The sequence below is a fragment of the Paenibacillus sp. UASWS1643 genome (genome assembly GCF_008693195.1).
In the GTDB taxonomy this organism is placed as follows: Bacteria; Bacillota; Bacilli; order Paenibacillales; family Paenibacillaceae; genus Paenibacillus; species Paenibacillus amylolyticus_B.
This window is the reverse complement of record NZ_VXKZ01000097.1, coordinates 1-57671: the sequence shown is the minus strand read 5'-3', so window position 1 is coordinate 57671 and position 57671 is coordinate 1. Positions and strand designations below refer to the sequence as shown.

General features: G+C 45.3%; 50 protein-coding genes (1 of these 50 running past the window's edge). 36 read left to right on the top strand and 14 right to left on the bottom strand.

Features of this window, described 5'->3' with window-relative positions; all coding sequences use genetic code 11:
• Positions 1-1390: the 5' end (the start) of an ATP-binding protein gene (locus FE296_RS05920; protein WP_150364489.1), read on the bottom strand. 1742 nt of this gene lie to the left of the window's left edge; 1390 of the gene's 3132 nt are visible here — the first part of the coding sequence; the start codon lies at positions 1388-1390; the stop codon falls past the left edge of the window.
• A 120-nt stretch (positions 1391-1510) separates the two neighbouring features.
• On the bottom strand, positions 1511-2458 hold the full coding sequence (locus FE296_RS05915) for an AraC family transcriptional regulator (protein ID WP_150364488.1): 948 nt from the start codon (positions 2456-2458) through the stop codon (positions 1511-1513).
• 171 nt (positions 2459-2629) lie between these two features.
• Here FE296_RS05915 and FE296_RS05910 point away from each other — a divergent pair, with 171 nt between their 5' ends.
• From FE296_RS05910 to FE296_RS05875, 8 genes are all read left to right on the top strand, one after another.
• Positions 2630-3649 (top strand): glycoside hydrolase family 88/105 protein, encoded by a 1020-nt coding sequence (locus FE296_RS05910; RefSeq protein WP_150364487.1) that lies wholly within the window; start codon positions 2630-2632, stop codon positions 3647-3649.
• 13 nt (positions 3650-3662) lie between these two features.
• Positions 3663-5843 carry a 1,3-beta-galactosyl-N-acetylhexosamine phosphorylase gene (gene gnpA / locus FE296_RS05905; RefSeq protein WP_150364486.1) on the top strand — a complete coding sequence of 727 codons (2181 nt, stop codon included), beginning with the start codon at positions 3663-3665 and terminating at the stop codon, positions 5841-5843.
• Positions 5844-6225: 382 nt separating this feature from the next.
• The gene (locus FE296_RS05900; protein WP_150364485.1) at positions 6226-8028 is read left to right on the top strand and encodes a cache domain-containing sensor histidine kinase; all 1803 of its coding nucleotides are present in this window, start codon (positions 6226-6228) and stop codon (positions 8026-8028) included.
• 11 nt (positions 8029-8039) lie between these two features.
• Positions 8040-9614 carry a response regulator gene (locus FE296_RS05895; protein ID WP_150364484.1) on the top strand — a complete coding sequence of 525 codons (1575 nt, stop codon included), beginning with the start codon at positions 8040-8042 and terminating at the stop codon, positions 9612-9614.
• Between the two features lie 177 nt (positions 9615-9791).
• Entirely contained in the window at positions 9792-11462 is a 1671-nt protein-coding gene (locus FE296_RS05890; RefSeq protein WP_150364528.1) for an extracellular solute-binding protein, read from the top strand.
• Between the two features lie 137 nt (positions 11463-11599).
• Positions 11600-12574 (top strand): ABC transporter permease, encoded by a 975-nt coding sequence (locus FE296_RS05885; protein WP_150364483.1) that lies wholly within the window; start codon positions 11600-11602, stop codon positions 12572-12574.
• A 15-nt stretch (positions 12575-12589) separates the two neighbouring features.
• Positions 12590-13489: a carbohydrate ABC transporter permease gene (locus FE296_RS05880; RefSeq protein ID WP_150364482.1), complete on the top strand. Its 900-nt coding sequence runs from the start codon at positions 12590-12592 to the stop codon at positions 13487-13489.
• The gene (locus tag FE296_RS05875; RefSeq protein WP_150364481.1) at positions 13486-15063 is read left to right on the top strand and encodes a glycoside hydrolase family 43 protein; all 1578 of its coding nucleotides are present in this window, start codon (positions 13486-13488) and stop codon (positions 15061-15063) included. Before FE296_RS05880 ends, FE296_RS05875 begins: the two co-directional genes overlap by 4 nt.
• Positions 15064-15173: 110 nt before the next feature.
• Here the strand turns inward: FE296_RS05875 and FE296_RS05870 are convergent, their stop codons facing one another.
• The gene (locus FE296_RS05870; RefSeq protein WP_150364480.1) at positions 15174-16118 is read right to left on the bottom strand and encodes an alpha/beta hydrolase fold domain-containing protein; all 945 of its coding nucleotides are present in this window, start codon (positions 16116-16118) and stop codon (positions 15174-15176) included.
• A gap of 194 nt (positions 16119-16312) precedes the next feature.
• On the opposite strand from FE296_RS05870, the gene FE296_RS05865 reads away from it, so the two are divergent.
• From FE296_RS05865 to FE296_RS05855, 3 genes are all read left to right on the top strand, one after another.
• A complete protein-coding gene (locus tag FE296_RS05865) occupies positions 16313-16642 on the top strand; it encodes an ArsR/SmtB family transcription factor (RefSeq protein ID WP_017690603.1) in 330 nt (109 codons plus the stop codon).
• 166 nt (positions 16643-16808) lie between these two features.
• A complete protein-coding gene (locus FE296_RS05860; protein WP_150364479.1) occupies positions 16809-18584 on the top strand; it encodes a SulP family inorganic anion transporter in 1776 nt (591 codons plus the stop codon).
• A 166-nt stretch (positions 18585-18750) separates the two neighbouring features.
• Positions 18751-19740: a phosphotransferase gene (locus tag FE296_RS05855; RefSeq protein WP_150364478.1), complete on the top strand. Its 990-nt coding sequence runs from the start codon at positions 18751-18753 to the stop codon at positions 19738-19740.
• A gap of 111 nt (positions 19741-19851) precedes the next feature.
• Here FE296_RS05855 and FE296_RS05850 read toward each other — a convergent pair whose 3' ends face one another.
• Both FE296_RS05850 and FE296_RS33895 read right to left on the bottom strand, forming a co-directional pair.
• Entirely contained in the window at positions 19852-20844 is a 993-nt protein-coding gene (locus FE296_RS05850; protein ID WP_150364477.1) for a DUF4003 family protein, read from the bottom strand.
• A gap of 72 nt (positions 20845-20916) precedes the next feature.
• The gene (locus tag FE296_RS33895) at positions 20917-21282 is read right to left on the bottom strand and encodes a DUF6713 family protein (RefSeq protein WP_150364476.1); all 366 of its coding nucleotides are present in this window, start codon (positions 21280-21282) and stop codon (positions 20917-20919) included.
• Between the two features lie 379 nt (positions 21283-21661).
• Between FE296_RS33895 and FE296_RS05840 the strand changes: the two genes are divergently transcribed.
• From FE296_RS05840 to FE296_RS05820, 5 genes are all read left to right on the top strand, one after another.
• Complete coding sequence (locus FE296_RS05840) at positions 21662-23041, top strand: amino acid permease (RefSeq protein ID WP_150364475.1); 1380 nt, start codon at positions 21662-21664, stop codon at positions 23039-23041.
• 277 nt (positions 23042-23318) lie between these two features.
• Positions 23319-24221, top strand: a complete 903-nt coding sequence (locus tag FE296_RS05835; protein WP_124118614.1) for an SDR family oxidoreductase — start codon at positions 23319-23321, stop codon at positions 24219-24221.
• Positions 24222-24474: 253 nt separating this feature from the next.
• Positions 24475-25470, top strand: coding sequence for a cysteine peptidase family C39 domain-containing protein (locus tag FE296_RS05830; protein ID WP_150364474.1), 996 nt, complete (start codon positions 24475-24477; stop codon positions 25468-25470).
• 257 nt (positions 25471-25727) lie between these two features.
• Positions 25728-26147, top strand: a complete 420-nt coding sequence (locus FE296_RS05825; protein WP_150364473.1) for an ester cyclase — start codon at positions 25728-25730, stop codon at positions 26145-26147.
• A gap of 129 nt (positions 26148-26276) precedes the next feature.
• On the top strand, positions 26277-28655 hold the full coding sequence (locus FE296_RS05820; protein ID WP_150364472.1) for a GH36-type glycosyl hydrolase domain-containing protein: 2379 nt from the start codon (positions 26277-26279) through the stop codon (positions 28653-28655).
• Positions 28656-28841: 186 nt separating this feature from the next.
• Here FE296_RS05820 and FE296_RS05815 read toward each other — a convergent pair whose 3' ends face one another.
• Positions 28842-29597 (bottom strand): GNAT family N-acetyltransferase, encoded by a 756-nt coding sequence (locus FE296_RS05815; RefSeq protein ID WP_150364471.1) that lies wholly within the window; start codon positions 29595-29597, stop codon positions 28842-28844.
• Between the two features lie 149 nt (positions 29598-29746).
• On the opposite strand from FE296_RS05815, the gene FE296_RS05810 reads away from it, so the two are divergent.
• The 6 genes from FE296_RS05810 (at position 29747) to FE296_RS05780 (ending at position 35297) form a co-directional block, all read left to right on the top strand.
• Positions 29747-30409 (top strand): M48 family metallopeptidase, encoded by a 663-nt coding sequence (locus FE296_RS05810; protein ID WP_150364470.1) that lies wholly within the window; start codon positions 29747-29749, stop codon positions 30407-30409.
• 130 nt (positions 30410-30539) lie between these two features.
• Positions 30540-30926 (top strand): iron chaperone, encoded by a 387-nt coding sequence (locus tag FE296_RS05805; protein ID WP_124118620.1) that lies wholly within the window; start codon positions 30540-30542, stop codon positions 30924-30926.
• 435 nt (positions 30927-31361) lie between these two features.
• Positions 31362-31571 (top strand): helix-turn-helix domain-containing protein, encoded by a 210-nt coding sequence (locus FE296_RS05795; protein ID WP_036668302.1) that lies wholly within the window; start codon positions 31362-31364, stop codon positions 31569-31571.
• 199 nt (positions 31572-31770) lie between these two features.
• The gene (locus FE296_RS05790; protein WP_150364469.1) at positions 31771-33354 is read left to right on the top strand and encodes a glycosyltransferase family 39 protein; all 1584 of its coding nucleotides are present in this window, start codon (positions 31771-31773) and stop codon (positions 33352-33354) included.
• Positions 33355-33418: 64 nt separating this feature from the next.
• A complete protein-coding gene (locus FE296_RS05785) occupies positions 33419-33907 on the top strand; it encodes a hypothetical protein (RefSeq protein ID WP_190945050.1) in 489 nt (162 codons plus the stop codon).
• Positions 33908-34310: 403 nt separating this feature from the next.
• Positions 34311-35297: a phosphotransferase enzyme family protein gene (locus FE296_RS05780; RefSeq protein ID WP_150364467.1), complete on the top strand. Its 987-nt coding sequence runs from the start codon at positions 34311-34313 to the stop codon at positions 35295-35297.
• Positions 35298-35427: 130 nt separating this feature from the next.
• On the opposite strand, the gene FE296_RS05775 is transcribed toward FE296_RS05780, so the two are convergent.
• Entirely contained in the window at positions 35428-37668 is a 2241-nt protein-coding gene (locus tag FE296_RS05775; protein ID WP_190945048.1) for an S-layer homology domain-containing protein, read from the bottom strand.
• A gap of 241 nt (positions 37669-37909) precedes the next feature.
• Positions 37910-38476 (bottom strand): hypothetical protein, encoded by a 567-nt coding sequence (locus tag FE296_RS05770; RefSeq protein ID WP_124118626.1) that lies wholly within the window; start codon positions 38474-38476, stop codon positions 37910-37912.
• Positions 38477-38818: 342 nt separating this feature from the next.
• Between FE296_RS05770 and FE296_RS05765 the strand changes: the two genes are divergently transcribed.
• The 3 genes from FE296_RS05765 to FE296_RS05755 are packed head-to-tail and all read left to right on the top strand — an operon-like array spanning position 38819 to position 40207.
• On the top strand, positions 38819-39295 hold the full coding sequence (locus FE296_RS05765; protein WP_150364465.1) for a GyrI-like domain-containing protein: 477 nt from the start codon (positions 38819-38821) through the stop codon (positions 39293-39295).
• A gap of 25 nt (positions 39296-39320) precedes the next feature.
• Positions 39321-39770: a hypothetical protein gene (locus FE296_RS05760; protein WP_150364464.1), complete on the top strand. Its 450-nt coding sequence runs from the start codon at positions 39321-39323 to the stop codon at positions 39768-39770.
• Positions 39767-40207: a hypothetical protein gene (locus tag FE296_RS05755; RefSeq protein WP_150364463.1), complete on the top strand. Its 441-nt coding sequence runs from the start codon at positions 39767-39769 to the stop codon at positions 40205-40207. Before FE296_RS05760 ends, FE296_RS05755 begins: the two co-directional genes overlap by 4 nt.
• Before the next feature lie 101 nt (positions 40208-40308).
• Here FE296_RS05755 and FE296_RS05750 read toward each other — a convergent pair whose 3' ends face one another.
• Entirely contained in the window at positions 40309-40713 is a 405-nt protein-coding gene (locus tag FE296_RS05750) for a CBS domain-containing protein (protein ID WP_074093601.1), read from the bottom strand.
• A gap of 177 nt (positions 40714-40890) precedes the next feature.
• On the opposite strand from FE296_RS05750, the gene pbp4 reads away from it, so the two are divergent.
• Positions 40891-42999 carry a penicillin-binding protein PBP4(5) gene (gene pbp4, locus FE296_RS05745; protein WP_150364462.1) on the top strand — a complete coding sequence of 703 codons (2109 nt, stop codon included), beginning with the start codon at positions 40891-40893 and terminating at the stop codon, positions 42997-42999.
• 94 nt (positions 43000-43093) lie between these two features.
• Here pbp4 and FE296_RS05740 read toward each other — a convergent pair whose 3' ends face one another.
• Positions 43094-43582, bottom strand: coding sequence for an SRPBCC domain-containing protein (locus tag FE296_RS05740; RefSeq protein ID WP_150364461.1), 489 nt, complete (start codon positions 43580-43582; stop codon positions 43094-43096).
• A 37-nt stretch (positions 43583-43619) separates the two neighbouring features.
• Positions 43620-44390, bottom strand: coding sequence for a class I SAM-dependent methyltransferase (locus FE296_RS05735; RefSeq protein ID WP_124118632.1), 771 nt, complete (start codon positions 44388-44390; stop codon positions 43620-43622).
• Positions 44391-44668: 278 nt separating this feature from the next.
• Here FE296_RS05735 and FE296_RS05730 point away from each other — a divergent pair, with 278 nt between their 5' ends.
• From FE296_RS05730 to FE296_RS05710, 7 genes are all read left to right on the top strand, one after another.
• Positions 44669-45085, top strand: a complete 417-nt coding sequence (locus FE296_RS05730) for a VOC family protein (protein WP_150364527.1) — start codon at positions 44669-44671, stop codon at positions 45083-45085.
• Positions 45086-45245: 160 nt separating this feature from the next.
• On the top strand, positions 45246-45422 hold the full coding sequence (locus tag FE296_RS32650; protein WP_190945047.1) for a hypothetical protein: 177 nt from the start codon (positions 45246-45248) through the stop codon (positions 45420-45422).
• A 39-nt stretch (positions 45423-45461) separates the two neighbouring features.
• Positions 45462-45638 (top strand): hypothetical protein, encoded by a 177-nt coding sequence (locus FE296_RS32645; protein WP_190945045.1) that lies wholly within the window; start codon positions 45462-45464, stop codon positions 45636-45638.
• A gap of 335 nt (positions 45639-45973) precedes the next feature.
• Positions 45974-47095 (top strand): FxLYD domain-containing protein, encoded by a 1122-nt coding sequence (locus tag FE296_RS05725; protein ID WP_190945043.1) that lies wholly within the window; start codon positions 45974-45976, stop codon positions 47093-47095.
• A gap of 14 nt (positions 47096-47109) precedes the next feature.
• Complete coding sequence (locus FE296_RS05720) at positions 47110-48258, top strand: S1C family serine protease (protein ID WP_150364459.1); 1149 nt, start codon at positions 47110-47112, stop codon at positions 48256-48258.
• Positions 48259-48383: 125 nt separating this feature from the next.
• Positions 48384-48983 (top strand): TetR/AcrR family transcriptional regulator, encoded by a 600-nt coding sequence (locus FE296_RS05715; RefSeq protein WP_150364526.1) that lies wholly within the window; start codon positions 48384-48386, stop codon positions 48981-48983.
• Positions 48984-49015: 32 nt separating this feature from the next.
• Positions 49016-50236: an MFS transporter gene (locus tag FE296_RS05710; RefSeq protein ID WP_150364458.1), complete on the top strand. Its 1221-nt coding sequence runs from the start codon at positions 49016-49018 to the stop codon at positions 50234-50236.
• 100 nt (positions 50237-50336) lie between these two features.
• Here the strand turns inward: FE296_RS05710 and FE296_RS05705 are convergent, their stop codons facing one another.
• From FE296_RS05705 to licT, 3 genes are all read right to left on the bottom strand, one after another.
• Complete coding sequence (locus FE296_RS05705; protein WP_150364457.1) at positions 50337-51746, bottom strand: glycoside hydrolase family 1 protein; 1410 nt, start codon at positions 51744-51746, stop codon at positions 50337-50339.
• Positions 51747-51788: 42 nt separating this feature from the next.
• Positions 51789-53687 carry a beta-glucoside-specific PTS transporter subunit IIABC gene (locus tag FE296_RS05700; protein ID WP_150364456.1) on the bottom strand — a complete coding sequence of 633 codons (1899 nt, stop codon included), beginning with the start codon at positions 53685-53687 and terminating at the stop codon, positions 51789-51791.
• A 184-nt stretch (positions 53688-53871) separates the two neighbouring features.
• Entirely contained in the window at positions 53872-54732 is an 861-nt protein-coding gene (licT, locus tag FE296_RS05695) for a BglG family transcription antiterminator LicT (RefSeq protein WP_150364455.1), read from the bottom strand.
• Positions 54733-55044: 312 nt separating this feature from the next.
• Here licT and FE296_RS05690 point away from each other — a divergent pair, with 312 nt between their 5' ends.
• The 3 genes from FE296_RS05690 to FE296_RS05680 all read left to right on the top strand — a co-directional run bounded on the left by FE296_RS05690 (position 55045) and on the right by FE296_RS05680 (position 57066).
• Positions 55045-55212, top strand: coding sequence for a DUF3934 family protein (locus tag FE296_RS05690; RefSeq protein WP_150364454.1), 168 nt, complete (start codon positions 55045-55047; stop codon positions 55210-55212).
• Between the two features lie 166 nt (positions 55213-55378).
• A complete protein-coding gene (locus FE296_RS05685; RefSeq protein ID WP_150364453.1) occupies positions 55379-55810 on the top strand; it encodes a MarR family winged helix-turn-helix transcriptional regulator in 432 nt (143 codons plus the stop codon).
• A gap of 80 nt (positions 55811-55890) precedes the next feature.
• On the top strand, positions 55891-57066 hold the full coding sequence (locus FE296_RS05680) for a YhgE/Pip domain-containing protein (RefSeq protein ID WP_124118638.1): 1176 nt from the start codon (positions 55891-55893) through the stop codon (positions 57064-57066).
• Positions 57067-57671: the final 605 nt, after the last annotated feature.

Here is a 57671-nt window from a genome sequence, read left to right as displayed (position 1 = left end):
TCTCACTGATGTTCACAATGGCATTCAGCGGTGTTTTGAGCTCATGCGAGGTGTTCGATAGGAAGTCATCTTTAACCTTATCCAGCAAGAGCAGCTGATCTTTGAGCTCACGGACTGTACGATAGGCTTCGAAGAACCGAAGTACCGCCAGAAACAGCATCAGGATGCTGAACAGGACGATGGAGACCTGCCCGATGTTCATATTTTCCTTAAGTGAGATGGAGAAGAGGTTAATGTCCAGACAGTACAGCATGATGCTTAAGAGAGCCGCATACCACAAGAAAGTAGACAGCCGATCACCCTTCTCACTCGTCAGAAACTGTGATGCGCATTGATATAACAACCAGAGCAGCATCACCGTGTACATAACGACAACGTAAGGCGCAGCCAACCCATAGATGGAAATAGGCAGGAGCGCGACCATGCATAAGTAAGCTCCGAAGATAATCAGGATTACCGTTGTAAGCAGACCGGACAGGATGCCTGTTTTGAATCGGTAGAAGTAAAAGGTCAGCAGACCCAGGCATGCAACGGAGCAGAAATCTTTTAATTTATAGAGCGTGCTAAAGGAAATTTCGGTGTTCACCATGGATAACACACGTTCGCTGATCATGCCGTTATAGAGTGCATACAACAGACAGATTAGACCAATCAGCAGCAGGGAATCGTCCCTGTTTCGGTAGAGTGCAGACCCCAGGTAACTGATGAGGAATATAATCGAAATGGTACCCAGTACAGCAAGTGTGCCAAATTCGATAGCTGTGTTGAATTGATGTTTTTTCAGCATGGCTGCTTGTTCGCCGAAAAAGAGTGGACCCGGAATGCCAGCGTCCGTGTAATCGTAATTAGCCACCCGGATCATAATCTCAATGTCACCGCCATGATAGGGGAAAAAGCCAATCTGGGGGGAGTTGCCTGGTCGGTAACCTGCGGATTTTGCCACGGCATGCCCATCTTCCAGCAGCTTGGTGCCATTGATGTAGATTTCGCTGGCAAAACGGATGTTCATTTTTTTGATCGCCAGCGTTCCTTCAACAGGTGCATTACGCAGCACTAGTCGATACGTGGCGAAGCCGTGGGTTGGCAGTCGTTCGCCATTCACTTTAAGTCGATTCCAGGAGCCGGGAACGGTTGCATAAGTGTCGGGTTCTTTCGTTGGACCAGCCTGATTCGATGTTGCAGATTCGTCAGGAAGCAATCGCTCCCAGTAAAATTCCCACTCCCCGTCCAGCTTGATCCGCTCGTCTTGTTCAGGGTCCCAAGCCGAGAGGTCCAGAACACCCTGACGGGCATGAAGCGCAGCAGATTGTGGTTCTCTGATCGTTGACAGCAGCAGTACGGTAATGGCAAGTACAACAGTCAGGACAACGCCTGAAATTTTTAATAACACGAAATGCTGCTCCTTTAGAGGTTGTTTGATCTATTGGCAGATTCGAACCAAATCTCTTGTATTCTATCGGCATTGTAGCGAATATCTCTGGGGGGTGCAATCATATTTCGACAAATTCCTTCATACCCACCCCGTGAATTCCAATATCGATGCTTTTGCAGACTGTGCTTCTGTATGAGCCCCTTTGCGCCAGGCTTTAGGCGATTCTCCCATCAGTTTGGCGAAGCAGCGGTTAAAGCTGGAGATGGATCGGAAGCCAACTTGCTCGGAGATGGATAGAATGGACGCCTCGGTGCTTTTTAATCGTTTGCATGCCTCTTCAATCCGGGTGCTGTTCAGAAAATCAAGCGGTGTGGTTCCCATAATTTCATGGAACTTGCGGCGAAAATGCGTTGTACTCAGATGACACAGATCAGCGAGATAATCGATGGTCACAGGCATCATATAGTTTTTGGTGATAAACTCCAGCACGGGTGAGATGACCAAGTCCCCTTGGAGGTCTCGTTCCCGTTCCTGATCCTGAGATGACAAGCGCTCGCTGCTCGCATGAATTCGAAGCAGTTCGATATATAGAGATATCAACAAGCCATACGCGCTCTCCCGATAATAGGGGGACTGCTGCTGTATCTCTTCCACCACTGATGTTGCGAGTGTGTGAATTTTGGGATGCTGTTCCTTATTCAGAATGCAATTGGTTCCCTGAATCGCCCATAAATTCGGTTCAATGTGAGTTTGTGCTGTTTTGAGCGAATGGCGGAAGAGTTCTTCCGGTGAAAAAAAGATATAAGCCCACAGGCTGGCGTTATTAGGTGAACTGTACGTGGTATGCGGAAGATAGCGGGGAATGAACGTGACATCGCCTGCCCGAAAAGGCACAGATTCTCCCTTAATCTCCATGATTCCTCCATCGGAATAACAGATGCCAATCTCCATGTGGTTATGGAAATGAAGATGCTCACTCTTGATATCGGATATTCTCCAGCGGTCTCCACTGAGTAACAGGACAGGGAAATCAATGGGCAGACTGTAGTGACGATATTCAATGACAGGTTTCTTCGGTTTGGGCATTTTCGAGGACTCCTAGGTATAAATGATTGAAATTGCGTAGTTTTGTTATGAATATGCTTAGAATGAGACTATTTTACTGCGTACAATGGAATAAGTAAAGCGTTTACAAAAATGGACGGACACCTCTCAGGACGCACTTGGGGGCGTGTGCGCAGCGAGAGGGGAATAACAATGCTTCAAGTGAAATATGACCGGGAACAGATTCTAAACGTAATCGAGAACGTTACCAAGAAAACACTGGATATGGATCTGACATGGGATTGGCCCGGCGGTGTGGCGTATTACGGTGTATCCAGAGCCTACCAAACGACAGGCAACCAAGAAATACTGGACAGGCTGGTGAAATGGGCAGACGAATATATCGAGCTGGGTCTGCCAAGTTGGACGGTAAATACGTGTGCCATGGGCCATGTGCTCATCACTTTATATGAAGAAACGGGAGATCAGAAATATTGGGATATTGTCCTCAGCAAGGTCGATTATCTCCAGAATCATGCACTTCGCTTTGGAGACAATGTGCTTCAGCATACGGTATCCGTTTCCAATGATTTTCCGGAACAGGCTTGGGCGGATACCTTGTTTATGGCGGCATTTTTCCTGCTCCGTGTAGGTAGCAAATTAAAAGATGAAGCCATGATTCAGGATGCGCTGAATCAGTACTACTGGCATATCAAATACCTTCAAGATCCGAGCAGCAGTCTGTGGTATCACGGTTATAACCATATCAACAAGGACCATATGTCCGGATTTTACTGGGGGAGGGCGAACGCTTGGGGCGCTTATACAATGTCTCAAGTGAAACCACAACTGAAAGACTGGTATCTGTATCCGCAGTGTATGGATGTAGAGTGTGCACTTCGCGATCAGTTGGCGGCTCTCAAGCTGGTACAGACCGAGAATGGTTTGTGGCGTACGGTTTTGGATGACGAAGAATCGTATGAAGAGGTGTCGGCTTCCGCGGGTATTGCAGCAGCCATGATCAATAACGGCAATCCACTGCATACCAAATACGTGCAAAAGGCACTGGAAGGTATCCTGAACAACATAAGCGAAGATGGACGCGTGCTTGGTGTATCTGGCGGTACGGCGGTGATGAAGGATCGGGATGGTTATCGCAATATTCCAAAAGACTGGATTCAGGGCTGGGGTCAGGGCCTGGCACTCGCTTTTCTGTCCGATATGTTGAGATAGGGAGGGAACCACATTGTTCAAACCAACCAAAGGCTCCTTTACACTACCGGGAGAATCCGGTTATGAGGCACTGACGCTGGAACTTGCCGATCGCTGGGGTGCCGATGTGATCCGTGACAGTGACGGTACAAAGTTGTCCGATGAGATTATCAATGCCGGATACGGCATCTATTCAACCATTTGCATTATTCGGGATCATAATGAGTGGGCATCCCGTAATCTGGATAAACTGCAGCAATGTTTTCTCATTACGAATCCGAAGGTCGCTGTCCAAGATTATGTATCCATCTATCTGATGGAGGACTTCTTCGCTGAACAATTCAGGGTGAATGATTCCAAAGAAGCGTTTAAATATTGGCAGGTTTATGATCGAACGACTGGGGAAGAGGTACCTAGAGGACAATGGAATTATGAAAGGGAATCTGGCAATGTTGTCATTACTGGTGTTGCTCCTTGGCATAAATACACGGTGAGTTTCATGGTCTATCGGATCTGGGAAGAGATCTCCATGTACAATCATACGACGAATAATTGGGATAAAGAGCATCTGATGCAGATTGACCCGATCTATACGGAAACGCAAACGTATCTACTAGATTGGATGGAAACGTGGTGTCAAAACCATCCGGAAACAACGGTTGTACGTTTTACCTCCTTATTCTATAACTTCGCCTGGATCTGGGGCAGTGATGAACGGAATCGCCATCTGTTCTCGGATTGGGGTTCATACGATTTCACGGTAAGTTCGAGAGCACTGGATCTGTTTGCTCAGAAATTTGGGTATTCACTCTCAGCCGAGGACTTTGTAAATGGCGGTAAATATCAGGTCACTCATATGCCTGCGGATCAGCGCAAACTGGACTGGATGGCATTTATCAATGATTTTGTCATTGAATTCGGTAAGAAATTAATTGATATTGTGCACAAACATGACAAGCTGGCATATGTCTTCTATGATGACAGCTGGGTGGGCATGGAGCCGTACAATGATCGCTTTCAGGAGTTTGGATTCGACGGCATGATCAAATGTGTGTTCTCCGGTTACGAGGCAAGAATGTGCTCAGGCGTTAAGGCTGATACCCATGAGATTCGCTTGCATCCCTACTTGTTTCCGGTTGGCTTAGGCGGGCTTCCTACCTTCAAAGAGGGAGGAGACCCTACCCTGGATGCGAAGAAATATTGGATTAATATCCGGCGTGCGCTGCTGCGTGAGTCGATTGACCGGATTGGACTGGGTGGATATTTGCATCTGGTTGAGCCTTACCCGGACTTTGTGGATTATATCGAGAAGATCGCCCATGAATTCAGGGAAATGAAAGAGCTGCATCAGGCTGGAAAGCCTTATCAGATCAAAACAAAGGTAGCCGTGCTGCATAGCTGGGGCAAGTTAAGATCGTGGACCTTGTCCGGTCATTTTCATGAAACACATATGCATGATCTGATTCATGTGAATGAGGCATTAGCCGGGTTACCGGTTGACGTGCAGTTTATTGATTTTGAGGATATTCGTCAGGGTGTATTGAAGGATGTAGATGTTGTCATCAATGCCGGCTCTGCAGGTTCAGCATGGAGCGGTGGAGAGCATTGGAGTGACCACAAGGCTGTGGACTTATTGACCCAATGGGTGTATGAGGGTGGTACCTTTATTGGCATTAACCAGCCTTCGGCAATGGATGGGTACGACAGCTATTTCAGAATGGCCCACGTGCTTGGGGTGGATGAGGATACAGGCGCCAAAGTTGTTCATGGAAAATGGTCGTATGAGGTTAGTGATGAGTATGGTTTGGTGCCTGAGGGGGCCAGCATACTTCCGAAAAAGAACATTTATCTTACTGATGGATCAGCAGCTGTAGTGAGTGAAACGGATGGTCAGATCACACTGTCCACACATGCTTTTGGAAAAGGAAAAGGGATCTACCTGCCTTCCTTTGAATTCAGCTGGGCAAATACAAGACTGCTTCTGAATTTGATTCGATTTGCGGGCAATGAATTCCATGAAACAAAGTACATCACGGATAACTTGTACACCGAGTGCGCCTACTACCCTGAGAGCAACATATTGGTTGTGATCAATAATAGCGATCAGGTTCAGTCCACGACGATCAGTACAGAGCATGGAAAACAGACCATGGAATTGGACCCGTATGATACGGTGATCACCAAAATTGGTTTAACAAAATCGGTATCCCCATAGCATGATGACTCGATAGACCGTATCCCTTAACCAGGGATCGGTCTATTTTAGTTATTAGGGCGTGTCTGAAAACTCCGAAGGAAGAAGATTTTATCGTACGGAAAACGATGCAAGATTTCCTCCTGGTCAAATCAGGTTTTGCATATCATGTGGACCAGTACGAAATGCTCTTGAAATTATAACGTGATACCCGTTTCGACTTAGGATCAGATCGGGTTCATACAAAAATATGTGGGGGTGTTAGTGTCTTTCTTGCTGGGCAGTAAATCGGGAAGTTGATTAAAGGGCTTCCCGGAAATCCTGGATTGCAGTATCCAACCCTTCCTGTACTCGTTATAATAATGTTGATATATGACATGGTTAGAGGAGACAAAGACATAACATGAGCCGAAAGACATACTGTAAGCGTATTCAGTTTCTGGATGATTGGAGTCTCAAAACCAAGTTGTACATATTGTTCATTTTTTGTGTGCTGGTCCCGGTCCTGGTCACAAATACCGTGTTTTACCTAAGCATCAAAGGTAACATTGAAGAGAAGGAGCATAGCCGATTCAATGAAATGCAGCAAAGGATCAAGTTCAACCTGCGGAACAGTATAGACAATAGCTTGTATGTGTCCAATTTTCTCTATACCGATGGAACGCTGAACCGTTTCATGGAGTTCAAGTATCGCGATCAGGAAGACTATTACTCTGCCTACTATGATATGCTTAGCAACAACAATCTGGTCAGGTACTATTACAGCTACCAGCAGGTGAATCAAATTACGTTTTATGTTGGCAATGATACCTTCGTCAATGGAGGAAACTTCATTAAGCTGGATGATGAGGTGAAGAAAAGTGATTGGTATCAAGCGCTGATGAACACAAGCGACCATATCATGATCTATTCGTATTTTGACAAACAGCAGGCGGAGATGTCGCAAAGTCAGGGAGGACGCAAAGTAAGCATTATTCGTAAGCTGGATTACTTTGGGGAGCAGCAGGTTGAAAAGGTGTTAAAGGTTGATCTGGACTACGCTTTCATCAACAAATCGCTTAAAAATGAGGGGGCAAATGGGAAGGTGTATGTCGTTTCGGATGGCAGGGTCATTTTCTCGAACGATTCCGAAATGAACCAGACGCGCCAGCCATTTAATCTGATTGCGAACAGTCCAATTGATCCTGTTCAATCCATGCAATCGATTCCCGTCGTATCCGAGGATTGGCAGATTTTCGTCAGCACGGAGAAATTGGACGTTCTGTCGGAGATTGTTAATTCCAAGCTTAATTTGACTTTGCTGATCATTCTTAATCTGTTGGTGCCCACACTGCTGATCTGGTTGATATCCAGATCACTGGTCATCAGAGTTGATCGGATAGCGAAGCACCTGGATCAAGTGAAGCATGAGAAATTTGAAGTGATATCGGGACCTGTGGGCAAGGACGAGATCGGTAGCCTGACCCATAGTTATAACATGATGGTCATCAAGATCAAGAACTTGATTGAAATTGTGTTTAAGGGTCAAGTGGAGCGGCAAGCCCTTGAGCTCTCCAAGAAGCAGGCGGAGCTGAAAGCCCTTCAGAGTCAGGTGAATCCCCATTTCATGTTCAACACGCTTGAAACGATCCGTATGAGGAGTTTGATCAAGGACGAACTTGAAACCTCCGATGTCATTCATAAACTGGCACTGCTGTTACGTCAGACGATCAATTGGGGTGATGATCTGATTACAATCGCAGAGGAAATCAATTTTGTGGAGAGTTATCTGAGTATCCAGCAGTATCGCTTTGGTGAAAAGCTGCAATTCGCAATCCGGATCACAGACGAATCCATTACTGCCATGATGATACCCAAACTAACCGTTCTCACCTTTGTGGAGAATGCTTGTATCCATGGCATTGAGGGGACGTCGAATGATGGGGTCGTAGAGGTATTATTCGAAATTCGAAGTAATGAACTATACATTTCCATTCGAGATACCGGAGTTGGTATGGATCAGGACAAGCTGGCCTCGCTCCGCAAAATGATGCAAGACCCGAGTATGGATCGGATGAGCGAGCTTAGCAGCATTGGTATGATGAATGCATATATTCGGCTGCGGATGTATTTTGATGATTTCGTTCAGGTGCACATATTCAGTGAAAAGGGGAAGGGAACAACGATTGGCATTCAAATTCCTCTTATGCAGGCATCTCAAGAATAAGGAGCGAGGATATGATCAACGTGCTGATTGTGGACGATGAGCCATTTATTCGCCAAGGACTTCTATTGTTAATTGATTGGGAGTCTTACGGATTTCAGATTTGCGGTCAGGCTTCCAATGGCATGCAGGCATTGGAGTGCATACGCGCTATGCAGCCCGATCTGGTGATTTCCGACATTAAGATGCCGGAAATGGACGGATTACAGCTTGCCAAAACCCTGTACGAGCAATATAGCGGTGACATCAAGCTGATTCTTCTAAGTGGATTCTATGAGTTCGGATATGCCAAGCAGGCTATTAAATATCAGGTGGATGACTACATTCTCAAGCCTATTGTGAAGACCGAATTGGTTCAGGTGCTTGAGGAGTTCAAGGTCGCATTTAATGCGCGGACGGAAGAGAAGCGATATCAGCAAAAAAAAGATCGGATTATTATGGCTCAGCATATGCAGTCAATCTTGCTTGGGGTGGCTGAGGAGGATGCTGTTACGAGTCTGCAGCCCCACTATCAAGATGCCGGCATACTGCGTTGCATCCTGATTGAAACGGAAGCTGGTCCAGAACAGGGAACGGATTGGTGCGCTCGGGTTGAGGCAAGGGTGGGCAAGCCCTTTCCGGGACAAATTTTGAAGCCGTTCACAGGTGATAAAAATGCGGTTCTGCTCATTGTTACGGACCTGATGGTGAACCGTGAGGCAGTGACCCTGGAGCAATATTTGACCCGATTACATGCCGATCTGAGCCATGGTCAAGAGACGGCTATTGCTTGTTATGTCGGGAAGGAAGTACATGAGTTGGAGGCGCTGCACGAGTCTTATCAATCCTGCGGCATAATGAAAAGCTTACGTTTCTTCACCACTTGCAGGCCCATTTATTACTTCGAACTTATGGATACGACCTTATTTGTTAATCGGCCGGGACAGTTCGAAAAACAATTGTTTGATGGGCTAGTCAAGTCTATTGAGGAACAGCAGACGGATGAGTTATACAGTCATGCAAAGGCAATTTTCCAATTTTTTCTGGATGAGCGAATCGAGCCGGGTATTGTCCGTATCCACTTGCATTATTTGGCATACACATTGCTGGATCTCGTGAATAACGATGCGGTTACTCCAGATTCCGGGCTGATGGAATCGACTTTTCTGAAGGTGAACTACGCGATGTTATCCATGGAGGAAAACATTGAACATTTATGCGAATTCTCGCTCATGTGCGCAGAGAAACTGAAGGAGCAGCAAAAGTCGAATGCGATGGGCGTATTAGCCAAAATTGAGGCCTTCATTCACGAGCATTACAGAGAAAATATCAGCCTGAAATTGCTCGGGGAGCAGTTTTACATGAATAGTGCATATCTGGGTCAGATTTTCAAAAAGCATTTCTCGATCAGCTTCAGTGATTATTTGAATCAATTGCGTATTGAGGAAGCCGCCCGGCTGTTGCGCAGAACAGATCAGAGAGTATACGAAATCGCAACAATGGTGGGATATCGGGATTCCGATTACTTTATTAGCCGGTTCGAGAAACTCATGGGGGAGACTCCTGCACAATATCGTAAAAGTGCCCATGCTGCGTACTCTCTGGATTAACATCCTGCACTCCTTGACGGAGCGGCGGGATATTTTTTTCGCAGATGCTGGAATTAGTGGGATTCCATCTATAGTTTATCCCGTTGAGAGGGGCATGGAAGCATGATAATTTTAAGTCAGCCTTTGGAAAGCGCTTTCCAAAAAGCTTCTGTCAATATAATCGATGGAGGGGTCATGATGAAAAAGGATGTTAGAAAAAGAATCAAGTATAGTGCTCTGCTCGCTTTAATACTGGTCATCGCACTCGCTGGATGCACACCGGGATCGTCCTCGAAAGGGGAAAAGACAGCAGATGGAAGGGAATTGAAACAATTTTCCGCATTTTTTGCCGTACCGGGAAAAATTGCGCCTGACGATAATCGGGTGTTAAAGGCTATTGAGGAGAAAACAGGCGTACGAGTCACGATGGACTGGCTTACGGGCCAAACAGCCAAAGAGCGAATTGGAGTACTCATTGCAGGCGGCGAATATCCCGATTTTATCGATGGGAGTGATGGTACTCAGCAATTGGTAGCAGCAGGGGCGTTAGTACCACTTGAGGATTACATCGATAAATATCCAAACATCAAAAATTACCTGGGCGAAGACTGGAAGAAGATGAAAAATACGACGGATGGACATATCTACTTCATTCCTCAATTCGGCAATATACAAGAAAAATCGATGAAAGTATCCCATGACGGAGAAGCGTTCTGGATTCAGAAGGCCGTACTGGAGTGGGATAATTATCCGACAATCAAAACGCTTGACCAATACTTCGACTTGATTGAACGGTATAAAGCAGCTCACCCGACCGTTGATGGTCAGCCAACAATTGGATTTGAAATTATCTCCTATGACTGGCGTTATTTCGCACTGGAGAACCCTCCGCTCTTCATGGCTGGTTATCCTAACGAAGGCGCAGCCATCGTTGATAAAGAAACGCTGACGGCCAAAAACTATAATACCATTCCGGAAGCGAAGGCATATTTCAAGAAAATTAATGAGGTCTATCATCAAGGCCTGGTCGATAACGAAACCTTTACAGCAAACTATGATCAATATATATCCAAAATTTCAACAGGACGTGTGCTGGGCATGGTGGATCAAGGATGGCAGTTCCTTGACGCCGAGGCATCACTCGTGAAGCAAAAATTGTATGACAAAACCTATGTACCGTTATCCATTACACTCTCCGAGGATGTTAAAGGGCGTTATCAGAACAATCCAATCCTTAACGTGAATGGTGGCTTGGCCATTACAAAGAGCTGCGAGGATATCGAGGGAGCACTTCAATATATTAATGATTTGCTGGACCCTGAGATGGAGGTATTGAGAACCTGGGGGCAGGAAGGCGTGGATTACCAAGTCGATGACAAAGGTGTGTTCTCCAGGAATGAAGAGCAACGTGCGAATTCCAAAGATCCGGACTGGGTGCTGGCGAATACGGGAAGCCCACTGGTCTATTTCCCGCATCATGAAGGCATGACCGCTGACGGGAAGAATGCCCTTGACCCTAAGGAGCAGCCGGAAGAGTACCTTGCCACATTAAATGACATCGACAAAAAAGTACTGAAGGCTTATGGATATACGAAGTTTACCGACTTCCTGGAGCCTGCGGAGGAAAATGAACCGTGGTTCCCGATCTATACTTATAATTTCGAACCAAATAAACCGGAGACCATCGCCAAACAGAAGATGGACGATGTAAAACGCAAATGGCTGCCAAAAGTGATTATGACTTCACCAGCCGAATTTGATAAAGCTTGGGAAGAATATCAAGCCACGCTCAAGGAAAGAGCAGATATTCAAGCGTATGAAGATGCGCTGACGGAAGAAGTCCGCAGACGCATGGAACTGTGGGGATAGGGGCCTGACACACAGAAAGGCTATGGGGAACCCCGTAGCCTTTCTTACACGCCAGATTTGGGAGATTGGATAGGAATGTAATCGATTCATCCAAACTGGATGATATAGATAAACTCGTATGCAAGGAGAGAAAAAACATGGCCAAAAAGGAGCTGCAGCCTTCGTTAAAGACCAGCCATACCCCATCGGGAACAAGCTGGATCGGGTATAACCTGTCCAAAATGAAAAGTCAGCGACAATTAATGTGGATGTCATTTCCGTTTATTGCGTTTATCGCTATTTTTGCGTATGGACCATTATGGGGCTGGTTGATGGCGTTTCAGAATTATAGACCGGGCATTGGTTTTATGGAGCAGGATTGGGTGGGGCTGGATCATTTCCGAACGTTATTCACAGACCCTGCATTTTTACGTGTCATTCGCAACACGCTGGCGATGAGCCTGATCAGTCTGTTTCTGGGATTTGTCGGCTCGATTGGTCTGGCGCTCTTATTGAATGAACTGCGGATGATTTTGTTCAAACGCGTGGTGCAGACGGTTTCCTACCTTCCGCATTTCCTGTCGTGGATTATCGTAACAGGCATCGTTGCGAATGTATTGTCAACGGAAACAGGTATTGTGAATGTGCTGCTGACGAAATTGGGCCTGATTGAGGCACCGATCAACTTTTTTGCCGAACCCAAATACTTCTGGGGGATTGTGGGTCTGTCCAGCATGTGGAAGGAAATTGGTTGGGGTACGATAATCTATCTGGCGGCTATGGCGTCGATTAATCCGAGCTTATACGAAGCAGCTTCCATTGACGGAGCCGGTCGCTTTCGCAAAATGTTCAATGTCACACTTCCAAGCATCAAACCAACGATCATTATCCTGCTTATCATCAACGTGGGTAACGTACTTAACGCAGGTTTTGAGATTCAATACTTGCTGGGGAACGGACTGGTACAGGATGTATCCGAGACAATCGACATTTTTGTTCTAAAATACGGGATTAATCTTGGTAACTATTCACTTGCCACCGCAGCAGGCATTTTCAAAAGTGTGGTCAGTCTGGTGCTCATATTCATCGCCAACGGGATTGCCAAGTCTCTTGGTGAAGAGCGATTGATATGATAAGGGGGCATAGCTGTGAAGCGATTTAGTAGAAAACGAAACTTGGGAGACTCTATTTTTTCAATCACCAATGGCATATTTATGTTGCTTGTCATGGTTGTTACATTATATCCTTTTTTAAACACCATCGCCGTATCTTTCAATAACGGTCTGGATACGATCCGCGGGGGGATCTATCTCTGGCCGAGGGAATGGACGCTGCAAAATTACGTCTCCGTATTCCAAAACCCGAATCTGACGCAAGCCGCATTTGTTTCGGTCGCCAGAACCGTGGTGGGAACGGTTGTGCAGTTGTTCTGTACAGCCATGCTGGCCTATGTGCTGAGCCGCAAGGAGTATATGTTCAACAAATTGGTCACAACGCTGTTTGTCATGACGATGTATTTCAGCGGCGGCTTAATTCCGGGATACATGCTGATCAAACAAGTGGGGCTGCTGAACAGCTTCTGGGTATACATTATTCCCGGGTTGATCGGGGTGTTCAACATGATCGTCATTCGTACCTACATTCAGGGACTGTCCGAGGGATTGATAGAATCCGCGAAGATGGATGGAGCCGGAGATTTTCGGATTTTCATGCGTATCGTGCTTCCCTTATCCAAACCGGTTCTGGCTACAGTTGCACTGTTTATTGCTGTAGGTCAGTGGAACTCCTGGTTTGACTCCATGTTGTACACGGCGGGAAATCGGAATTTGACCACCTTGCAGTATGAGCTGATGAAATTGTTATCCTCTGCGACCTCACAGGGGGGAACCGTCAATGTGGATTCATTCAAAAATGTAACCAACATGGTGACGCCTGTATCCATTCGGGCAGCAATCACGGTTGTAACGGCAATGCCAATCGTTTTACTGTATCCGTTCTTGCAAAAATACTTTGTGACTGGACTAACCATTGGAGGGGTAAAAGAATGAAAAATGCAAATCAAAGCGAACAATGCACGTTTAACAATCCGATTATGCCCGGATTTTATCCAGATCCATCCGTATGCCGGGTGGGTGAAGATTTTTATCTGGTGACATCAACATTTGCCTATTTTCCTGGCGTTCCGATCTTTCAGAGTCGTGATCTTGTGAATTGGAAACAGATTGGCAATGTGCTGGACCGCCCTTCACAATTGAATCTTCAGGGAGCAGGCCATTCACAGGGGATATTCGCTCCAACGCTTCGGTATCATGAAGGCACCTTCTATATGATTACAACCAATGTATCACATGGCGGCAATTTTGTTGTAACCGCTACCGACCCGGCTGGGCCATGGTCTGAACCTTATTTTATTGAAGGCGCAGAAGGCATAGACCCTACGATTTTCTTCGATGACGGCAAAGCGTATTACCTTGGTACACGTCCTTGCTCCGAGGGAGTTCGTTACAATGGGAACTGGGAAGTGTGGCTGCGGGAGTTGGATCTGGGCAGTATGAAGCTGATGGGAGACAGTTACGTTCTGTGGCGCGGGGCGATGGTGGATGTCATCTGGCCGGAAGGCCCGCATCTATATAAGATCGATGAATATTACTATTTATTGATTGCAGAGGGAGGCACAGGGCCAAACCATGCGGTGACCATTGCTCGTAGTAAAAGTTTGACCGAAGGATACGTCGGGAATCCGAATAATCCAATCATTACACATCGCCATTTGGGTAAGCGTTACCCTGTTGTTAATGTAGGACATGCCGACTTGGTGCAGACTGCGAACGGGCAATGGTTCATGGTCATGCTTGCTTCGCGTCCATATGGAGGGAGCTATAGTAACCTGGGGCGGGAGACGTTCCTTGCTTCTGTCGTTTGGGAGGACGGATGGCCTGTTGTCAATGAGGGACGCGGAATCCTGGAGGAGCATGGCACGTTGGATTTGAAGCCTGTCCCGGTAGAGCCGCAACTGCGTTTTGACCATTTTGACAGCGATTGTCTGGGTTTGCAATGGATGTTCCTGCGCAATCCTCAGGAGGATCTCTATTCATTAACCGAACGAAAAGGATACTTGCGGCTGAAGCTGAAACCGCAAACACTGAAGGAAAAAGAAAATTCCAGCTTTGTTTGTTTGCGTCAAAGGCATATGGATTATGTCGCAGCTACAGCGATGGAATTTGTGCCTGGAAATGAAAACGAAACGGCTGGTCTTGTCGTCATTCAGAACGATCTGTATCACGTACGGATTGAGCGTGCTCTGGCCGAGAATCAGCAGGTGCTGCGTGTGGTGACCGTTATAGATGGTCAGGATACCCACATTGCGCAGGTCGCGCTGGATCGTGGAGTATCGCGGGTGTATATCAAATTGGCCGCGACAGGTCAGCAATTAAACTTCTATTACAGTACGGATGGAAGTCAGTATCATCTGGTTGCGGAACAGGTGGATACAAGCAGCCTGAGCACTGAAGTAGCTGGCGGCTTTGTTGGCTGCTGTATCGGAATGTTTAGCAGTAGCAACGGGACTTCCTCTGATCAGGTAGCAGACTTTGACTGGTTTGAATATGGTTCATATAAATAATATTTAGATGACAGAATAACAGCAAGAAAGCTCAATCCGGTGGCGGTAGTCCAAGGATTGAGCTTTTTTGCTGTTCTTTTTGCCAAAGGGTTATGGGGAGGCGTTACAGTCTATTGTCCAGTTTCATATGTTGAGCTTTTGATGATGTTAATTATTTTACGCTGAGCATCCCTGGCTTCCGGAATCGGATAGAGGACGAAAACATGATTCATTTTGGGATAAACGTATGTTTGATGATCGATTCTTTGATCCGTCAGCTGCTTGTCGAGCTTCATATTATCAGGAAACAAGCCCTCGTGAGTCCCGATAAAGATACTGATTTTGCCCAAACCGACGAAATCTCCGTAGATTGGACTGATTAACGGATCGTTCAACGGTTTGTCAGCTGCCCAGATCCGCCGGATGACATCATACCCTTCCACAGCGAGCATGGGGTCGCGGGTCTCGTAATCAAATATGACCGGATTGTCCAGCACCATATCCACACAAGGTGATAACAAGATGATATCTTTGGGCTGCGGGAGATCATGCATCTTCAGATAATGGGCCAAGGCTAGGGATATGTTCCCGCCTGCGGAATCCCCCATAATGGTGAATTGTGCCGGGTCGTCCACAGAGGCGAGCAGATCCCGGTATAGATTGAGCAGTTTCGGATACGTGTGCTGATAGTTAAAATGCGGAACCTTTGGATAGATGGGAGCAACAACTTTGGCATTCAGAGCCTGAGCCATGCGGTCCATGAATTTCCAGTGTAAAGACAGCGGCTGGTGTGTATGCGCCCCGCCATGAATGTAGAGAATGACCCTCTGTTCACGGGAATGCTGATCGTTTAATGTGAATACCTGCATGTCTTCAAGGGAGCGCTCTTTGATGGAAGATAACAGTTTTGTTTTACCCAAGGTATAAGGTTTAATGTTTTCCAAGCCCATATGATCCAGGTGTTTGCGGGTAAGCTCGCGTGTTGAAAAAATTTTCTTGGTATCTAACATTCCGATATATTTCTCGAATAGCAAGCTCGTCAACGAGCGTTTGTGATTATGGATATACATGTTCATTGAGGAATCACCCTTCCTGATGGAGATCAGATATACGATCTGTGGAGACTGTAAGTTAAGTATAAAGGTTAAAGTGTACTTCAAGGTCAATCTCAATTTTTCCATCAAACCGTTTACGGTTAGAGTAAAGCATGGTACCCGTTCTATGTTATGATATTTGCATCTTCAAAAGTTCGATTGAAGGGGCATAGCGTATGAATCAGAGCATACAACAGTTTAAAGCGGATTTTTTCAAAGCGTTGGCACACCCGATGCGGATTCAGATTCTGGAGCTGCTGAGTGAAGGAGCCAAGAACGTGAATGAACTGCAAAGCATTCTGGGATCGGAAGGCTCTGCTGTTTCACAACAACTGGCTGTATTGCGCAGCAAAAACGTGGTCCACGGAATAAAAGAAGGGACAACCGTCACCTATTCGTTGCGTGATCCGCTGATTAAGGACCTGTTGGCAGTCACCAAACAGATTTTTGACAATCATCTGGTTGATGCCATTTCCATGCTGGAAGATATTCGTAAAGAGTCCTGACACAATAAACAAGAGCAACTGGGTGTAATCACCGGAGGTTCTTGTTTTTTTGTGTTAGGTTCCTGCTGGGATTGTGCGTAATCCGATTGACAGGACGTATGCAGGGGAGTAATCTTTTGAATATATTCAAATATTCAAATATATGAAGAAAAGAAGGTTTTTGTACATGAAATGGATGGGGAGATATGCAGGGTACAATGCTGCCGCTTTTCGCAAGGATCTGTTATCAGGACTGATTGTAGGTATCATTGCGATTCCACTCGGTATGGCCTTTGCCATCGCTTCCGGGGTCAAACCGGAGTATGGATTGTATACCACAGTAATCGCAGGGATTCTCATTTCCTTGCTGGGTGGGTCCAAGTTCCAGATTGGCGGGCCAACGGGGGCATTCATTCCGATCCTATTTGCCATTGTGATGCAGTATGGATATGAGAATCTGCTGATCGCCGGAATGATGGCAGGATTGATGCTTGTACTAATGGGTGTATTCAAGCTTGGGGCGTTAATTAAGTTTATTCCAAGGCCGGTGACTATCGGTTTTACGGCAGGGATCGCCGTCATTATTTTTAGCGGACAAATTACGAACTTTCTGGGACTTCGAGGCATCGAGAAGCACGAAGATTTCTGGTCCAATATGAAAGAAATAGGGATGCATATCTCGGCGATTAATATATACAGTGTGCTTACAGCTGGAATCTGTCTGGCTGTTCTTCTGCTTGTGCCCAAGTTTGCACCAAAGGTGCCTGCATCACTGGTGGGGCTGGTTCTTTCGACGGTAGTCGCGGCGTTCTTTTTTGAAGGGCAGGTGGCTACAATTGGTTCGTCCTTTGGCGCCATACCTAACTCCTTGCCTCAGTTTCATATGCCTGAGATCACTTGGGAGCGTATTGTGAACTTGCTGCAACCCGCTTTTGTCATCGCCATGCTGGGTGGAATTGAATCGCTGCTGTCAGCTGTTGTTGCCGATGGCATGACCGGAAGTCGGCATAACAGCAATCGAGAGTTGATTGGGCAGGGGATTGCTAATATGGTGACGCCGTTGTTTGGTGGTATTCCTGCAACAGGAGCGATTGCACGTACAGCAACAAATATCAAATCCGGCGCAGTATCGCCATGGTCTGGCGTGATTCACGGTGTGGTGGTTTTGCTGGTACTTGTTCTCTTTGCGCCATACGCATCCCACATTCCTCTTGCCAGTATGGCTCCAGTTCTCATGTTGGTTGCCTGGAATATGAGTGAACGAAGATCCTTCGTGCATGTCATGAAAACCAAGACGAGTGATTCACTCGTTCTGCTCATTACCTTTTTGCTTACGGTATTTACAAGTTTAACAACGGCTGTAGAGGTTGGGTTAATTCTGGCGGTCCTTTTATTTGTTAAACGCATGAGTGAGATGTTGAAGGTTGCCAAAGTACTGCCCGATCCCGATCATAAACATGAGAAAGTCATGGCCCACATGGTTCGGGAAGGACATGACTGTCCGCAAATAAGCCTGTATACAATTGAAGGGCCACTGTTTTTCGGCGCAGCGGATATGTTCGAGAAGTCGGTCATGGATTCAATTCATCGGCGACCGGGCATTTTGCTGTTGCGCATGGGCAAGGTACCTTTTATGGATACAACAGGCGAGGCTAACCTGGCGAGTTTAATCAAGCATTTTGAACGGTCGGGCGGAATTGTATTGTTATCGGGCATACAAGAGCAGCCGCTTGAGATGTTGAAACGAACGGGTCTGTTAGAGCGTTTAAATCCTGCCCATCGGTTTGAACATACTGGGGAAGCCATTAATTATGCGTTACAGCATTTAAACGAGGAGAAGTGTAAGGGGTGCAAACATTTTGCCTTTCGTGAATGTGCTGCATTGTCGAGCGCTGGCATCGACCCAGAGTGTAATAGCCTGCTGAAATCTGTGAAGCGGGTCAATGCAAGCAGTTCTGTATAATCTACTCAAGAGAGAGGAAACTTGGAATTCCAAAGATGATGCACCAGTTTGAAAAATATATTCTGGAAAATTAATGAAAAATGGACTATGTTATAGGTTGATAGGTGAATACGGTTACATCGTTCATCAGATGAGAAATAATCATATAAACTGAAGGAGTATACATATGTCCATTCAACCGACTGCTTTACGTTCAGTGCTTAACCCCAGGTATCTGGAGACTGCATTGAGGAATCACTATGACATTGGAACATGGGAAGAATGTTTGTTTTGGCTTAGAGGATTGAATGATACCTACCGGGTTCGCACGTCCAGTGGCATGTATATTCTCCGGATCTACCGCACTGAAATTACGGAGGCAGATGTTCAGTATGAGCTTTCGTTATTGTCTCAACTGAAGAACGTTCTAGGTTCTGCGGAACATACCGACATTGGAGAATACATCGAGAAGAAAGATCATACGGGATATACGGTGTTGGAGGCTGCGGAAGGCAAGCGGGTTGCTGTGATGTTTCGGTATATTGAGGGTACGGAGGACAACCTGGAGGATGAGGAGTCTTGTTACGCCTTTGGTCAATCTGCCGCTGAATTGCATGAAGCTATGGATCAGGTGAACATGGAGCTGCCACGATATGAGCTGGATCTAAAGTTACTTATTGACGAACCCCTTGAGCGAATTATTCACTATATCGGTGAGAACAATGAAGCAGCAGCATTTCTCCATACGTTTGCCACAACGTTAAAAGAACGCATCGTTGCCACTTCCAGACAAGACCTGGACTTTGGTCTGTGCCATGGAGATATGCATGGGAATAACAATGTATTTCAACAGGAACATCAGTTCATCCATTATGACTTCGAGTGGGCAGCCAAAGGCTGGCGTGCCTATGATTTAGCTCAAGTGAAAGTTCGAAAAAGACAGTCTGATGAGCGAAAAGCAGCATTATGGGATGCGCTAATGGCAGGGTATCGTTCAGTCAGAAGCTTCTCTGCCGAAGACGAACAGGCGGTTGATCTCTTTATTATCGCTCGCCGATTCTGGGTGATGGGACTAGATGTTGCTTTTATTGAAAGTGATACGGGTGCGCTGGACTATGGTTCGGATTGGCTGGATAGTTTCGTGGAAGAATTCCGGGATACGGGGATTATATCCTAGCAAATGATGAATATTATTTAGGTGTAGGTTTGATTGTTTTAAGACCCTTCCGAGTCAACTTGAACTCGGGAGGGTCTTTTTCATCTTTATTAAAGGTAACAGGGGCACTTATTAGTTGGATGATGATGAAGAAGCGGCAGCAGCCGATGCTCCGGCAGCTGCGGCCATGGCGGCCTGCTGGGCAATAATAATGTTTGTGATGCTGGTTGAGATGGTTGTGGTTAGAACACCGTTGCGCAGATCCTCTACATGTTGTATGGCTACCAGAGCAGACGAGAACAGGAGCAACTCCTGTTTGTCGATTGACCAGGCGCCGAAGCCTTTTTGAGTCCGTAACCAGTCATTTGTTTCCGCGACTTCATCCACTAATGAGTCTCTGTCCGAAGGCAGTAGAGAAAGTATCCCAAGAGAGGGTAATGTATACGTTTTATCCATTCGGAGATCCCTTTTGCGAAAAGCTTCATTTAAGGCAATCACTCGAGCCCCTGCATCCGGGACATCTTCTCCAAGAACCAGGACCTGTGTTAACGCCTGCACACTGTTTCTGGAAGAGAACTCCGGTTTTAATTCCCCATAAAGTTGTTCCATACGTGCCACACCGGTATCTACGTCGAGATCGGAAAGGGCTAACATGGCAGCGAAAATGTAGTCATCCTGTCCAGTGAGGAAACGATGCTCTGCTTTCATGCCGTCATAAAATGATTTGGCCCGCTCCACCGTAGGTTGAAACTGGTCAGGTGATGTCTGAGTAGCGATCTGATAGGCGGCAATAACCAGATAATCAGAGTTGCGGAATTTGATCTCTTTCATCAAATCATAGACATGCAGGGTATCTGCCAGCTTTGTCTCTTCATCCGTTGTAAGGGAGAGCATGGCAGCAATGCTAATGGCCGAATTACCTCTGAATGCAGAGAAGAGTTTTGTATTTTGCTTAATCAACTCATGGCTTTGACGAATAGCTTCCCCATCTGCTGTTTTATTCTCCGCTGCATAGAGCAGGGCAGCCAGACGGTGCATCATCGCATGTTGCCATTTGAACGACTTCTTGATGATCTGGGTGTTGGAAACAAATAATTCAACTCGTTCTGCATGATGTTGCTGCATAGGCGCACCTCCATATTCACTGTTATTCTACAATACCCTTCCAGCTTCCTTCATTCCGTCGGTGTAAACAGATTAGATAATTAGGAATATCAAATGAATTAAAGCGATTATTCCCATAGGGTAGATTAATGATCTGGAGAACCCGTTTTTAAATTCATTTCGAGGATGTTTTTCGAAGAAGAAGTGTAATACGGTATGTATGATGAAAAAGATATCCAGCACCCAAAATGTAATGGTCTGATATGAGCTAAAAAGAAGAGAGAGGATGATGGTGTACATCGGCAAGTGAATCCATGTGAAATACATGTAGGCTTTATCATCTTTCATATCTTTTAATACCATAAACAATTTCCACTCGGACCGCCTGATGGCATCCATTTCGTGAAGTAGAAAGAGAGACAGGTTAAACAAAAATAAAACCAGTAAAAAGTCAGGCATGTAAAGTCTCCTATTATTCAATTTTATAAAAGCAGGTCAATAGCGAACAAGTCACTTACGGTATAGCGACCCAAATATACAATACGTGAGTTGTCATTTGGGGGTTCCAGTAGCCTCCCTGTGGAGTCATGTATAAGAAAGTCTCTGTCACTTTGCTTACACAACGCTACAGTGAATTGTTTATTGAACTGTCTGCCATATTCTTTAAGCGGTTATCCTATACCTATATGTGCAGTGAATCCGTTTCCTCACATTCCTTGTTGTATTTCTGCGGCACATCTCGTACAATTTGGTGAAGTAATTCTGCATTGCGTTAATGTGTATGTGAAATTTAAAAAATTACATCAGGAAGCTGCACACAAGAAAAGGGGAGAATCGTTTGGAATCAAAGCAACTATCTAGAGGGCTAAAGCCCCGCCATGTAGAGCTGATTGCACTCGGAGGTACAATCGGCGTTGGTCTGTTCATGGGATCGGCAAGTACGATCAAATGGGCGGGACCATCCGTGCTGCTGGCTTATTTATTGGCTGGTATCGTTATCTTTTTTGTCATGCGCATTATGGGGGAAATGTTGATTCAAGAGCCGGTCACGGGTTCGTTTGCAACATTTGCTCACAAATATATTAGTCCGCTTGCCGGATTTCTGACAGCCTGGAGCTATTGGTTCCTGTGGGTTACAGTGGGTATGGCGGAAGTTACGGCGATTGGCATCTATGTCGGGTATTGGTTCCCGGATATTCCGCAGTGGCTGCCGGCACTTGCTGGGGTGCTGATCATTGCGGCGGCAAATCTGGCGGCGGTGAAGTTCTATGGGGAATTTGAATTCTGGTTTGCGATGATCAAGGTGACGGCTATTGTAGCCATGATCGTGATCGGAACCGGGCTCATCTTCTTCGGCTGGGGGAACGGAGGACAGCCAATCGGGCTGTCGAATCTGTTCAGTCATGGCGGATTCTTCCCTGGAGGCATCAAAGGTTTCCTATTTGCACTGTGTATCGTAACGGCTGCGTATCAAGGGGTGGAGATGGTCGGTATTACAGCAGGCGAAGCGGAGAATCCGAAATACACCTTGCGTAAAGCGATCAAAAATATCGTGTGGCGTATTCTTATTTTCTACGTTGGAGCTATATTTGTTATCGTAACCCTGTACCCTTGGAACGAGGTAGGCGAGACGGGAAGCCCGTTTGTGCTCACCTTTGCCAAAGTTGGTATTGTTGCTGCAGCGGGGATCATTAACTTTGTGGTACTCACGGCGGCCATGTCTGGATGCAACAGCGGGATCTACAGTGCAGGACGGATGTTATACACACTGGCTGAGAATGGGCAGGCACCTGCCTTTTTCAAAAAGCTGTCTAAAGGCGGGGTTCCCCGAAACAGTATCGTCATCACAATCTCCTTGCTGCTGATTGGGGTTGTGCTGAACTACCTGATGCCGGACTCCAAATTGTTCCTGTACATCTACAGTGCAAGTGTTCTTCCGGGCATGGTTCCATGGTTCGCACTGGCGTTCAGCCAGTTCCGATTCAGAAAGCGTTGGGGCAACGAGATGGCGGATCATAACTTCAAGTCCAAATGGTTCCCGATCAGCAATTACATTATCATCGTGTATTTGATCCTCGTCATCATCGGTATGGCGTTTAACCCGGATACTCGCTTGCCTCTGGTTGTTGGAGCTACGTTCATGGCCATCGTGGTGGCTGGTTACTTCGCATTTGGCATCGGAAAAAGACAACGGATAGATGGCGGAAAAGATCGCTAGTCTAATATTCAAAAATCAACTTATATTGTAATATCAACCATGCATTCCTTGAAACGATTGGAGAACCTGAGGGTGATTCAGCGTCATTCAGGGAGTGCATTTTTTTCTTAAAATGGTATGGGGTTAGGGGAGATTCAATGATAGACGGTTGTCAGGGAATCTGGTTAGCTTAGTTTAAATAACGCCCAACTCGGTTACAAAGGAAAGAGTGCAACATTTAAGAAAACAACTTCTGTGATCGTATTGATCAATATAAATAACCAAGGAGGAATTGAACATGGCTAATCAAGATCAGCACACCATGCAAGACCCAACGACACAATATCCGAAGGCTACACCGGAGTGGAAACAGCAACAGGATGAGCCGGGGCTCCAGCGTGAGATGACCCCTGTTCCCGATGCGGGTGAGAAAAGTTATAAAGGCAGCGGACGTTTAACGGGACGCAAAGCAGTTGTGACCGGGGCCGACAGCGGAATTGGACGGGCGGCAGCGATTGCGTTTGCCCGTGAAGGTGCGGATGTCGTTCTGGCCTATCTGCCCGAAGAGGAAGCAGATGCGCAGGAAGTTGTGAAGCTGATTGAGGAAGCCGGTCGCAAAGCGATCACGATGCCTGGTGACCTGAAGGATGAGAAATACTGTGAAGAACTCATTGAATCTGCGGTAAAAGAGCTTGGCGGGATTGATATCCTCGCTAACGTGGCAGGTAAACAGCAGTTTGTAGAGCAGATTGCGGATCTGACTACCGAGCAATTCGATGCGACGTTCAAAACAAATGTCTATTCCATGTTCTGGCTCTGCAAAGCAGCTGTAAAACACATGAAGCCGGGCAGCTCCATTATCAACACATCATCGATTCAGGCATACAAACCTTCGCCAATCCTGCTGGATTATGCGACAACGAAGGCATCCATTAACACGTTCAGCAAAGCGCTGGCACAACAGGTGGGTAGCAAAGGGATACGTGTCAACGTTGTTGCACCTGGACCGGTATGGACACCGCTCCAGGTCGTGGGTGGACAACCAGTCGAGAAGCTGGCCGAGTTTGGCTCCAATACACCGCTTGGTCGGGCAGGACAACCTGCCGAGATGGCTCCGGCATTTGTGTTCCTGGCAAGCCAGGAATCCAGCTATGTGAGCGGCGAGACACTGAATGCAAATGGCGGTACGGTTAGTCCGTAAGGTGTTAGATAATCCGATTATAGTATCAGAGGATACCATCTCCATAGTGGGGGCGGTATCCTCTTTTTTTTCGTTAGGATGAGAGAAATAAATATTTTTATATATGAAAGCGTTCTTATATAAAACGGGAAAGGTACATGGTAATATATTCAAGAACATGATCTTCGCTCCCAGATTTGAGAGTGCGTTGCTTATACAATGAATCTGTTCAGATGAATACACTATGCCTAGGAATCGAAGGAGGAATTCTGTAATGGCTAAGAATGTACTTAAACTAGGTGACCCTGTCATTAGCACGTACACATCATATGGGGCATTAACATCCATTATGCACGAAGATTTATGGCCATGGATTTTCAATAACTTTATACAAATCAGGTATGCACATGGATGGGGAATTTTTTCGTTTGATTCTCATCAGTTTCTGCTAAGTACCTGTCCGGGAATTTCCTTTTACAACCTGCCACAAGAAATTGTAATTAGCAAATGGGGAACATCACTTAAGCAAGTGATTACGGAAGCGATAGATATGGGATATTATCTATATATTTATGCAGATAGATACTACATTGCGTGTACAGACTATTATCAGAAAGAACATCTCATGCATGAATTATTGGTGTACGGGTATGACCTGGACCAAAATTTGATATACATTGCTGATAATCTTGATGATGGTAAATTCATACAAACCGTATGTAGTCTGGATGAACTTGAGAAAGGCTACTGGACCATGTCTAATGAGTACAGTTTTTGGACAGAAGTGAGATTTCTCAAGCCTATCCAGAATATTAACTATGCAATACATGTGGAGCAGATTATAACGGCGATGGAAAACTATCTTAACTCAAGCGAGACATATGACTTAGTGAGAGATCAGAAATACGATTTTGGAATGCAAGTCATTCAACGCATCTTTACCGACATTGAGCAGGCAGCCCTAGTTGGAGAAGCATTGGATCCACGAGTCTTTCATCTTTTGTATGAACATAAGCTACTAATGGAGTTACGTTTATCTTACTTAATGGAGAAATCAATCATCGAACGAGATGCAACCTTTATGGAATTAAGCACTGTTCTGAAACAGGACTACTTTAAATTGAGAAATATAGTTCTGAAATACAATATAACGCGTGATGCAAGTACACTAAATAAAATAAATGAGAGATTGCGAGAGAATCTCATGAAAGAGAAAGCATTTATTTCTTCTTTTATTACCAGATTACAACAGGTTAAATCAATGGCTTGAAGTCATCTAATAATACAAAAAATCCCCTTTGCTTGTTGGAAAGCAAAGGGGATTCCTGTGTAACTAAGTTACTTCTGCTCTGGTTTCGGGTCCAGAATGGCATAACTGCCAAGCGTGGCACAGGTGAGAGGATAGGGTTTAAGTCCTGTAGAACAATAGAACAGATGTAATTCTGTAGCGTGTGTTCCATGTTAGAATACAAGAATTACTACATATTTATATATAAGCGGACAATTGAATAGACTGGAGGGGCTCAGATGAAAGCAGAACAGATTGTGAGAACCTTTTTTGAAGAGGTCCGATCAGGCCGAAATCCTGATTATGCAGGCAGGCTGATGGAAGAACAAGTACTGGCTCATCAAGTAATATCCGAAGATGAGGTCACGGTCACCCGAACACCTTCCGATTATGCAGATCATGTGCGAGAAATGATCGAAGCCTACGGGGAATTTTCACTCGAAATTCAAGAGATGCTGACGCAAGGTGATAAAGTCTATGTGCGCTGGAGACAAACAGGTACCCATATTGGCGAAGTGGACGGATACAGTCCAACCAACCTCCCGGTGATTGAAATTGCGAGTGCGGTATACCGAGTGGAAAACGAACGAATTGCAGAGTATTGGATACAGATCGACAGGTTGGGCATCGAGAAACAATTGGAACGTAATCAGAGCTGAGTTTCTCAGCTCTTTTTTAGTTTTCAGTTCTTTGAAAGCGTTCCCGTGTTATAATGAACGGAGTTGTATACAAGTTACCTAAAACGTTTTCTGTCTTTTAACTCGATAATCTGAAAGTGAGGTTCAGTGATGATTAAAGCAACGGAAGATAATCAATATGTTGAACTAACCAGCCCGACAAGTTTACCGAAGGCATCCGGATTCCTTTGGAATGAAAAGATGATGATTCATGTGAATTGCCGGGGGTACGCGGTGGCCCAATTCATGCAGCCCGAACCTGCCAAATACTCGTATGCGCCCAACCTGGAAGCCAAGACGTTTATGCAACCGGAGCAGCCGTACTATGCCCACCATCCGGGACGGTTTATCTACATTAAAGATGAAGTAAGTGGCGAAATCTTCTCCGCCCCGTATGAACCAGTTCGCAAGCAGGCGGATAGCTATACGTTCGCTGTAGGCAAACACGATATTCACTGGAAAGTAATTCAGGACGACATTTGCATCGAGATGTCCCTGCGTCTGCCGAAGGAAGATGTCATGGAGCTGTGGCGTGTGAAGGTAACCAATCTGTCTTCGAGAAAACGCAAGCTGAGTATCTACCCGTATTATACGGTCGGTTATATGTCCTGGATGAACCAGTCCGGTTCATATGTGGAAGATTTGCAGGGCATTGTCTGCTCGGCGGTTACGCCGTATCAGAAATATCAGGACTATAGCAAAATCAAAAACTATAGTGACAAAACCTATCTGCTTGCAGATCATCAACCGATCGCATGGGAAGTGAATCAAGAGAGCTTTGAAGGCGAAGGTGGACTTCATAATCCTTCCGCCCTTCAGTCGGAGACACTCGCTGGTGGAGATGCCCGCTATGAGACACCTGTGGCTGTATTGCAATATAGAGTAGAACTGGAGGCTGGAGCTGAGCAGGCGTACCGATTTATCTTTGGCCCGGCTCATGATGAAACAGAGATTGAAGGCATTCGTCAGCATTATTTTGTGAAGCAGAATGAGGCAGGACAGGATGGTTTCACCGCAGCCGAGCAGGAGTATGCGGATTATATTGCGGAAGGGCAAGGAAACATCCAGATTGAGACACCGGACAGCTGGCTAGATAATGTCGTGAATCACTGGCTACCTCGCCAGATGTATTATCACGGGAAAACAAACCGTCTATCGACCGATCCACAGACCCGGAATTATCTGCAGGATAATATGGGGATGAGTTACATTCAACCGCAGATTGCGCGGGCTGCGTTCCTGACTGCATTGTCACAACAGCATATTAGCGGCGCCATGCCGGACGGAATTATTTTGCACCCGGATGCAGAATTGAAATATATTAACCAGATTCCTCATACCGATCACTGTATCTGGCTTCCGGTCTGTATGAAGACTTATCTGGATGAAACAAATGACTATAGCATTCTGGAGGAACAGGTTCCTTTTACAGACAGTGAACAGAAGGTTTCCGTACTGGAACATATGAATCTTGCGATGCGCTGGTTGATCCACGAGCGGGATGCGCGTGGGTTGAACTATATCAATCAGGGTGACTGGTGTGATCCGATGAACATGGTGGGATACAAAGGCAAAGGCGTATCCGGCTGGCTGACCATTGCAACGGCTTATGCATTTAATGTGTGGGCAGATCTTGCTGAACAGGCGGGGCATACCGAGGTTGCAGCGGAATTCCGTCAGGAAGCCAACCAGACCAATGTGGTAGCAAATGAGTATCTGTGGGATGGGGATTGGTATGCGCGCGGAATTACGGACGATAATGTAGTGTTTGGCGTAAGCAAAGACGTGGAAGGACGCATCTATATCAATCCTCAGAGCTGGGCACTTATGAGCGGTGCTGCGGATCAGGATAAACAGGAGAAGTTAATCCGTGCCGTAGAGGAGCAATTGGAGACGCCATATGGTGTCGAGAAGCTCGCGCCGTCTTTCACAGCGATGCGGGAAGATGTAGGCCGTGTTACGCAGAAACATCCGGGAAGCGCGGAGAATGGTGCCGTGTACAATCACGCGGCGGCGTTCTATATTTACGCATTGTACCTGGTGGGTGAGAAGGAGAAGGCGTATCGTTTGCTGCGTAAAATGATTCCGGGTCCTGATGGCGAGGATACTCTCCAGCGGGGTCAGCTACCCGTATTTATCCCGAATTATTATCGCGGAGCTTATCGTCAATTCCCACGTACAGCTGGGCGCTCCAGTCATCTGTTCAACACCGGCACAGTACCTTGGATTTATCGCTGCCTGATTGACGGATTGTTTGGACTGCAAGGTCACGCGCAAGGACTTCAAGTGCGTCCGCAGTTGCCAGAAGATTGGAACGAGGCATCGGTCACGCGATTGTTCCGCGGGGCTAAGCTGAACGTGAACATGAAGAAGGATGCAACAGTCCGGACGATTGAAGTGTATGTTGACGGTGAACGTATAGAAGGTGACATCATCAAGAATATCCAAGCTGGCGTGAATTATGAGGTGCTGGTGAAGCTGCCTTTGTAGAAAGAGTACGGAGTAGCTGATAAACGGTGTGAAGAGTTTTGGACAATCACTAAGAAAAATTAAAAACTGCCTTTCCTTTATAGAAGGAGGGCAGTTTTTGCTTTCAAGATGTTGTTTTGAATGAATCTGTTTGTCAGACTGAATATGATGAAAGAATACACAAGCTAAGCTTGATTAGCAAACACTCTATTCTTTGACTCTGTACCAATAGCTATAGATTTCGGAATAACCCAGCTTCGCGTAGAGCTTTAACGCAGGTACATTATTCCCAACGACTTGTAGATAACTAGACGTAGCACCTTGTTTTTTAGCCCAATGCAATAGATGCAGGATCATCTGTTCAGCAAGTCCCCGATTCCGGAAGTTAGCGTCTGTTATGATGTCGTATAATCCAATGTAGCCACGTTCGATGACACCAAACCCGCAAGCGACGACCTGCCCGTCAATCAACAGCGAGATGAAACCTACCTTTGTCCGGATATTGTCTAACATTAATTCCATCGTTCCCCGTTGCAGATCATTCACCTGATTCAATCGGCAAAAATGATCCAGCCAAGCTGTGGTCAACTGTTCGTCGATCTGTACAGCTTGGTGCACAGGCTCTTTGATCTCTTCCAGAATCCGAGTCTGGACACGGGTCAGATCGACAACGCCATACCCTTTTTCTTGCAAAAGCTGGTCGAGATGATCCGGCTGAATAAACGGTGTGATTTTGAATATGGTATTTAACTGATTGGAAGCATATATGCGCTCACATTCCTCAATCTTTTCATGCACATCCAGAGTTGAGTAGTGGATCGGTTGAATGGAGTTGGCACGTTTGGTATATCCTTTGGCAAAACGTAGTACCCAGCCGTCATACAGTAAGGTGGACAAGGGCTGCCAGTGATTAAGGGATAGTTCTTCAATGCTTTTGTATTCTGAATCTATGGTATGCGTCATATCCAACCTCCGACTTTATGATTAAATAATAATACATAATAATGTATAAAAATACAACAAGAATAGATATATCGCCAAACAGTATGCATTATAGTCGGAGATGGTATACAATTTTGGTTGAAAGAATAACTTCAGAAGCGGAGCGCGTTATGTTAACTATAGAATTAAATAATCACAGTATTAACTGTCATATTGAATACGGCAAACGCAAGAAAGTTTCCATCACGATGGACTTACCTTATATGGTAACAATCAAAGCACCGAATGGTACCAGTGAAGACATGATCCGGCAACTTGTGGAGCAACATGGGGATGTGATTTTGAAGAAATCCGCTCTGATGCAGCGGGCGCTTGACGGTCCTCAAGCCAAGGAATACGAAGATGAGGGCAAGGGGAAGTTTTTGCTTTTTGGCAAGGAGCATGCACTGCATGACTTAATCCCTGTAGAGGGACTTACAGAAGAGGAGCTGCGAGCGAATCTGAAGAAGTTTTATTTTGCCGAGTGTAAACGCATGATTGGGGAGCGCATCGGACGCTATCAGCAGGAGTTGAAGGTGAAGCCGAAGTCAGTGGAGATCGTAGATTCACCCACCAAATGGGGCAGTTGCAGCTGGGACAAAAAGCTGACGTTCAATTATCGTCTGGCGATGGCGCCACTGGAAGTGATCGATTATGTCATTATTCATGAACTTTGCCATATTCACCACATGAATCATGATCGCTCCTTCTGGCGGCGGATTGGCAGTATCATGCCGGATTACAAAACAAAAGAAGATTATCTGATGCGAAATGGTCGGGCCATGACGCTGTGATTTCAGGCTTAATTCTACATTTCAAATTGCAGGAAAAATAGCTGTTCCGCTCGTCCATTTGAAGTACAATATAAGCAAATATGCCCGTACCACGAGACCATTGCTATATCCGTGGTGGAAGGAGTCCAAAATGGCTGAGAGTAACCATTATTCGGTGCTGGTAGATGAATATATCTCGGAGTTTGCACCCGATGTACAGGTGAGATTACAGGCGTTAAGACAGATTATTCGCGAGTCGGCACCGAACGCCGAAGAGAAGATCAGCTATAAGATGCCCACGTATGCGCAGTACGGGAATCTGGTTCATTTTGCCGCATACCAGCATCATATCGGGTTTTATCCTGCTCCCAGTGGAATTCTGGCTTTCAAGGAGGAACTCTCCATGTATAAAGGGGCCAAGGGATCTGTCCAGTTTCCGCTGGATCAGCCATTGCCGGAGGATCTGATCCGCCGGATTGTGGCGTTTCGGGTGAAAGAAAATGTGGAAAAAGCTCGGGAGAAGAAGCAGAAGAAGTAGTAGATGGTAAAAACGGATCTCACAGCTCAGTTGAGCAAGATTGAAGCGGTTATCGCTGATTTTGAACAGCAACATGAGCCAGTCATATACATGAAACATGTAGATTACGATCAGAGGTAACATTGATTGACGAAGCAATAGGTTCGGTGAACACAGCGGAGACGTATGAGATGCCGGGTCTGGACATTCAGGATTTTGTCGGTTCGTTTCTTAATTGGTTTAATTATATTGAAGTTTTATATGTGGATGAGTATAAGGAAATGTATCGTATCCTCCGAGCAATAGCCGCTTTTAAGCGGTGGCTCCGCTTAGAAAGATGATCAACAATAGACCGCATCCTTTTGCGAGGGGGGCGGTCTATTTGTGTGTATTGGACAGAATAAGGCATCCTTTGTCAACATCACAGTGTGCATTTTAGTTAGGAGGAGAATTCGTATGATCAAGGTTCATTTATCTCGTATTATGGGTGAGAAAAGAATTAATATTGCTGATTTATCACGACTAACCGGATTACATAGAAATGGGATTGCCAAATTATATAATGAAGAAACCGATGGTGTGAAGTTCGATACGCTGAATCGAATATGTGAGGCTTTGGATTGTGAGATCCAGGATATCATTGAGTTTATTAAGGACGAGAAGTGATCTTCAACAATTAGCTTAAGGCCATATACTTCTAAAAGAATGGACCTATAGACCGTTACCTTATCGAAGGGACGGTCTTTTTCTGATTGTATACACATACTGATCTGCACCGATTGCAAGCGTTACTCCCTTTCAGCGATTTTTCAGCCATAACCATTATAATACTCACGGAATCCTGTAATCGAAAAGGAGTTTTCGCATGTCTAAGGTGCTGCATAAGTCGTTTTATCTCATTTTGCTCGTGTTGGTTGCGGTGTTTATTGCCTCGTCCTTGTTGGTTCGGGCACAGTACAACTACGCCTTGTATGGGGACAATCCCATTTTGGGCATGCAGCAGTGGAGTGTTTTTCTCCCGGTCATTCTTTTGCTTCTTGGTTCAGGTGTCGGGTTATATGCTCTGTGTCTGAAACTGAACAAATACAGCCCAAAGGTTGTTATTCCGATTGTGCTGTTATGTTCTCTCGTCATTCAGATCATCATCATTTTTGTATTTCCGAGAGTGCCCACCGATGATTCACAGACCGTTCTTTCACTCGCCATGAACATGCTGTACGACCAAGACTACTCGTCGTTTGAAACGGGTGGTTATCTGCACATGTTCCCGTTTAACTACTCGATCGTGTTGTACCTGAAAACACTACTGTACCTGTTCCCGGATAACTATCTGGTCATCAAACTATTTAATATTTTGTTTTCAACGTTAACAACGTTCATGATTTATCTTATTTATAAACAAGTGAATGACAGATCCATGGAACGTGATTACGGTGTGTTGATCTTTGCAGCAACGTACCTGCCTTCCCTGTTCCTGAACAACCTGATCTATAACGATGTGATTGCCACAGCTTTTCTGACATCATGCCTATACTTCTTAATCCGTTTTGTACGTGAAAAGTCCTGGAAAACAATTGTCATTGCCGCTGTTTTTCTCGCGTTGGGCAATTACTTCCGAAGCATCGGCGTAATCGTGCTAATCGCTGCCATTATGTATATCCTGTTGAATATGCGGAGCATCGGAATGAAGAAAGTTATCATTTCCATCGGGGTGCTAGGTATGTTGTTTAATGTACCAACCTGGACTCAGAATGCGGTTCTTCAATCCTCCGGTGCAGTGAGCGAACCTGTTGGAGAGAATGCGGCACCGGTCTATATGTGGCTGAATATGGGCATTAATCTGGAGCGTTTTGGCTTCTGGGACAATATGGAGAGTTATCAGATCTATCAGAGGCAGGCCAACTACAATAAGGCTGAAAGCGCAGATTTGTTCAAACAAGAGATTGGCAACAAGCTGTCTGAAGCAAGTGCGAGTGAATTGGTGCAGATGTATTACAAAAAGATTATATGGACCTGGACCGAAGGGACATACCAGATGGACCGCTACGGAATCGGCAATGAAAGTTCCATCGGTGCCGGAAGAGGAAGGGGAGGTGGAATCGCAGGCTCCTATAGTTATAACAATGCGATAACAGAACTGTTGCAAGGGGATTCGGCTTATCGGACTGGTTTACTCTGGATCGTATATGTGATGAATTTCTTGATGTACTGTTTTATTTTCATCCGGTTGGCCGGAGGAATTCGTTGTAAACGATATGATGAAGTTTCCTTAATCCTGGTCATTCTCGGATTCATCGGGTTTTATATTCTCTGGGAAATTAAGTCCAGATACATCTACCCTGTATATCCAATGTTGGTTGTGCTGTCCTACATGGGGTTCAAAGATACGTATGACTGCATATTCCATCGTAAAGGTACCCTGGAGAGATATTCCCTGAGAAAAAGGTGATCATATGCGAAAAAAACAATATTTCACATCGGTTACGCTATTCCTGTTGCTAGGATGCTTGGTTATGCTGACGGCTTGCGATGTTATAACCGCCCAGAATATTACCAACACCGGTTCTGTGCAAGGTATGAACGGGTTTGGCATGCCAAATGGTGGCGGTCTGGGCATGAACGGAGGAACACCAAGAGGTGGAAGAGACGGGGCGGGCATGAACGACCGTTCAGGCAGTCGAGACATGCTCCAGGGGGGAATGAGTGCCGACATTGCAGGCAGAGTCATCTCGGTGACTGGAAACACAGTTACGCTGGCATTACTTGAGGTCCAGGACAGCTCATCTCCAAGTATGGAATGGAAGGATACCGGACTGGAGATGAAATTGAATATAGGTGATGATGTTGCTATCACTGAAGGCATGGGAACGCTGCGCTCGGGCAATTCCAGCCCACGTGCGAATTCGTCCATTCAAGTGTCTGATCTTCAAAAAGAAAACATCGTGATGATGTGGTATAAGGACAACACCGAGACGGTTAAACGGGTGATGGTTGTCCAGTAAAAAATGATGGGATTATCGCATTTTGTAATTGCTTACATTTGGCTTATCGGCTATTATGGTAACAACTGGTTTTTTGAAGGGAGTGAGCGTCATGAAACGACGGTCTAAGATGGTATGTTCTATTACTACAATGAAGGTAAGCATAAACTGAATAATTCCGGCAGATCATTCAGATACAGTGTGGGACACATCCAGTTTCCCAGTCGATCTGAGATCTGCTGATATATAGGGATATAACTGCTCATTTTTTCTGGCGTATGTGAGGTTTATTTGCTTGTGCAAATTTCTCATACACTCAGAATCTTTAAAAGCCGCAGGCATAGCCTGCGGCTTTTTGCGCGCAAAAATAGACATTCGATGCCTAGAAGCAATACCCATGAAACGACCAAAAGGAGAAATGCCCATGTTAAATTTAAAATATTTATTTCAAAATAATAATCTTGCCGAGATGATTCTAAAGAATTGGAGATATGATCCTGAGTCGCTGGACATGTTTCAGTATTATCGTATATCCTCCAATGCCGTGTATCCGTTCAGAGATCAGGGGGAAGTGAGATTACTTCGATTTGCTCCGGTAGAGGAAAAAAATCAAGTCAACCTTAGCGCGGAATTGGAGTTCCTCCGTTATCTTCGAACGAATCAGTATGGAGCCATGGAGGTGGTACCTTCTCATTCAGGAACAGAACTTGTAGAAGCTCATACGCCATGGGGAACGTACTATGCTTCCGTATTCAAGCGAGTCCCCGGATCACAGTTAGGAAGTATTGATTTGAATGACTCCATCCTGTACAGCTATGGTCAGGCATTGGGTGAGCTGCATCATTTATCACGTACATTCATGCCTGAGCAGAGGGAGAAACGCTGGACCTATACGGATGTTTTGGATTGGATGCAGGAGATCCTGATGGGTTTTCCTGGTGAAAGGGCTGCTCTGAACGAGGTGGAGTTTCTCCAAACATATTTTGCGACTTGGCCGATGACCCAGCAAAATTTCGGACTCATCCACTACGATTTTGAATTGGATAATGTCTTCTATGATGAAGGTAGCCAGTCTTGTTATGCCATTGATTTTGATGACTCGATGTATCACTGGTACGCAATGGACGTGGAACAGAGTCTGGATAGTTTACGTGAGGAGATCGAGCCTGAACAATGGGAGCAGAAGAAGCAATTGTTCCTGAACGGGTATTGGTCCAAGGCGGGAGAACGTTATGATCTGGGGAGTATGTTCCCCGCTTGTCGCCGTTTTGCCAACTTGTACGGTTATGTGCGTATGCTTCGATCTGTTGCAGAGCAGTGGTCACATGAGCCGGAGTGGATGAGCGGACTAAGAGCGAGGTTAGAGAGGATAATGACAGAAAAGGCAGAGCAATTCGGTCATCCGATTTAATTTCTAATGCAGCCAGACGCTTCTTCAATTCCATAAAAATATGTCATGTTCACACCAAAAATAATATGTTTCGAGAAAAAACAAACCAGCTGGGAATTCAATGTAGAATTCCTAAGCTGGTTTTTACATGTTACTCGGTATAATCACTTATCGCAGTACGCCCTGTTTCTACACTGATCCAGTAGGAATAATCTTCGCGCACGTCCACATAGAGGTTAAGTTCCTTCGCATCAAGGTTACTTACCGTTAGTTTAAAATTGCCATAGGCATCTGTGGTAACCTGCTGCGTCTGGATGTGCTCTACAGCAGGCGAAGGACCATGGATTTTGATCGGCATCGTCTGGTTGGCATACGCCGGGAACGTACCTTGAAGGACCAGTGTGTGATCGGCAGAATATACTGCTTTCATGGTCTGATCCGGTAGTCCGCCGTTCTTTTCATTCTCGGTAGCTTCAGTGGCATTCTCCGGTCTGCCCCATAGTTCGAAGCCTTTTTCCTTCAGGTTCTGGAGAAAAACAACGGCCTCTGCCCGGGTCAAGGATTCTTGTCCCGCATAACCTTGCACCGTAGCTGCAGTTTTGCCTGAAGAGTATCCCATGTTCAGCAGATACCGGATGGCATCTTCATCCTGGGTATAATTTTTACCACCAAGCCCCGCCACGATTAAGGCTACTTCTGTTCGGTTCAAGGCATGATTGCGCATCTTCGGATTCTGTTTGCTGGCATCCAGATTCAGATTCAACGCGGAAGCATAGGTATAATAACGATCACTCCAGATGTTTCCTTTGATAGCTTGTCCCTCTGCAGCATCGATGCTCTGAATGACATGGGAATTCGCATACAGCTTAAACAACATGGAGAGGAATTCGGCTTCACTCACCTGATTGTTGGGTTTGAACGTTCCATCCTCGTATCCACTGACCATCTCCTGTTGAACGGCCCATTGAATGGCATCTTTCGCCCAATGTGTGCGGATATCAGTTAATTGGGGGATTCCCGTTACCGTAACAGAGACAACCGCTTCTTTCCCTTCAAAACGAATCCGAATTTCGGCTTTACCAGCCTGAAGTCCAATGATTTTACCATCCTTGATGGCAATGCGATCTGACGTGGTGGTGAAGGAAACGTTAGACTGTGGAACATAGGATGTTCCGTTATCATTCACAGCAGTGATCGAAGGCAGATCAATCTGTTCTCCAGTTCGAACGTTCAGGTTTGGTTGCCCTGGCGTTATACGAGTAAGTGTTGTATCTTGAACACCGTCCACATGGAAGAAATGTGTGGCGTATGAGATTTCCGCTGCTGTACCGTTTTTCTTTTGCAGACCGGTAATTCGAATGTTGAACGTATCGCCGTTCTTTAACAATTGCACATCGTCGGGACGGAAGATGATGGCGTAGCCATATCCATATCCACCTGTCTCTACATTGAAATAGGCTTGATTAAACCATTGTTTATCCGCAGGGTCCACGTTGTAATAACCGGTTGGAAAGCCAGTGTTCTGATTCTCGGCGTTAAAGGTCCACGTACGTTGATCGGAAGTCCGAGTCATCTCGACCTGTACCTCAGACAGTGATGGCTTTGCAAATACATCTGTATTCAGTTGAACAGACCAGGCCTGTGTACTGCCAAAGGCTTCGATTGGAAAAGCGCCTTGATTCGGGAACAGGCTGTAGTTGAACGAAGTTCCCCCCGTTCTGCTTTTATCAAATACCTGCATGGCACTATAGTACTGATCATATGTCTTGCCTGCTTCACTACGAGTGGCAAGTCCAAATCCGATTCGTTGCAGTTGTGGGCTCAAAATCCAGCGCCGGTGACCCAGTCGATCAATATTGGAGGCATCCGAATCATTCATGTAGGCCTGAATGCTTTTTGTCAGGACGTTATTCTTGGCACTGCTGGTAACGTACAGATTGGAGCTGCTGGCAGACTTTGAACCTGTGTCAAAGAAATCCTTTGGCATATCTCCTGGCTGTTCTGGATAATGGGACAGGTATCCACCTGTGGAGACCACAACAGCCCCATGCTGGGCTTGACGATTCAAGGTAGGATCAAGGACAAGATCACCCTGCAGCCCCGTGATAAAACGATAAAAGTTCGCTGCGTTCAGCCCTTGTTCCAGATAGGCGTCACTTACCACACCAGCAGAGTAGGGAGCACTTGTCGAAGGTGTCTTTGTATACAGGGGAGATGTATCATTGCCATTCATCCACTGATTCCACTTTTGGACAATCTCCTGCTGACTTCGCTCAGGTAACAAACTGTCGACCTGTTCCGCATGTGCCGCTTGAGCACCCCATAACAGAAACAGCAGCCCTGCCAAGGGCAGGGTGAACAGTGAATGCATTTTATTTTTCCGGTAAACCATGTTTCCAACCCCTCTCATATCTGAACGTACGAAGAACATCTGCATGTTCAGCATTATGGTATATTCATCGACATTACAGCTGGTTTTGCTTAGAGCCAGGCAAGGGAGCAATAAGGCCAGGCGTGCGAAGGAGGGTGTTTGAATGAGTAGAACTGATGGTTCATTTGTGGAAAAAAAAGAGCACAGGCCAGCCCCACTGATACGGGACAGCCTATGCTCTTTCTACATATGTATCTGCTTTTTAGTCGAGACTCAGGTCGAAATCAGGCTCACACATATAATCTAATGGGTACAGATCATCTCGTGCCGAGATTAATGCACGGAAATGCAGATCCCTGATACCGTGCTCAGTCGCACTTTCATCTGAGCGATTGGAGACAAGTTCAGCTACCACAAAAACGTCTTCTGCGAGGTTACATTTAAAAAGAACATTTTTCGGATGAATGACTTCCTCCACGTAACTGTACGTCATCACGTGAAATGTTTGTCCGCGCCAGTTTGTCTTGATCACTTTATAGGACTGTGTGCGAACCAGATCCAGATAACGTTCCAGCTGGAACGTATGTTCAAATTGCGTAATATAACCTTTTTTATCTACATCAATCGTAAACTCCACATCATAGCTCACATGCATTTCATCTTTATAAGTTCCGTTCATGACCTTCATGGCGTCAAAGTGTGATCCGAATTCCGGATCTTCCACATAGGGAATGGTAACGAGTTCGGGGTCAACATAATCTGTGATCTTGCTATTCATGGATGGTGCACTGTAATATTTCGATGGCTGAAGATCAATCGATCCAATCATGCTTCCTGGGAAACCGGGGCTGCAAGTTATTCGCATAGTCATCTCCTTCGTTGTTGGTCAGTAGTTAGACGAACGAGTAAGAATAATGTTGCACTAGAATAAGGAAAAGAAGGCCGGGGGCAAACTCGGCATTTCATTCTCCCAATATTGAGCAGGAACGAGTGGTAGGTAAATTTTCTTTTCATATGAACAGGAGTACTGGCGCTATTTCCAATCTACCTATTCTTTTGATACAGTAACTGTAGGACATATCGGAGGTATATATCATATATGGAACAATGTTTTCATGAATGGGTCATGGAGAACCATGCTCCATATCGCTCTCGGGGAGGAGTCCATCGAATGAATGTGAATGAACATGTGATTGAACAGCAGTCCCTTACCTTTGTGGGCATCAAACGAACGTTCTCTTGTGTGGAAGGTGAGAATTTAAGAGGAATTCCTAAGATGTGGCAGGATGCTTTGGCAGACGGAATTGAGGAACGTTTAAACGGGTTCAATAACGGAGCCATTCCCGGATTGGTAGGCATCTGTGTAGATCAGCGAGAGCTGCATGAAAATCAAATGGAGTATTGGATTGCTACCTCTCACTCAGGTGAAGTGCCTGAAGATTTGGTGACAATCGAACTTCCCGCGTCCCGTTGGGTTGTATTTGAGGCCGATGGATTAGAACCGGAGGCGATACAACGATTGTGGCACCATATTATGACAGAGTGGTTTCCTTCCACTTCATATAAGCATGCAGGGATTCCGGAACTTGAAGTATACAGAGGTCACGGCACACCTCCCCAAGTCTGGATACCTGTAAAATCTGTGTGAGCAAAATTGAATTAGGAGGCCGACGATGTTATCCAACAAAGTGATTGATCATTGCCAGGAGCAAGGCTGGTGGCATGAAGATGTTCCAGCAGCGTACGAAGAAGCATTACGGAAGCTTGAAATTGATCTTCAGTCGGATTTTGCACAATTTTATTTACATGCAGAGGACGGACCAACTTTTTACAGTAGACATCAGGAGTTGTATCAGATCTGCTGGTTTATGGAGAACACCGTATATATGGAAGACATGAATGTAGCACAGCTTACACTGGGACTTCCCGAGGCGTATATTCCAATGGACAGTTTTGAAGGTGAAGGTGGATTTTTCTACAACCGTCGGACGGGAGAAGTGGTGCTGGTGGAACTGGGCGAATCCATCGAACGGTTTCTCAATGGCGAGAGCAAACCGCAGTGGGCTGATTTCAATGCTTTTCTGGAATGGTATTTCGTCCTGGAGGAGGAGACGGTGCAATGAAAGAGCTAACACCGGAACATGCCGAACTGGAGCGACAGATTATTGAAACCGTAGAAGCCGGTAATGTACTGGACGAGACGCAGCAGCATGAACAAGCCCTCATCTATTATGATCAGGCATGGGGCATGTTGCCCGAGCCAAAGATGGAATGGGAGATCGCAAGCTGGATCGCATCCTGTCATGCGAATGCACATATTGATCTGAAGCAATATGAACTGGCGAAGCCGTGGGCTGAGATATCGTTACATACGCGGAGTACGGATAGAAATACGAGTCCATTGATCGATCTCGGCATGATCTGCATGAGACTTGAACAGCATGACGAGGCGTATTTGTATCTGCATCAGGCGTATGAGTTCGGCAGAGAGCGTGCATTTCAGGGAATCCCGAGGGACGTGTTGAGTTATTACAACGAAGAGCGGGCTAAGCGCAAGTAGAGGTAATTCCAACGATACCGTGCAACGAAAAGGGTACCCCGGTTTGGCCAAACACGACCACAGGAGTACCCTTTCAATTATTACGGAATGTTCGACTTCATCTAATCCGAAATGTTACGCGTATAGTATTCAATAATATCCTTACGACGGATAATACCGAGGAAGACACGATCGACATCCACCACAGGCACAAAATTTTGGTCTGCTGCAAGTGTCAGCATATCCTCCATTTCAGCCTCAATGAATACACATTCATTATATACCCGATTGTTAATCTCATGGACTTGAACTTGATCCATCGTATCAAAAGTCAATCCGGGTGTATTTCGCATTTTCCATAACAAATCGCCTTCGGACAGGGTAGCAACATATTTTCCATCCTGGTCAATCACGGGAATGGCGGTGTAGTGGTGCGATTCCAATTGCTCAATAGCATCTTTCATGGAAGCGGTAGACTTGATATAGGCCACTTCGGCTTTGGGGAGTAAAAAATAGCTGATTTCCATCATCGGGCTCCTTTTCAGCCTTTTGCATAGCAAAAAAGCTTTAGTATGTAATCTCACTATCCTTATTTAAACATATTATGTGAGCTTTCGGCTATTTTTAATGATAAATTCGTCAGATTTGTTTCATTGTTTAAATGGCGCTGGAAATCTATAGTGTATATTAGAGGTGATGTAACCATGAAATCCAAACGTAAATTAATGTACGGACTGCTGCCCATCTTGTTTGCAGGTGGAATCGGAATGTATCTATACATGCAGAATAACAAAGAAACAGAAGCCAAGCCCCAGACTACCGTGAATCAGTACATAGAGCATCTGCAAAAAAAAGAGTTTGATCAGCTGTATACCTTGATGACACCTGCTTCGCTGCAAGAGTCGGGCATGAACAAGGAACAATTTGTTGAAAAATACAATGCGATCTATTCGGGCATGGAAGTATCCACCGTCAAGGCGGAGGTTAAGCCAGTGGATGTTGCCGAAACGGCGGCCGATGACAGTAAGACCGATGCGGAGAAACAAAACCCGGATACATATGAGGTGGATTATAACCTTGAGCTGACAACTTTTTTGGGAGAAGTCAGTGAGACGCATACATTGAAACTGGTACGGCAGGAGCTTGAAAATGGAAGCAAAAATTGGAAAATTAACTGGCAGCCCTCGCTGATCCTGAATGACATGATTAAGGGCAGTAAGGTACGCGTGAGGACACTGTTCCCTGAGCGTGGAGACATTGTGGATCGTGATGGCTTGCCACTGGCTACCAAGGGCACGATGAACGAGTGGGGCATTGTACCTGGGAAACTTGGTGATAACCCGGACCAGATGATTACCAGAATCTCAAGTCATTATCAGGTTTCGGAAGATGCCATTCACAAGGCGCTTGCACAGACATGGGTGAAGCCGGAGTACTTTGTCCCGATTGGTTCAACAGTGGAGTTTGACGTGCCAGAATCTTTGAGCGGGGTTACGATGCAGAGCAAGGAAATCCGTTATTATCCACTCGGCGATGCGGCTGCGCACCTGATTGGTTACGTGCGCAAAGCCACCAAGGAAGATCTGGATAAGGATACAGAAGGCTATTATCGCGCAGAGGATTGGATTGGCAAAGCGGGTTTGGAGCAGTCCATGGAGAAACAGCTGCGTGGTGAACGTGGTGGATTGATTGAAATTACGGATGAATCCGGCAACTCCCGTTCTGAGCTTATTCGCAAGGATGCTGTAGATGGACAGAATGTTCAACTGACGATTAGCTCCAAACAACAGAAGAAATTGTATCAGACATTGTCCGGTGGTGGAGACGCTGGTGCGATGGTTCTGATGAATCCGACGGACGGCAACTTGCTGGCGTTGGTGAGCGCACCTTCCTATAACCCGAACAAGATGGTTACAGGACTTACACAGGCAGAGTGGGATGCTTATTCGGCGAATGAGAAGCTTCCTTTTATCAACAGAGTCACTACCCGGTATGCACCAGGATCAACCTTCAAAGCGATTACAGCCGCAGCGGGACTGATGGAGAAGGTGACTACAGCGGACAAAACCCATGATATCTCTGGCTTGCAATGGCGTAAAGACGATAGCTGGGGCGGTTATTATGTCAAGCGTGTGAAGAGTTTATCTCCAGTAGATATGGTCGATGCACTAGTGTACTCGGACAATATTTACTTTGCCATGGAAGCGATCGAGATGGGCAGCGCCAAGTTTATTGATGGGATCCAGAAGTTTGGTTTTGGTGATAACTTTGGACTGGATGAACTGTATCTGAAGCCAAGCCAATATGCCAATGAAGCACATCTGGATCTGTCTTCCGAGGTATTACTCGCTGATACGTCCTACGGGCAAGGGGAGATGTTAATGTCCCCGATACATCTGGCATCGTCATTTACACCTTTTATTAATGAAGGGAAGCTGGTGAAACCTGTTCTAATCGAGGGAAAAGAAAGCACTGACCCTGAGGTAATCATTACTCCGGAAGCCGCAAATACGGTTAAGGATGCTTTGGGAGAAGTTGTTTCCCGGCAGGGAGGTACGGCCCACACCTTGAATTCAATTCCTGGAGGACTCGCGGGCAAGACGGGAACAGCCGAGCTGAAAGCAAAAAAGGGAGAGAAGGGACAGGAAAACGGATTTTTCGTGGTGTTTGATACGAATTCTCCGACCTACCTGTTATCCGCTGTGATTGAAGAGGTGAACGGCCGAGGTGGAAGCCACTATGTCGTAGATAAGTTGAAGCCTTTCTTGGAGAAGCTCGAGATGCCAGACGGGGAAAACATTGCAGAAGAATAAAGTGTGTGAAGAACGTAGAGAGAAGTTATAAATAAAAAAACACCGGTAACGGTGTTTTTTTATTTGCAGTTATACCAAGGGTATACGAAATGGATTATATCTTTGTTAAGTATTCGGTTAATTGATTGAGTGTTCCAGTAAACCCCGCTTGTACCATCTCTTTTGCAGCCTCGAAAGTTTGAATTTCTTCCTCCGTTGGAGATGCGGGAGCAACAGTCAGTGTAATGGCTGTTTCCCCTTCCTCTTCGCTGAACGTTAGAGTATTTAGAGTGTTCATCGGCCAACTTTGGTCAAAGGGTGCACGTACAATGTGACCTTTCTCGTCAGAAAAGAAACTGGTGTATATAATTTTCTCTGATGCAATAATCTCACTGTATACGAATTTGACCCACATGGTGTCACCGTCAGCAGGTTTCTGGCTGTAATGAAAGACACCGCCCGAACGAAAATCTGATTCAGCAACAATTAACGACCAACCTTTTGGGCCCCACCAGTTCTGCAGATGATCTGAGTCGCTAAATGCTTTAAACACAAGTTCGCGTGGAGCATTGAAACGATAAGAGATTTCAACTGGACTAGACATTGTGTTTCCTCCAATAGTTTTAGGATAAGGTTAGCCATTATTTTCTTGCAGTAATCATGAAGCGTGCCGAGTTTGTACGAATGCCCTTCTCTTCGTAATGTTCTCTCACAAACTTCTGGAATCGTTCAACGTCCGTTTCTACCTTTCCGAAATCAGGAATAATGGGGGCATGGGTTAGGAGAAACATCAAGTCTTCGGGTGTAGTGTAATGCTCCACCACATTATATTCACGGACTTGAATGTCATGGAAACCTGCTATTTGAAGTTCATGCTTGTATCGTTCCATCAATGTGCCGGGTTGAATGCCAAGGCTCTGTCCACGTCCAAAAGCTTCTGAAAGGTTAGATTTATCATGTTCGCTGACCTGCTGGGTTAGAAATATCCCACCCTGAGCAAGAACCCTAAATACTTCTGAAGCAGAGAATCCGGAGTGTCTGGAAGATACCACATTAAAGAAGCAATCTGGAAAATACAGTTTTTCTGCGCCCATATGAAGAAAGCGTACATTGGAATGAGTTCCCGCGGAATGAGCTTCCGCAGCCAGAAGATTCTGTTGTGCAGTTTCTATCATTCCTTGAGCGAGATCAATTCCCACCAATAACAAGGCTTCTTCTGCAATGGATAGAACAGCTTCTCCACCGCCTGTTCCAATATCGAGTAACAGATCGGACGATCGTGTATGGCGAACAACTTCCTCATAGAAATTCCATCCGATCTTCTCCGAGACAACGTTTATGGAGCTGAAGTTCCAGCCATTCGTCCGGCCTACGCGTTCATAAAAGTCAGCGTAATCTATGTTGTTTTTCATTTTCATATTCCTCCAATGTGAGTTTGTTTGAACAGGACAAGAGAGTTGTGCCGAATCGTTCTATTGTAAAATGTCGAATGGGATCAAATGGACAGACGTGTCCCTTGATAGCTGGTACGCGTTTTGACCCAGCCCGACAACTATGTACTTCGAACAATACGGAGCAACATCCGTGTCACCTCACAAGTTGGAATGTCTTCATTATATTCAATTGACAGCGTATTCGCGAGGTGTTATTTTGAGGTGGAATCTATTCTATGAGTTCGAGGTGATCGATGGTGGCTATTCGTGCCAAGCAGATTTTTGTCAATTTACCTGTTCAAGATCTGAAGAAATCCGTTGAGTTTTTTACAAAGGTCGGATTTGAGTTTGACGCCAATTTTACGGACGAGTCTGCTACTTGTATGATCATCGGGGAAAATATTTACGCCATGCTTCTGGTGGAGGAACGTTTCCAATCCTTCATCTCGAAAAAAATCTCCAATGCTGCCGATACAACCGAAGTCATCGTTGCCCTGTCTGTAGATAGCCGGGAGCAGGTAGATGTAATTGTACAAGCTGCCCTCGATGCAGGCGCGAAACCATACAACGAACCGCAGGATCACGGATTCATGTATGGATGGAGTTTTCAAGATCTGGATGATCACCTCTGGGAAGTCTCCTATATGGACCTAAGTGCTTTTCCTTCGGAGTGATAAAATGAAAATAACTAGACCCTTCCTAGATTAATAGGAAGGTTTTTTTGCATCTTTTCTGCATCCATTAATTATCGGGAGTATGCATTCACACATCTCCATGTACATGGACATGAATAGGATACCCGAGCTTTTTAAAAACGATCACAGGGAGATGACCATGACTCGTTCAAACGTGAAAAGTTATCGCTATCGTGTTGGAAAAAAGCAATATATCGTAATCCAGATTCACCAAACGGCGAAGGGTTATGCCGACTCAGGGAATGTACTTGCAAGTAATGCATTTAACGTGCAGATCATGAAACAGAAAGGTCGCCGTTCTTCTCGCAGACGTTAGTCTGGCAGCAGAAAAGAGAAGTGGGGAGGGGGATGAATAATGAGTACACGTAAAAAGAAAGCAAAACAGGTTAACCGGGTAGACGTGGACAAAAGCCGTTTGAAATTCCAGGCACGACAGTCAGCCAAGGCATCCGTTGGACAGGGCGGTAATGCATTTGCGATCAATGCGAACGAATTGGGCAACATCCGGGTGCGCGCAGGACAGCAGGGCTGAACAGGAAGAGATACCGCTTGTCGGTATCTCCTTTCGGTTTGTGGAAACACGCACCGATTCTATCCTAATAACATATGGTGTATTTTACCTTTTTGCTATATGATAAGTGTCGATTCATGTTGACGTTTTGTATCGAAAGATGCCAAAAAGCTGATGTACTAGAAAGTTAAAAGGTAAGTATACATACGTTTCTTTTTGATGGAGGGATTAGGGTGTATTGTCACATATGTGGGACCAAAAGTAGTCCTGGGGATAGTAAGTGCAGAACGTGTAACACAAAACTGAAAGATGCAAGCTCCACAGAGGAACAGATCTGGGCGGAAACAGCCGTGGGTTTGGAAAAAAGAACAGAGGAATCAGCCAAATTATTATCCCGGCAGCAACAGCCTGTACCGAGACAGGGCAACACCAGTCAAGGCCGCGCATTTAGTTGGATCATTCCACTGCTACTGGCAGCCGTGATGGGGGCTTTACTAACGTTCTACTATAAGCAGGAGATGGGTATTAATGCGGAGGTGAATTCTCTGCATCAACAGGCGGAACAAGCGGCCCTGGGAGGTAAATACAAAGAAGCACTGCAGTTGCTAGACACCGCTCTAGTGAAACGACCAAACTATAATGCACTTGTACAGGATCGCCAAATTACGGCGAAAGCGTTCAATCTGATGAATCAGTTGAATGAGGCTGCCACAAGTCTGAAAACAGGAAAACTCTCAGAAGGAGACAAATCCATTCAGGCAGTAGCGAAAGCACTGAAAGAGCGAGAAGAGCTCGTTTTCACCAAAGTACGTGCCACATTAAGTAATAGAAAGATTACGCTAGCTGTATTGAAGGTGAAAAAAGAAATCGATAGTTTGACGACAGTAGAGGCGCTGGCTGAGAAGCTGGATACGATATCGAATCTGAAGGGTGAGGAAGCCGAAGCAGTAGAGAAGCAAATTGTTGATAAGCTGGCAGGGATTAGCTACAAGCAGGCTGAGCAGCTAGTCAAGACAAAGGATTTTACAGCGGCATTGCAAACGGTCGATCAAGGGCTGTCTTATGCGCCGGAGGATGACAAACTGACAGCGTATCGTGATCGGGTGCTGAGTGAGAAGAAGAGTTTCGAGAAAGCGGAAGCCGAACGGATTCAACTTGCCGAACAACAGGCAGCAGAAGAAGATCTGAAGAATCGAACGTCGGCAGTGAGCATTGTGAATGTCGAAGCAACGCTTGATATGTATGGTGACCTGTATATTAGCGGTTCAATCATTAACAATGCAACTCGGCCGATCTCTTCCGTCACCGTCATGGTCGATATTTATGGTACAGACGGTACTTATTTGGGCCAAACCTATGTGGATGTGTATCCAAGCTGGATTGAAGTGGGTGAAGAAGGATTTTTTGAGACGTATTACTATGGTGTATACCAAGAAGCAGAAGTATCTGTTGTGAATGCAACGTGGTATCTGGAATAGGAGGACAGGTTGGAATGGGCAAACGAATATGGAGCACCATTATATCCAGTGCAATCATTATAGGAGTCGGAGCAGGAGGCGTGTTCTGGATTCACAGTTATACAGCAGATCAGTTGCAGGCTGAGCCCAGATTGGCTGTTGTTAATGCGAAGGAAACAGAAACCGCAGCATCCAAACCGTCCTCCAAGACAGTCGTGAAGAAAACACGTAAACAGATTATTGAAGAGAGTCAGAAGAAAGTGGTTACGATCGAGAGCAGCAGCGGACTAGGCTCCGGTTTTCTATATAATGATCAGGGAGATGTTGTAACCAATGCTCATGTGGTAGAAGGTTCGAAGGAAGTGACGATACGTACCCTGAATCATGAGGAATATAAAGGAACAGTAATCGGAGTCGGGGAAGAAACAGATATTGCTGTCGTTCGAGTACCTGATCTGAAAAAGGTGAAACCGCTGGCTATCGCCAAATCTAAAGCCGAGACTGGAGATGAAATCCTAGCTCTGGGGAGCCCGCTCGGGTTCGAGAACACGGTAACTACAGGCATTATCAGCGGTGTTGGACGCAGCTTCGAAATTGCGCCTTACATTTACAGCAATCTGTATCAGATCTCGGCGCCGATTACCCATGGCAACAGTGGCGGACCACTAATCAACGCAGAGACGGGCGAAGTACTTGGTATTAACTCAGCCGTTGTGGAGCAGGAGGGCGGAATTGGGTTCAGTATCCCTATCACCAGTGTGCTGAGGCAGGTGCAAGCCTGGTCCAAGAAGCCATCCAGCACATCGGCGGTTCAGACGGCTGGTGGTAATGGATCGGGATCGATCTCAGCTTCTGCAAAAGCAGAAGGGGTGGTGACCGAGTTTTACAACAATCTGAATCTAAGTGACTATGTTACAGCTTATGCTTTGCTCGGCAGTGAATGGCAGAGCGGCACAAGTTATGCCAAATTTCGTGAGGGTTACCTCAATACCAGTTATGTGACTATTGGAGAGGTCTCTTCTATAGACAAGGGCAATGATGGGATGGAAGTGACAGCAGTGATTACAGCCGATGAACGCAGGGACGGCGAATATGTAACGACGAAGTATAGGGTTACATATCAGGTTGCTTCTGAGAATGGTCAATTGAAAATATTGCATGGTAAAGGTAAGAAAATAACATAAAATAAATCATCAAAGGAGAGTTGGCTGATGTGCCACTCTCCTTTTTGATTGCTTATATTCGATGCATCTGTTAAAATACAGAACGAATGTTCAGTATGCATGGAACGGAGTGAAATGGAATGAATATGAATAAAAAGCAACTTCAAACCGAGCAGACCAAGAAGAAACTTGCGGATGCTTCCAAAGCCCTTTTTGTACAAAAAGGTTATAAAGCAACGTCCATTGAGGATATTGTAGCTGCGACGGGCAGCAGCAAAGGCAATATATATTACCATTTTAAAAGTAAGGAAGGTCTGTTCCTCTATCTAATCGATGAGTGGGACCGGGAGTGGGAAGAGAGCTGGGCGGCCAAAGAACATCTCTATCGCACGTCCACGGAGAAGATTTACGGACTGGCTGAACAACTCGTCATGGATGATATGAATCACCCACTGACGAAGGCGGCTGATGAGTTCTTCACAGGGGAAAAGAAAGAAAATGATATTGAGGAGCGGATCTCCTTAATGTTTGATCGGCATATTCAATTTAATAAACAAATGATAGAGCAAGGCATTGAGAGCGGTGAGTTCAAAGCAGACAATGTAGATAATCTGGCGCTCATATTGGAGAGTACCATTATTGGTCTTAGCCAGATGTCACGGGGGATGGAGCCTGATCAAGCTCTTGCGTTATACCGCCAGGCTGCCAGTGTATTCTTGCACGGGATTGCAAAAGATAAAGCTTAAGCAACATTTTGACAACTACGGAGGATGGAATCATGGCATTACTAACACGGAACAGGGGCGCACTGCTGCTGTTAATGTTTAATATTTTTCTCGTTTTTACGGGTATTGGTCTCGTTGTGCCGATCATGCCTGCGTATATGGATCTCCTGCATATCACCGGATTCACGGTTGGATTGCTGGTAGCGGCATTTTCTTTCACCCAGTTTCTGTTCTCACCGCTTGCGGGTCGTTGGTCGGATACATGGGGACGCAAAAAAATTATTGTTGGCGGCATGCTGATCTTTGCCGTATCCGAGTTTATGTTTGGTGCGGTCAATGCACCGGTCTTGCTCTTCGCAGCCCGCATGTTAGGCGGTATTGGTGCGGCGATGATCTTCCCGGCGGTTATGGCTTACACCGCGGATATCACAACAGAAGAAGAACGCGGCAAAGGGATGGGTTTGATTAATGCCGCAATTACAACCGGGTTTATCATTGGTCCCGGCATTGGTGGATACATCGCAGACTTTGGCATTAGAATTCCGTTCTACGCCGCAGGGGTTGCCGGGTTGCTGGCAGCGATCATTACATTGATTATTTTGCCGGAATCCACGCGGAGTACAGGAGAGCAAACTAAACCTTTGGCTGGCTCAGAGAAGGTCAAAGCTCCGGGCATGGTATCCCAATTGGTGAATTCGTATCGTGAACCCTACTTTTTCAGCTTGATTATTGTGTTTGTTATGGCATTTGGTCTGGCGAACTATGAGACGGTATTTTCACTGTTTGTGGATCACAAGTTTGGTTTCACAACCAAAGACATTGCATTTATCATTACATTTGGTTCCATAGCAGGTGCGGTTGTGCAAGTATCGCTAATCGGTTGGTTGCTCAATCGGTTTGGTGAAAAGATGGTCATCTCAGTCTGTCTGTTATTTGTAGCCGTATTTGTACTGTTGACCTTGTTTGTGCACACGTACTGGCTCATTCTTGTCGTAACGTTTATCGTCTTTCTGGGGATGGACATTTTACGTCCGGCGATCAGTACACAGATGTCCAAACTGGCAGAAGAACAACAGGGCTTTGTGGCCGGATTGAACTCGGCGTATACCAGTCTGGGGAATATCGCGGGTCCAATTGTAGCTGGAGCACTGTTTGATGTGAATATTAACTATCCTTACGTTTCAGCAGCAGCCGTTTTGGCGATCTGTTTCCTGTTATCCCTGCGGGTACTCAGAGAGGTCAAAACGGTGAAACAACCGAAGACAGAAATGTAATTTTATTATTGGAAATGAAGTATATTAACACAAAAAAACAGTCGATCACACCTAACGTGTGGTCGACTGTTTTTTATTATGATATTAAAGGATTACGGTATTAACGAATTTCTCCATTCGTTTCAATCAGTTTTTGATACCAGTGGAAACTTTGTTTGCGGATACGTCTCAAATCCTTGATATCAAATTCTTCACGATCCACATAGATGAATCCATAACGTTTGCTTGACCCTTGATGTGTGCTAACCAGATCGATCGCAGACCAAGGGCAGAAGCCAAATACATCTACGCCGTCCGTGATCGCTAGTTGAATCTGTTCGATATGTTTATTGAAAAATTCAATACGATACGGATCGTTAACCACGTCGCCTTCCTCCAGTTTATCAAATGCACCCAGACCGTTTTCCGTAACAATTAATGGCAGATGATAACGGGAGTAGATCTGACGCAGGGTAGAGCGGAAGCCCACCGGATCAATTTCCCAACCAAACTCCGTTTTTTGCAGATTGGGATTCACAGATCCTCTATATGCGCCCGGTTCACCTACGATTTCATGCTGGTCTCCTGTATGGGAGAAGTCATTACCATCGTTCAGGCTTTCACCAACCGTTTGGGAAGTATAGTAGTTAAACGCAATAAAGTCAGGGTTTCCTTGAGCCAGGATGTCCATATCTCCGTCTTCAATGACAGGCGTATATCCTTTCTCTTCGAGATAACTCCAGGCAATATGATTATAACGTCCATATACAGCCATATCGAGATAGAGCCAGTTACGAATGGCAGCATAGTTATCAGCCGCGAGTGTGTCTTCTGGTTTGGAGCTCGCCGGGTAAATTACACCGATATTAGGGGCTGGGCCAATTTTGGCTTCAGGCAGCATTTCATGACATAGCACCATGGCTTTAGCTTGAGCAACCAGCATGTGGTGATTTTGCTGATACAGTGTTTTTTGCGGATCAACAAGTGTTGTATCCAGTGTACCCAGAGAGCCGGGATGCAGGATCAGCATATTTTGTTCGTTAATGGTCAACCAATATTTTACCCGATCTCCGTAGTTCTCATAGAGGGTCTTGGCATATTGTTCAAAAGCATCAATTGTTGCACGGTTGGACCAGCCACCTTTTTCTTCAAGCGCATAAGGAAGATCGAAGTGATACATGGTCACAATGGGCTCAATACCGTATTTAATTAATTCATTAATGAGGGAATCGTAAAATGCGAGCCCTTTCGGATTCACTTCACCTGCTCCTTGCGGATAGATTCGTGTCCATGCAATGGAGAAGCGATAGGCTTTGAAGCCCATTTCAGCCAGCAACGCCACATCTTCTTTGTACATATGATAGTGATCACTGGTTACCTTGAAGTCGGTTACACCTTCGACATGGTTGCCCATGTCGATGACAGAAGGGCCTTTACCACCTTCATTCCAGGCTCCCTCAATCTGATAGGCAGAGGTTGAACCTCCCCAGAAGAAATCTTTAGGAAATGGTTTCAGTTGAGTATGTTTCATGGTTAGTTCCTCCTAAGTTGAAGTCGTATAAGATAAGTTGGGTCAGACAACGAGAGTCAGAAGGACATCGTTTTTCTGTACATGCTCTTGAGTTGTTTCGAATACATCCACTTCTTGCTGCGTTAGAGTAACAATAACAGGTGTTACGGTTTCATATCCGGCTTCCTTGATCTTATCGATGTCAAACTGGATCAACAGATCGCCCTGTCTGACGATATCCCCTTCCTGAACGACAGGAGAGAAGTGTTTTCCTTTCAGCGCTACGGTGTTGATGCCAATATGAATCAGAATCTCCGTACCTGCATTGGTTGTTAATCCAATGGCATGTCCAGTCGGGAAGAGGGAAGTGACAACACCGTCTACCGGAGCAACAACTTCACCAATCTCAGGCACAATCGCCAAACCTTTGCCCATAGCACCAGTCGAGAAGGCTGGGTCATTAATGGTGTTCAGTGCTACGGCTTTACCTGTAAGTGGGCTATAAATTTGTTCTTTCTTGATCTCCGTTGTTTTGGTCTCAGGTATGACAGGAAGCTCTACCGGCGTACTTTCAGCCGATGTGCTGGAACCAGATTCATTTTTCTCAGAAGCTGTGTCTTTCGTTTTGCTTTCATAACCAAACATCACCGTCAATACCGCTGCTACCGCAAAGGAGCAGGCAATCGCAATTACGTAGACAACCGTTGGTGTATATACAGGAATGGCAAAAATATTGTGGAACACATAAGCAGTCATTTTAACACCAAAGTGACCATTAATGGCACCGCCGATCGCACCTGCGATGACTACGATAGGAATTACACGTTTATAACGCAAGATCAGACCGTATACGATTGGTTCAGTTACTCCTGCAAGTAAACCGGTAAGGCTGGTCGAGCCAGCAAGGGTTCGCAGGGTTTTATTCTTTTTGGCTTTCAGGAAAATACCGAAGGCTACACCGATTTGTGCAAATACAGCTGCAGCAGCCATGGCTTCAATCGGATCGCCGCCAACCCCGATATTCTGTATCGTGATTGGAGTGAAGCCCCAGTGGAGTCCAAAGACAACCATGAAGGTCATGAATCCACCGAGTACAATCCCTGATAATATACCGCTGACACCAATGAGCCAAGTTACGCCGGAGGAGATCCAGTCACCTACCGTGGTGCCGAATGGTCCAAAGGCCATTGCGGACAGAGGAACCATAATCATCAAAGCAATCATTGGTACAAGGAACAATTGCAGGTCTTTCAAAATGATTTTTTTGAGTAACTTATCAAGAACAGCATAGATACTAATCGATATGAAGATTGGGAATACGCTGGCTGAATAATTCATCATCACAACCGGTATACCCAGGAACGATACATCTGAGCCCTTATCCATCAGCCCGGTGAAGCTCGGTTCCATCAGAGCGGCACCAATTACGCCAGCTACATAAGGATTGGCTTTCAGCTTCATACCCAGTGTGATCCCAAGGAAGATGGGCAAGAAATAAAATACAGCGTTGCCGGCAGCGGATAAAATCAAGTATGTGTCACTTGTATCCGACATCCATCCGAGCATGGTCAGGACAGTCAGCAAAGCTTTTAGCATACCTGATCCTGCCATAGCCGGGATTAACGGTGAGAAACTTCCGGATATAATTTCAAAAACTTTGGATAACAGCGAGGTTTTTTCCCCTGTGGACTCAGCCGATGAGGAGGAATCTCCTCCAAAATCCCGGTTTTTCATAATCTCCGCATATACATGAGCCACGTTACTACCGATGACAACCTGGAACTGGCCACCGCTTTCGACAACGGTAATAATACCATCGTGTTTTTCAAGCGTTTCGCGTTCGGCCTTTTTCGAATCTTTCAGGTCAAATCTCAGCCGGGTCGCACAGTGGACAAGACCATTGATATTGGCTTCTCCGCCGACGAGACGAACGATGTCATCCCCCATTTTTTTATGATCCATGTTCATTCTCCTTTGTTGTTAAGATTGCCTGAAAACAAAAAAATACCTAAACGAATGGCTATGATCATCGGAAAGATGACCTGTTGCCAATCATTTAGGTATCGCCTGCTTGAGCAGTAACAATCCTTGTCGTTAAGTTGTGAGACCTACTATATATGACGCCGAAATCGTTTGCAAGCTTTTTTTATTCTGTGTCGAGTAACTCGTTACGAGAAGTGACACGTTGAATATGGATCGTCAAATACACCTTTTCATCAATGGACATGGCACTTTCAAACTTGTCCTCAAGGTACTGATTGATTAATTGGGTGCACTGAAAAGCCTTGCTGTATTTGTCTTTTACTTGCTCATACAGAAAGTTATCTCCTGAAGCAAATTGCTCCTGTTCATTACTCAACATTCTCTGCACAAAATATTGAAGATGGGTAATAAACCGGGAATAATTAAATGAATTTTCATCCAGGGCGATGTGGTAATGGTTGGTCACAATGTTGAAGATATCATCAATAACTTCAGTAATTTCAACGGTTTGTTTCATGCCTTGAGCATCTTGACGAGCGTTTACAAAATGCATTGCAATAAAGCTGGCCTCATGTTCATCCATCTGGATGCCGAATTGTTCCTGGATCAGCTCCACAGCGTTCATGCCAATCCCAAATTCCTTCTTGTAAAACTTCTTGATCTGCCACAAAAGGGAATTCTTCAGCCCGACGGATTTACGGTACCGGGTAATGGCAAACTGAATATGATCGATCAATGATATATAGATATTATCACTAAAAATATCGCCCATTTCCTTTTTGGCATGGCCCACAATTTCGTCTGCTAACTTCAAATATTCAACCGATGTTTCCCCAATCAGATCAATGAGTTTTTGCGGTATTTTATCTGATTTCAGCACAAAGGTTTTTTCGATTCTATCCTCATCCACGGGCTGCCCGTTTTTCTTTTTGAAGCCAAGACCGTTGCCAATGACAACAAATTCGTGACCAACCTGGTTCTCAGCCCGGATGACATTGTTGTTAAAAATCTGACGGATGATCATATATGTGTTTCACCTCAATTGGTCGTAATAATAACAAAAAACCCAAACTAAGGCTTAATAGACAGCCTTGGTTTGGGTATCGCCTGCTTACCAGTAACAATCCCGAAGAAGACGCAGCTTCCTCTTTCAATTATGTCCACTATACCGCTTTCATAACAGAATAACAATACAATGATTTCTGGAAATGGACGTAAAGACGTGGATTTTTGGTATAATAAGAAATGCTGGAAGTGAAATAGATGGGCTGGGTTGCATAATAAGTTACCGAGGACGGTCATTTTTAAGCATATACAGGATTATTGGAGTGATAACATGAGCAATGCAAAAGGAAAAGGCGGCACCGGCCGTGGTACGGGTAAAAAAGGCTGGAACCGTTGGCAAGCCGCTGCAAACCGGGCGAAAAGTGCCCCGAAGCCTTATAAAAGTAAAGGTACAAAGAAGAAGGACGATAGCGAAACTTCAAGTGGCAAGCCCAATTAAGTATGGCTTGACGATGCCAGAGGAGAGAGCTGCCTGACTAACGGGTGGGTCTCTTTTTGCTTGAAAAGGTAAAAAAATTAAATTGACAGTATTGTAAATATGGTAATAATATAGAGCTTACGCAAATTAGGTGGTAGTGCTACTATATAGAGAAAGGAGCAACAGCATGTCTGTTAATATGGATGAAAATCCACTTGGACTGATTCTGTCACGGACGTATCTGGCATACAAAAAAACAACAACCAGAAATCTGAGCGAACAGGATATTACTCCGGAACAATTTGCAGTTCTGAATGAATTGAGCAAGGCTGGAAGCCATATATCACAGAAAAAACTGGCTGAATTAACAGTGCGGGACCAGACAACTGTAGGCAAAATTATAGACAAGTTGATTCGCAAAGGTCTGGTGACAAGAGAAGAAGATCCACAGGACCGCAGAGCGGTTTTGCTTTGTTTGACGGCGGAAGGACTGGAAATGAATGACGTTCTTACACCAAAGGCAAAACAGCAAGAGCAAGAGGCAATCGCCGAATGTTCCCCTGAAGAGCTTGAAGCATTCATGAATGTGATGAATCGTATCTATGAAAAGATGAAATAATTTTTTTTGACCAAATATGTGCATGTGCATATATATGTAGTGCAATTATTTTAATTTTAACTAACGGGAGTCGTGAACAAATGAGAAGCTTCAAGGATTTTCTTAAAGTGCCACAGACAAAAATAGGGTTGGTTTTTGCATTGATTGTTCCGCTGTTATTTGTTGTGATCTGGATGACGGGTTATCATCAAGCCACAGAGAGAGTGGATCAACTTCAAGTTGCTCTTGTGAACGAAGACGGGACAGAGGGAACAGAGGTGCAGAAGCAGATTGAAACGCTCGCGCCTTTCCATGTCAATGTTCTGGGATCTTCCGAGGAAGCTGAGCAACAGATGAATGCAGGTAACTATGCGATGGTTATTGTTATTCCGGAAGGATTCACTGACCAGATTGCAGGAGGCACAGAGGCGAGCTTGTCCTTTTATATCAATCAGGGAAATGCCGATGTAGCCAAATCCATTGTGGAACACGCGGCGACTGGAATGACCGCACAAATGGGTCAAGGGATTCTGGAATCCAAGGTTCAAGTGACACTCAATAATGATAGTATAAACAGCGATGAACTGAGTGCAGCCATTGGACAAGCAATGGCGAAGATGAAAGAAGGGCCTGTGAAGGCTGAAATTAATAAAACGAACAGCGTGAGTGATTTTGCAACATCGATGCTGCCCATGATTCTGGGTTTTATCACCTACATTGCTTCGATGACCATGAACATTCAGTTCAATATTACGTCGAATATCATGAAGCGTACCCATTCCAAATGGGAAATCTTCTGGGGACGGCAATTGCTGTTATTGTGTATAGCTGTGATTGTTCCCCTAATTGTGGATACAGTAGCTCTTCAGTTCACGGATGTTGCGAGCTCCTTCGGCGCTTTGTATCTGTATCATGTGCTGGTGAGTCTGGCTTGTATCTGTTTTACACAAATGAGTTTTGCCCTATTTGGAAATGCAGGACCTCTATTTAATGTAGCGATGGTTCCGCTCCAGTTGATGACAGCAGGAAATATCATTCCAGCCGAGATGCTGGCGCCATTCTACCGTTATATAGGAAACTTTCTGCCCGCTTCCAATGGAGTACAGGGATTTATGCGTTTGATCTATAGTGGAGAAGCAGTGGGGGGATACATGGTTCATCTTCTGTTGATCTCGATTATTACGTGGGGAATTACGTTGCTGCGAGTTGGCATGCAAAAAGCAGGTAATGGACAAATGACGATGACGCCTCCAGCGTCAGCACAGGCACAACATTAAGAGTTTCCTTCTATATAATGTATTAACACACAAGAAAGTGGTTTACGTATAGTTATATGCGTGCATCACTTTTTTGTGTATCTTCTATAATAGTTCTACTTATACTCGTGGTAACTTACAGTACCCCCAGTAATTTTACATGACCTTGATAAAAGGAAAATCTAAATTGAGCATAGTAATGAAGCTAAAATATATGAGAGGAGATGTAGGCTAATACGTTTACAATCAATTAGACATGTATGGCGATGTATGAATGGAAAAAATGTCGTTTAAGCTATAATAAACTTTACACTGGGATAGAGGAGAGCTACAGAGTAAAGTTAGTTGGTTTGTAGTAAATGAATTATATTAAATTAAGTATTGTAATTAATATTTATACGTGATATATTATTAGTCCGGCCAAGAAAACACGGTTTAACACTGGTGCGGCAAGCGAATGAAATAAGCTTCGAAAGAAACTTAAAAAAAAGAGCTTGCAAAGTTGGTTCGGACATGATATTATATAAGAGTTGCTGAAGAGAACGACATTCGGTAACAAAACAAGTTTGATCTTTGAAAACTGAACAACGAGTGAGTAAACATTCTGCTTGCAGAATGAACGCGAA

What these genes read in the sequence shown, in the direction of transcription:
- FE296_RS05720 (WP_150364459.1), top strand. Translation starts at nt 47,110, where the DNA reads ATGGGCAAACGAATATGGAGCACCATTATATCCAGTGCAATCATTATA.
- FE296_RS05890 (WP_150364528.1), top strand. Translation starts at nt 9,792, where the DNA reads ATGAAAAAGGATGTTAGAAAAAGAATCAAGTATAGTGCTCTGCTCGCT.
- FE296_RS05835 (WP_124118614.1), top strand. Translation starts at nt 23,319, where the DNA reads ATGGCTAATCAAGATCAGCACACCATGCAAGACCCAACGACACAATAT.
- pbp4 (WP_150364462.1), top strand. Translation starts at nt 40,891, where the DNA reads ATGAAATCCAAACGTAAATTAATGTACGGACTGCTGCCCATCTTGTTT.
- FE296_RS05690 (WP_150364454.1), top strand. Translation starts at nt 55,045, where the DNA reads ATGAGCAATGCAAAAGGAAAAGGCGGCACCGGCCGTGGTACGGGTAAA.
- FE296_RS05740 (WP_150364461.1), bottom strand. Translation starts at nt 43,582, where the DNA reads ATGTCTAGTCCAGTTGAAATCTCTTATCGTTTCAATGCTCCACGCGAA.
- FE296_RS05895 (WP_150364484.1), top strand. Translation starts at nt 8,040, where the DNA reads ATGATCAACGTGCTGATTGTGGACGATGAGCCATTTATTCGCCAAGGA.
- FE296_RS05910 (WP_150364487.1), top strand. Translation starts at nt 2,630, where the DNA reads ATGCTTCAAGTGAAATATGACCGGGAACAGATTCTAAACGTAATCGAG.
- FE296_RS05805 (WP_124118620.1), top strand. Translation starts at nt 30,540, where the DNA reads ATGGCTGAGAGTAACCATTATTCGGTGCTGGTAGATGAATATATCTCG.
- FE296_RS05795 (WP_036668302.1), top strand. Translation starts at nt 31,362, where the DNA reads ATGATCAAGGTTCATTTATCTCGTATTATGGGTGAGAAAAGAATTAAT.
- FE296_RS05810 (WP_150364470.1), top strand. Translation starts at nt 29,747, where the DNA reads ATGTTAACTATAGAATTAAATAATCACAGTATTAACTGTCATATTGAA.
- FE296_RS05850 (WP_150364477.1), bottom strand. Translation starts at nt 20,844, where the DNA reads ATGCAGCAACATCATGCAGAACGAGTTGAATTATTTGTTTCCAACACC.
- FE296_RS05770 (WP_124118626.1), bottom strand. Translation starts at nt 38,476, where the DNA reads ATGATTGGATCGATTGATCTTCAGCCATCGAAATATTACAGTGCACCA.
- FE296_RS05820 (WP_150364472.1), top strand. Translation starts at nt 26,277, where the DNA reads ATGATTAAAGCAACGGAAGATAATCAATATGTTGAACTAACCAGCCCG.
- FE296_RS05870 (WP_150364480.1), bottom strand. Translation starts at nt 16,118, where the DNA reads ATGAACATGTATATCCATAATCACAAACGCTCGTTGACGAGCTTGCTA.
- FE296_RS05855 (WP_150364478.1), top strand. Translation starts at nt 18,751, where the DNA reads ATGTCCATTCAACCGACTGCTTTACGTTCAGTGCTTAACCCCAGGTAT.
- FE296_RS05830 (WP_150364474.1), top strand. Translation starts at nt 24,475, where the DNA reads ATGGCTAAGAATGTACTTAAACTAGGTGACCCTGTCATTAGCACGTAC.
- FE296_RS05735 (WP_124118632.1), bottom strand. Translation starts at nt 44,390, where the DNA reads ATGAAAAACAACATAGATTACGCTGACTTTTATGAACGCGTAGGCCGG.
- FE296_RS05700 (WP_150364456.1), bottom strand. Translation starts at nt 53,687, where the DNA reads ATGGATCATAAAAAAATGGGGGATGACATCGTTCGTCTCGTCGGCGGA.
- FE296_RS05885 (WP_150364483.1), top strand. Translation starts at nt 11,600, where the DNA reads ATGGCCAAAAAGGAGCTGCAGCCTTCGTTAAAGACCAGCCATACCCCA.
- FE296_RS05875 (WP_150364481.1), top strand. Translation starts at nt 13,486, where the DNA reads ATGAAAAATGCAAATCAAAGCGAACAATGCACGTTTAACAATCCGATT.
- FE296_RS05860 (WP_150364479.1), top strand. Translation starts at nt 16,809, where the DNA reads ATGAAATGGATGGGGAGATATGCAGGGTACAATGCTGCCGCTTTTCGC.
- FE296_RS05825 (WP_150364473.1), top strand. Translation starts at nt 25,728, where the DNA reads ATGAAAGCAGAACAGATTGTGAGAACCTTTTTTGAAGAGGTCCGATCA.
- FE296_RS05750 (WP_074093601.1), bottom strand. Translation starts at nt 40,713, where the DNA reads ATGGAAATCAGCTATTTTTTACTCCCCAAAGCCGAAGTGGCCTATATC.
- FE296_RS05790 (WP_150364469.1), top strand. Translation starts at nt 31,771, where the DNA reads ATGTCTAAGGTGCTGCATAAGTCGTTTTATCTCATTTTGCTCGTGTTG.
- FE296_RS05685 (WP_150364453.1), top strand. Translation starts at nt 55,379, where the DNA reads ATGTCTGTTAATATGGATGAAAATCCACTTGGACTGATTCTGTCACGG.
- licT (WP_150364455.1), bottom strand. Translation starts at nt 54,732, where the DNA reads ATGATCATCCGTCAGATTTTTAACAACAATGTCATCCGGGCTGAGAAC.
- FE296_RS05900 (WP_150364485.1), top strand. Translation starts at nt 6,226, where the DNA reads ATGAGCCGAAAGACATACTGTAAGCGTATTCAGTTTCTGGATGATTGG.
- FE296_RS05680 (WP_124118638.1), top strand. Translation starts at nt 55,891, where the DNA reads ATGAGAAGCTTCAAGGATTTTCTTAAAGTGCCACAGACAAAAATAGGG.
- FE296_RS05865 (WP_017690603.1), top strand. Translation starts at nt 16,313, where the DNA reads ATGAATCAGAGCATACAACAGTTTAAAGCGGATTTTTTCAAAGCGTTG.
- FE296_RS05710 (WP_150364458.1), top strand. Translation starts at nt 49,016, where the DNA reads ATGGCATTACTAACACGGAACAGGGGCGCACTGCTGCTGTTAATGTTT.
- FE296_RS32645 (WP_190945045.1), top strand. Translation starts at nt 45,462, where the DNA reads ATGAGTACACGTAAAAAGAAAGCAAAACAGGTTAACCGGGTAGACGTG.
- FE296_RS05915 (WP_150364488.1), bottom strand. Translation starts at nt 2,458, where the DNA reads ATGCCCAAACCGAAGAAACCTGTCATTGAATATCGTCACTACAGTCTG.
- FE296_RS05755 (WP_150364463.1), top strand. Translation starts at nt 39,767, where the DNA reads ATGAAAGAGCTAACACCGGAACATGCCGAACTGGAGCGACAGATTATT.
- FE296_RS05780 (WP_150364467.1), top strand. Translation starts at nt 34,311, where the DNA reads ATGTTAAATTTAAAATATTTATTTCAAAATAATAATCTTGCCGAGATG.
- FE296_RS05785 (WP_190945050.1), top strand. Translation starts at nt 33,419, where the DNA reads ATGCTGACGGCTTGCGATGTTATAACCGCCCAGAATATTACCAACACC.
- FE296_RS05705 (WP_150364457.1), bottom strand. Translation starts at nt 51,746, where the DNA reads ATGAAACATACTCAACTGAAACCATTTCCTAAAGATTTCTTCTGGGGA.
- FE296_RS32650 (WP_190945047.1), top strand. Translation starts at nt 45,246, where the DNA reads ATGACTCGTTCAAACGTGAAAAGTTATCGCTATCGTGTTGGAAAAAAG.
- FE296_RS05760 (WP_150364464.1), top strand. Translation starts at nt 39,321, where the DNA reads ATGTTATCCAACAAAGTGATTGATCATTGCCAGGAGCAAGGCTGGTGG.
- FE296_RS05715 (WP_150364526.1), top strand. Translation starts at nt 48,384, where the DNA reads ATGAATAAAAAGCAACTTCAAACCGAGCAGACCAAGAAGAAACTTGCG.
- FE296_RS05765 (WP_150364465.1), top strand. Translation starts at nt 38,819, where the DNA reads ATGAATGTGAATGAACATGTGATTGAACAGCAGTCCCTTACCTTTGTG.
- FE296_RS05815 (WP_150364471.1), bottom strand. Translation starts at nt 29,597, where the DNA reads ATGACGCATACCATAGATTCAGAATACAAAAGCATTGAAGAACTATCC.
- FE296_RS05775 (WP_190945048.1), bottom strand. Translation starts at nt 37,668, where the DNA reads ATGGTTTACCGGAAAAATAAAATGCATTCACTGTTCACCCTGCCCTTG.
- FE296_RS33895 (WP_150364476.1), bottom strand. Translation starts at nt 21,282, where the DNA reads ATGCCTGACTTTTTACTGGTTTTATTTTTGTTTAACCTGTCTCTCTTT.